The sequence below is a fragment of the Bacillus sp. 3255 genome (genome assembly GCF_031456485.1).
GTDB lineage: Bacteria > Bacillota > Bacilli > Paenibacillales > NBRC-103111 > Paenibacillus_E.
In genome coordinates, this window is the sequence record NZ_JAVDUS010000003.1 from 57672 (window position 1) to 115342 (window position 57671).

At 47.7% G+C, this 57671-nt stretch carries 47 protein-coding genes (2 of these 47 cut by a window edge); 35 read left to right on the plus strand and 12 right to left on the minus strand.

Annotation, left to right across the window (positions count from 1 at the left end; genetic code table 11):
* The 5 genes from J2X61_RS05110 to J2X61_RS05130 all read right to left on the minus strand — a co-directional run.
* Positions 1-1530: the start of an OmpL47-type beta-barrel domain-containing protein gene (locus J2X61_RS05110; RefSeq protein ID WP_310186341.1), read on the minus strand. It extends 3528 nt beyond the left edge of the window; only the first 1530 of its 5058 coding nucleotides appear in the window; it begins with the start codon at positions 1528-1530; its stop codon lies beyond the left edge, outside the window.
* A 117-nt stretch (positions 1531-1647) separates the two neighbouring features.
* Complete coding sequence (locus J2X61_RS05115; RefSeq protein WP_310186344.1) at positions 1648-3321, minus strand: extracellular solute-binding protein; 1674 nt, start codon at positions 3319-3321, stop codon at positions 1648-1650.
* Positions 3322-3386: 65 nt separating this feature from the next.
* Positions 3387-4262 carry a carbohydrate ABC transporter permease gene (locus tag J2X61_RS05120; protein WP_310186347.1) on the minus strand — a complete coding sequence of 292 codons (876 nt, stop codon included), beginning with the start codon at positions 4260-4262 and terminating at the stop codon, positions 3387-3389.
* Positions 4263-4280: 18 nt separating this feature from the next.
* A complete protein-coding gene (locus tag J2X61_RS05125) occupies positions 4281-5219 on the minus strand; it encodes an ABC transporter permease (RefSeq protein WP_274469332.1) in 939 nt (312 codons plus the stop codon).
* Between the two features lie 256 nt (positions 5220-5475).
* Positions 5476-7695, minus strand: coding sequence for a helix-turn-helix domain-containing protein (locus tag J2X61_RS05130; RefSeq protein ID WP_310186348.1), 2220 nt, complete (start codon positions 7693-7695; stop codon positions 5476-5478).
* 278 nt (positions 7696-7973) lie between these two features.
* Here J2X61_RS05130 and J2X61_RS05135 point away from each other — a divergent pair, with 278 nt between their 5' ends.
* The 20 genes from J2X61_RS05135 (at position 7974) to J2X61_RS05230 (ending at position 32610) form a co-directional block, all read left to right on the plus strand.
* Complete coding sequence (locus J2X61_RS05135; protein WP_310186350.1) at positions 7974-8996, plus strand: response regulator transcription factor; 1023 nt, start codon at positions 7974-7976, stop codon at positions 8994-8996.
* Positions 8996-10801 (plus strand): cache domain-containing sensor histidine kinase, encoded by a 1806-nt coding sequence (locus tag J2X61_RS05140; RefSeq protein ID WP_310186351.1) that lies wholly within the window; start codon positions 8996-8998, stop codon positions 10799-10801. The genes J2X61_RS05135 and J2X61_RS05140 overlap by 1 nt, the downstream gene beginning before the upstream one ends.
* A 101-nt stretch (positions 10802-10902) precedes the next feature.
* Positions 10903-11877: an ABC transporter permease gene (locus J2X61_RS05145; protein ID WP_274468991.1), complete on the plus strand. Its 975-nt coding sequence runs from the start codon at positions 10903-10905 to the stop codon at positions 11875-11877.
* A 15-nt stretch (positions 11878-11892) separates the two neighbouring features.
* On the plus strand, positions 11893-12786 hold the full coding sequence (locus J2X61_RS05150; protein WP_274468992.1) for a carbohydrate ABC transporter permease: 894 nt from the start codon (positions 11893-11895) through the stop codon (positions 12784-12786).
* Positions 12787-12800: 14 nt separating this feature from the next.
* Entirely contained in the window at positions 12801-14444 is a 1644-nt protein-coding gene (locus J2X61_RS05155) for an ABC transporter substrate-binding protein (RefSeq protein WP_310186355.1), read from the plus strand.
* A 43-nt stretch (positions 14445-14487) separates the two neighbouring features.
* On the plus strand, positions 14488-15897 hold the full coding sequence (locus J2X61_RS05160; RefSeq protein WP_310186358.1) for a sulfatase family protein: 1410 nt from the start codon (positions 14488-14490) through the stop codon (positions 15895-15897).
* A gap of 99 nt (positions 15898-15996) precedes the next feature.
* Positions 15997-16971, plus strand: coding sequence for an SGNH/GDSL hydrolase family protein (locus J2X61_RS05165; RefSeq protein WP_310186359.1), 975 nt, complete (start codon positions 15997-15999; stop codon positions 16969-16971).
* 29 nt (positions 16972-17000) lie between these two features.
* The gene (locus J2X61_RS05170; protein WP_310186362.1) at positions 17001-19325 is read left to right on the plus strand and encodes a helix-turn-helix domain-containing protein; all 2325 of its coding nucleotides are present in this window, start codon (positions 17001-17003) and stop codon (positions 19323-19325) included.
* A gap of 67 nt (positions 19326-19392) precedes the next feature.
* Positions 19393-19767, plus strand: a complete 375-nt coding sequence (locus tag J2X61_RS05175) for a cupin domain-containing protein (RefSeq protein ID WP_310186363.1) — start codon at positions 19393-19395, stop codon at positions 19765-19767.
* 278 nt (positions 19768-20045) lie between these two features.
* Positions 20046-21926, plus strand: a complete 1881-nt coding sequence (locus J2X61_RS05180) for a chondroitinase-B domain-containing protein (RefSeq protein WP_310186365.1) — start codon at positions 20046-20048, stop codon at positions 21924-21926.
* A 157-nt stretch (positions 21927-22083) separates the two neighbouring features.
* On the plus strand, positions 22084-23718 hold the full coding sequence (locus tag J2X61_RS05185; RefSeq protein ID WP_310186366.1) for a type 2 periplasmic-binding domain-containing protein: 1635 nt from the start codon (positions 22084-22086) through the stop codon (positions 23716-23718).
* A 39-nt stretch (positions 23719-23757) separates the two neighbouring features.
* Entirely contained in the window at positions 23758-24723 is a 966-nt protein-coding gene (locus J2X61_RS05190; protein ID WP_379239674.1) for an ABC transporter permease, read from the plus strand.
* 14 nt (positions 24724-24737) lie between these two features.
* Entirely contained in the window at positions 24738-25616 is an 879-nt protein-coding gene (locus tag J2X61_RS05195; RefSeq protein ID WP_274469000.1) for a carbohydrate ABC transporter permease, read from the plus strand.
* A gap of 19 nt (positions 25617-25635) precedes the next feature.
* Positions 25636-26760, plus strand: coding sequence for a glycoside hydrolase family 88 protein (locus tag J2X61_RS05200; RefSeq protein WP_310186369.1), 1125 nt, complete (start codon positions 25636-25638; stop codon positions 26758-26760).
* Positions 26761-26789: 29 nt separating this feature from the next.
* On the plus strand, positions 26790-28598 hold the full coding sequence (locus J2X61_RS05205; protein ID WP_310186371.1) for a chondroitinase-B domain-containing protein: 1809 nt from the start codon (positions 26790-26792) through the stop codon (positions 28596-28598).
* A gap of 127 nt (positions 28599-28725) precedes the next feature.
* On the plus strand, positions 28726-29562 hold the full coding sequence (locus tag J2X61_RS05210) for a helix-turn-helix transcriptional regulator (RefSeq protein WP_310186373.1): 837 nt from the start codon (positions 28726-28728) through the stop codon (positions 29560-29562).
* Positions 29563-29673: 111 nt separating this feature from the next.
* Positions 29674-30669: a quinone oxidoreductase family protein gene (locus J2X61_RS05215; RefSeq protein ID WP_310186376.1), complete on the plus strand. Its 996-nt coding sequence runs from the start codon at positions 29674-29676 to the stop codon at positions 30667-30669.
* Between the two features lie 127 nt (positions 30670-30796).
* Positions 30797-31138: a hypothetical protein gene (locus tag J2X61_RS05220; protein WP_310186378.1), complete on the plus strand. Its 342-nt coding sequence runs from the start codon at positions 30797-30799 to the stop codon at positions 31136-31138.
* Between the two features lie 31 nt (positions 31139-31169).
* Entirely contained in the window at positions 31170-31937 is a 768-nt protein-coding gene (locus J2X61_RS05225; protein WP_310186380.1) for a BadF/BadG/BcrA/BcrD ATPase family protein, read from the plus strand.
* A gap of 274 nt (positions 31938-32211) precedes the next feature.
* Positions 32212-32610 carry a GNAT family N-acetyltransferase gene (locus J2X61_RS05230; protein ID WP_310186383.1) on the plus strand — a complete coding sequence of 133 codons (399 nt, stop codon included), beginning with the start codon at positions 32212-32214 and terminating at the stop codon, positions 32608-32610.
* A gap of 61 nt (positions 32611-32671) precedes the next feature.
* Here the strand turns inward: J2X61_RS05230 and J2X61_RS05235 are convergent, their stop codons facing one another.
* Entirely contained in the window at positions 32672-32902 is a 231-nt protein-coding gene (locus tag J2X61_RS05235; protein WP_274469006.1) for a cold-shock protein, read from the minus strand.
* Between the two features lie 64 nt (positions 32903-32966).
* On the minus strand, positions 32967-33167 hold the full coding sequence (locus J2X61_RS05240) for a cold-shock protein (protein ID WP_145663082.1): 201 nt from the start codon (positions 33165-33167) through the stop codon (positions 32967-32969).
* Between the two features lie 862 nt (positions 33168-34029).
* On the opposite strand from J2X61_RS05240, the gene J2X61_RS05245 reads away from it, so the two are divergent.
* The 4 genes from J2X61_RS05245 to pyrE all read left to right on the plus strand — a co-directional run bounded on the left by J2X61_RS05245 (position 34030) and on the right by pyrE (position 37333).
* Positions 34030-34980: a hypothetical protein gene (locus J2X61_RS05245; protein ID WP_310186386.1), complete on the plus strand. Its 951-nt coding sequence runs from the start codon at positions 34030-34032 to the stop codon at positions 34978-34980.
* Positions 34981-35047: 67 nt separating this feature from the next.
* The gene (locus J2X61_RS05250) at positions 35048-35947 is read left to right on the plus strand and encodes an RCC1 domain-containing protein (RefSeq protein WP_310186388.1); all 900 of its coding nucleotides are present in this window, start codon (positions 35048-35050) and stop codon (positions 35945-35947) included.
* A gap of 54 nt (positions 35948-36001) precedes the next feature.
* On the plus strand, positions 36002-36445 hold the full coding sequence (locus tag J2X61_RS05255) for a cell wall hydrolase (RefSeq protein ID WP_274469009.1): 444 nt from the start codon (positions 36002-36004) through the stop codon (positions 36443-36445).
* A 210-nt stretch (positions 36446-36655) separates the two neighbouring features.
* Positions 36656-37333 (plus strand): orotate phosphoribosyltransferase, encoded by a 678-nt coding sequence (gene pyrE / locus J2X61_RS05260; RefSeq protein ID WP_274469010.1) that lies wholly within the window; start codon positions 36656-36658, stop codon positions 37331-37333.
* Between the two features lie 128 nt (positions 37334-37461).
* Here pyrE and gerPC read toward each other — a convergent pair whose 3' ends face one another.
* From gerPC to J2X61_RS05275, 3 genes are read right to left on the minus strand one after another with little or no spacing between them, the layout of a single operon-like run.
* Positions 37462-37881 carry a spore germination protein GerPC gene (gerPC, locus tag J2X61_RS05265; RefSeq protein WP_310186390.1) on the minus strand — a complete coding sequence of 140 codons (420 nt, stop codon included), beginning with the start codon at positions 37879-37881 and terminating at the stop codon, positions 37462-37464.
* A 17-nt stretch (positions 37882-37898) separates the two neighbouring features.
* The gene (locus J2X61_RS05270; protein WP_274469013.1) at positions 37899-38081 is read right to left on the minus strand and encodes a hypothetical protein; all 183 of its coding nucleotides are present in this window, start codon (positions 38079-38081) and stop codon (positions 37899-37901) included.
* A 15-nt stretch (positions 38082-38096) separates the two neighbouring features.
* Positions 38097-38324: a spore germination protein gene (locus tag J2X61_RS05275; protein WP_310186392.1), complete on the minus strand. Its 228-nt coding sequence runs from the start codon at positions 38322-38324 to the stop codon at positions 38097-38099.
* A gap of 336 nt (positions 38325-38660) precedes the next feature.
* Between J2X61_RS05275 and J2X61_RS05280 the strand changes: the two genes are divergently transcribed.
* The gene (locus tag J2X61_RS05280) at positions 38661-38903 is read left to right on the plus strand and encodes a hypothetical protein (RefSeq protein WP_274469015.1); all 243 of its coding nucleotides are present in this window, start codon (positions 38661-38663) and stop codon (positions 38901-38903) included.
* A gap of 320 nt (positions 38904-39223) precedes the next feature.
* Positions 39224-39886 carry an NPP1 family protein gene (locus J2X61_RS05285; protein ID WP_310186395.1) on the plus strand — a complete coding sequence of 221 codons (663 nt, stop codon included), beginning with the start codon at positions 39224-39226 and terminating at the stop codon, positions 39884-39886.
* Positions 39887-39970: 84 nt separating this feature from the next.
* Here J2X61_RS05285 and J2X61_RS05290 read toward each other — a convergent pair whose 3' ends face one another.
* On the minus strand, positions 39971-41881 hold the full coding sequence (locus J2X61_RS05290; protein ID WP_310186397.1) for an endonuclease MutS2: 1911 nt from the start codon (positions 41879-41881) through the stop codon (positions 39971-39973).
* 356 nt (positions 41882-42237) lie between these two features.
* Positions 42238-43221, minus strand: coding sequence for a hypothetical protein (locus J2X61_RS05295; RefSeq protein WP_310186399.1), 984 nt, complete (start codon positions 43219-43221; stop codon positions 42238-42240).
* Between the two features lie 250 nt (positions 43222-43471).
* Here J2X61_RS05295 and J2X61_RS05300 point away from each other — a divergent pair, with 250 nt between their 5' ends.
* From J2X61_RS05300 to J2X61_RS05340, 9 genes are all read left to right on the plus strand, one after another.
* Entirely contained in the window at positions 43472-44020 is a 549-nt protein-coding gene (locus tag J2X61_RS05300; RefSeq protein ID WP_310186402.1) for a VanZ family protein, read from the plus strand.
* Between the two features lie 179 nt (positions 44021-44199).
* On the plus strand, positions 44200-45333 hold the full coding sequence (locus tag J2X61_RS05305) for a GntR family transcriptional regulator (RefSeq protein ID WP_310186404.1): 1134 nt from the start codon (positions 44200-44202) through the stop codon (positions 45331-45333).
* Positions 45334-45444: 111 nt separating this feature from the next.
* Positions 45445-46773: a glycoside hydrolase family 125 protein gene (locus tag J2X61_RS05310; RefSeq protein ID WP_310186407.1), complete on the plus strand. Its 1329-nt coding sequence runs from the start codon at positions 45445-45447 to the stop codon at positions 46771-46773.
* Complete coding sequence (locus J2X61_RS05315; RefSeq protein WP_310186409.1) at positions 46742-47644, plus strand: carbohydrate ABC transporter permease; 903 nt, start codon at positions 46742-46744, stop codon at positions 47642-47644. The genes J2X61_RS05310 and J2X61_RS05315 overlap by 32 nt, the downstream gene beginning before the upstream one ends.
* Before the next feature lie 5 nt (positions 47645-47649).
* Positions 47650-48534: a carbohydrate ABC transporter permease gene (locus J2X61_RS05320; RefSeq protein WP_310186412.1), complete on the plus strand. Its 885-nt coding sequence runs from the start codon at positions 47650-47652 to the stop codon at positions 48532-48534.
* Between the two features lie 23 nt (positions 48535-48557).
* Positions 48558-49889, plus strand: coding sequence for an ABC transporter substrate-binding protein (locus J2X61_RS05325; protein WP_310186416.1), 1332 nt, complete (start codon positions 48558-48560; stop codon positions 49887-49889).
* Between the two features lie 62 nt (positions 49890-49951).
* A complete protein-coding gene (locus tag J2X61_RS05330; RefSeq protein ID WP_310186418.1) occupies positions 49952-53218 on the plus strand; it encodes a carbohydrate-binding protein in 3267 nt (1088 codons plus the stop codon).
* 126 nt (positions 53219-53344) lie between these two features.
* Positions 53345-54820 carry an S-layer homology domain-containing protein gene (locus J2X61_RS05335; RefSeq protein WP_310186421.1) on the plus strand — a complete coding sequence of 492 codons (1476 nt, stop codon included), beginning with the start codon at positions 53345-53347 and terminating at the stop codon, positions 54818-54820.
* Between the two features lie 40 nt (positions 54821-54860).
* On the plus strand, positions 54861-57671 hold the 5' portion of the coding sequence (locus J2X61_RS05340) for an NPCBM/NEW2 domain-containing protein (RefSeq protein WP_310186424.1). 1194 nt of this gene lie beyond the right edge of the window; the window shows 2811 of its 4005 coding nt (coding positions 1-2811); its start codon is at positions 54861-54863; the stop codon falls past the right edge of the window.

The following is a 57671-nucleotide window of genomic DNA, read 5'->3' on the forward strand; positions in this document are numbered from 1 at the left end:
CAAATTCAAATCGCGCAAGGCGGTTAGCCATTCCCGCGAGAATTGACTGGAGCGAATGACGTTCCCGCTGTAAGCGAGTCCCAGCCATTTGGTAACTTCCATCGTTTGCAAATCGCGGTCTTTCAACACATGAGAGACAAGCGCTGTTCCCAGATGGATATACCGCCCGTGAATGGGCTCTGCGGCCGGAGACCCCAAGGCCTCGAGTTTGGCATAATCCCACTCAAACCAATGATATTCATCACCTTCCGTTCCTGCATATAAGCCCCGATCCAATGACAGCATCAGTTCATTAGATCCAACCTTCAGCATTTCCTTAGGAATATAAAGCTCATAAGTTTCTTTGAATTTCCGCGTCGTATTCCCGCCGTTCAAACCGACAATCTGGATTAAACCGGCCATCGTTTGATTGGAAAATACCGCTACCTGCGGAACGGAAACATACGCATCCAAACTCCGGAAGCTGAACTGGACGCCATGCTCCGGGATCGCAGCTAAGTTGTAAGTAATCACCATAGAGCCGTTGCGGCTAAGCTTTAAGCCTTTCGATATCGAGCTCCAATCCGTGCGGGTAGCCCAGTCGGCAGGAAGGCTGAACGACTCGACAGGGGTTGATTGATAATCGCTGAATTCCGTTGACAGCTGATTATCAAGCCCTATTTGCCATAGCAACGAAGAAACCTGCGCAGGCTGTTCCGCTTTCGTTTGCGTATAAAAGGCTGTTGAATAGAGGGTTTTCCCGACAGGCTGCGCGGCCGTTTCTTTCAACCGAACCTGGATTTGGCCCGCCGTGTAATTGATATTGTCCAATTGAAGCGGGTTCGTTGCTACGGGTTGCCACGTGTAACCGCGGTCTGTGCTGTATTCATAGGAAGCCACATCCGGATAACCAGGAACAGGCGTCCACCCGAATGTATTCGCGGTGTCGTCCTGCACAGGATTTGCCGGCGCTTCGGGCAGCACATAAGGGGTCAAATAAGCCCCAGGTATCACCTGCTGGGTGATCCCAGGACCTTGCCAGGCGACAGCCAAATTGTCATTCGAGGTGTTTTCTTTATGCAGCGCCTCGATATAGTACCGTTTCCCGCCAGTTAGCGGAATGACCACCGATTTCTGAGTAGGCGATTTTCCCCACTCTCTGGGCTTAGCGAAGACCGTATTCCAGGCGATCTTCTCTTTGTGTGCGGGATCGCCATCCGGGCTCAGCCATAGCTCGGAGCTGTCATCCGCTGCAATCCAGAACGTGTAGCCTCCGCTGACAGGCGGAATTAGGAAGCCATATAGGCGAGAGCCGTAGAGATCTCCCGTATTGTTCGGCGTCTCGAAGCTGGTGAGCACCCTCGAGCCCGTCGGTGGCGCCTTTAATGGGATCTGTTCGACTTTCCCGCCAGGAATATTGTTCCAATAGTCTTGGGTAATGCCTGTTCCCGCAGCCGATGCACGTTCGGCGGGAAATAGCGGGAGCAGGGAGACGATGATGGCCGACAGAAGGATTGAAACAAGGAGTTTTGACTTGTGTAGGGATCTCATAATTACCTCCAGGTGAATGAGATGATCAATAGGATTCCCTAGTCCTATCCGGGGGCTACGTCATGTGTAAACGGCGCTCCGGCCGATCATCCTCGGGAGCGCCGCTCCTCCTTCGTTTTATTTCAATTCTTTCTGCGATTCTTCAGCGAATTTGTACAGATCATCAATACTGAATGCTTTGGTTTTGTTGTTCTCATACCAGTTGGCATAATAATCATCGACTTGCTTGCCGCCTGCTTTCTCCCAAATATCCTTGGCATCCTTCACAGCCTGCTGTGCCGTATAGCTGGTCCCGCCTACCAGAGCTTTCAACCAAATATCACCTTTGTCGATGTTGTTGGATTTGCTTGTGCTTTTGACAATCGCTTGCAGATTATCAGGCAGTACCGGCAAGAAGTCATAACCGAGCGAAGGGATCGGGCGATCTTTGTTAATATAGATTTCTTTGGATTTGAGGTTGATGTCGAGCAGTTCTTTTTGTGCAGGCACTTCAGGGCGAAGGTTGACCAGATACACTTCCGCGCATTTGCCCAGCAGCAAATCGGATCTCATCATGTTCAGATCGTCGGTATAAAGCTCTTTCTTATTTTTCTCGGTATCGATAGGCTGCAAACAGCCATTCGAGCCTTTTTGCGAATGTGTACCCTCAATGCCATTTTTCAGCAGGCTTGCATTTGCAGGATCCACCATCCAGTCAATATATTGCATAACCGCTTTCGGATCTTTCGCTTTGGCATTGACAACACCGACCATTTGCACGGGGGTGCTGATAATCGGGCTGAATTGGCCGAATTGGCTTTTCGGCAAAGCTATTGGAATGACCTTGGCCGTAGGGTTGTTCTTCTTCAACGTTTCATAGTTCGAGATGGTAAACCAGGCGCTGTCGATCGCAAAAATCCCTAGTTTTCCATTCATGAAATCTTGGATGCCTTTTTGTCCGTTTTTATCCGTGAGAAAATCCTTATCGACCAGACCGTCGTCGAACAACCGCTTCTGGAACTCGACGGATGCTTGGAGACGTTCCCAATCATGGACGAAATGACCGTTTTGTTCGGCCCAGTCGATCGAACGCCCGAAGATATGGCTGATTACGGAGAAGCCGACGCCGCTCAGGTTGATACCGAACGTATCCTTTTTACCGTTGCCGTCTGGATCCTGGTTCACGAATGCACTGGCGACGTTATACAATTCTTCCGTCGTGGTAGGGACCTGGAGGTTCAGCTTCTGGAGCCAATCCTCACGGATCAAGAGACGATGATGGGGGGCCACGACATTCAGACGCCCGATTTCGTACAATTTGCCGTCTTCCTTCGTTCCAATCTTGCGGAGCAGCGGGTACTTCTCCAGAATTTGTTTGTAGTTCGTGCTATATTTATCAACCATTTCATCAATCGGCATCAGCAGCTTCTGCGAATACCAGCTGTTCCTGTAGTTCGCATCATACTCGAGTATTAAATCCGGTGCGCTTCCAGAGGCGAGCAGGGCATTAAACTTCGGGAACGATTCCCAGCGGGGAACGGATGTATACTTCACATCGACCGGACCGTTCTTGTTGATCCAGTCCACCCAACGGTTTTTATCCCAGTTGCCTTCCTCCGGCGGAATATTGCCCCGGTCATAGACGGAGACTGTAATCGCGCCTCGGGCAGCAGGTTCGGTTCCAGAGGTCGCATTCGGATTTGACGGTGTCGCTGGATCGCCAGTTTTAGGTGTGGAGCAGCCTGCCAGTACGGCAGCACAGACTAGTGTAGACAGTAGAGCTTTCCGATGACGCTTACTTAACATAAACATGGAAATCCCCCCTTAGATCATTCGTTTCCCCATACATCTGAAATCAGGTCCTGTTTTCTTTCGTCTTATCCTTTAATCGCGCCGATCATAACCCCTTTGACAAAATACTTCTGCAAGAAAGGGTAGACGATCAGCATAGGCACAATGAGTACGATTACGCCGGCCGCTTTGATAGACTCTGGTGTCATTTGCTGCAAATCATCGGGTCTTACGGAATTAAGCTCTTGAAGAATCGATTGACTGGCGACCATTTGTTGAATCATCACCGCCAAATTCATGCGTGTGCTGTCATTGATGAACATAAGCACGTGTAAGAATGAATTCCAATATCCGACGCCATAGAATAAAGTCAACGTAGCCAAGACGGGCAGGGAGAGAGGGAGGATAATCCGGGTGAGAAGTCTCCATTCCCCGCAGCCATCCATCCTAGCCGCTTCTTCAAGCTCTTCAGGCACATTCATGAAGAAGGTCCGAAGGACGAGCATATTAAACGCGCTGATCAGTCCCGGCATCCAAATGGCGCCGTAAGTATCCAGTAAGCCGAGACTTTTCACGATGAGAAATAGAGGAATTAAAGGCGTTCCGAACAGCATCGTAAATACGATAGCAAGTGTAAAGAAGCGGCGCGCATAGAAATATGACTTGGCTAACGGATAAGCGGCCATGATTGTAAACCACATGCTTAGCCCAACGCCTACGATCGTAATTACGATACTATTCCAAAAGGCTTTGACCAGATTGGTGCCGCTGTATAAGGCTTTGTACGCTTCTATCGTCCAGCCCTGCGGCCACAGCGTGACATGCCCCGATACAATCGCCTGATAGCTGCTTAACGACAAAGAGATAATATGCATCAAGGGTAGCACACAGCTTAGAGCTGCAAGGCCAAGGAACATATAATTGATCGTATAAAAGATTTTCTCATCCCAAGTTGGTTTCATGAAGGGGAGGCTCCTTTCTTACCACAGTCCTTGATCGAATTTACGGGCAAGTTGATTCGCAAGGACGACGAAGAAGAAGCCGACCAGAGATTCAAATAACCCGACCGCCGTCGTTAAACTGAACTGTCCTCCCTGGACACCTACGATAAAGATATAGGTGCTGATGACATTCGAGACATCCGAAACGGCTGCATTTTGGAGTGTGTACACATGATCAAACCCGACTTCCATGACATTCCCCATACTCAGAACCAGCATGAGAATAATCGTGCTGCGAATGCCGGGCAGCGTGACATGCCAGATCTGCTTCCATTTGGATGCACCGTCGATGCTGGCAGCTTCGTACAGATGGGTATCGATCGAGGTAAGAGCAGCCAGATAGATGATCGCTCCCCAGCCCGCTTCCTTCCAAATCCCAGAACCAAGGAAGATAGCTATCCAGCTATGTTCTTGATACAAGAAGGCCGTGGTGTGACCCGTCCATAGCTCGAGCAATTTGTTCACAATACCGGATTGCTGGGCGAATATCGTAACGACAATGCCTCCGACGATGACCCATGAAAAGAAGTGAGGGATGTAGATCAGCGTCTGCACGATCTTTTTGAACCGCATGGCGCGAACTTCATTCAGTAAAATGGCGATGATGATGGGAAAAGGGAAACCAGCGACAATGCTTAATAAGCTCAATGTGATGGTATTACGGATGATGGTTACCGTCTGGGGTTGGGTGAATAGTGCCTTGAAATGCTGGAGGCCAACCCAGGGGCTTCCCCATATGCCTTCCATCAAGTTATAGTTCTTGAAGGCAATCACATTTCCTAATATGGGGAAGTATCGAAAAAGAATAAAGTAAGCAATGACGGGTACAAACATAACCAGCAGCGGCATGTTTTGCTTGAACCGACGACGGGGCAGCGACTTGGCCGTATTGCGGTCAAATCTTCGGGTAGTCATCATGGGGGCTGATTGAACGTTGTCTAACGGTGTATGCGGCATCGTGTCACCTCCTTAAGCGTTGAAATTGAACCATCTTTTGCTCCCTTGCCGTCGATGGAATCAATGTACCCCAGAGGTGCAGTTGCGCTCAATATACATGAATTAGCGAATATACGCTTATGCAATCCTTGCTGTACAAAGGCTTGTGCGGATCGGCCGCAGAGGTGGATAAACAAGAATTAACGATAAACATTCCTTGCAAAAATGATCATTCCGATTATTTCCGGTAGTCGCCAGGTGTAACGCCCGTATATTTCTTGAAGGCGCGAATAAACGATATCGCATGCGTATAGCCAACCTTAACCCCGATGTCCTGGACGGAATACCGACTGCTGTGGAGCAGCTTCTGCGCCTGTTCCATCCGGATCTTAACGAGATAATCAACGAACTTCTCGCCAAATTCTTCTTTGAATGCCCGGCTGACATGCGAGGGATGAAGCTGAAATTGCTCGCTTAGCGAGGAAAGCGATAACTCGGGATCTGCATAATGAGTCTCCACGTAAGTGCGAATTTGGTTCATGACGGCATGTGTGCTTCGGTCTTCGCGAATCCGTGCCATCCGCCGCGACACCTCTTCTAATTGGTGGAACCACTCTGCATACAATTCTTCGATTGTATCGAACCGTTCAATGGCGTCATTCAGCTGGGGCAGTGCCGCTTGCATGACTTCCTGCAGCTCGGCTGAGAGCTCCGTCATCTCCCGGTGTAAGTAATAAACGAAATAATTCATCAGATTCCGAATCTCGTCGTAAGAGAACAAACCGACCTTTAATTCGGTGAAAATTTGCTCCAAGGCCGGCTTCCAACCCTTGTCACCCAAGCGAAACGACTGAGCCAGTGATTTGATCAGAGGCAGGTGCTTATACATTTCCTTCTCCTCGGACGCTTCCGACTCCCAATGATAGAGAACCCGATTCGTCCCTAAGGTCGATTTAAAGCGTAGAACATGGGTGGCAGCCTCATAGGAATGAACCAGCTCCTGTACTTGTCCGACCACATGCCCGACACCCAGCGTAATGCGGAAATGCAAATGCTGCTCGACCCACGAACGTATATTTTCGCACAGATTGGCTGCGAGCTTCTCACTGTTTTTCACATTCTCATCGGCAAATATCACAACACTAAGCCTGTGCGTTGCCGTCCATTCCGCCCATACCGTCAGGCTAAGCGATTCAGCCGTTTCATACACGACCCGGCTTAATACAAATTTCAGCAATTCTTGATCCCTCTGAGAGAACATGCGGCATACTTCCATATACTTATCCATCTCGATGACGGCCGCAGCCAGCTGACTGAAGTCCGTAGGCAATTGCAGCCGTTTCATCTCGGCTTTCCATTCTTCATAATCTATCGCGCGGCTGCCTTCCAGCCATTCTTTGAAGAAGTGCCGCTGTCTGAATACGATATCTTCTTCATGCTGCTTCTCATAGCGGAGCGATAACTCCATGAGATTGCTGATGGCTCGGTCGATATACTGGAATTCGTCTTTTCTCTTGCCCTCGAAACCCAACGGCTTCAATTCGGAATAGGCATGGATACGGGACATAATCAGCTTAATCGGCTGATAATTCCGATAGGTCACATAGGTCATCCAAATCCCGCCAAGAACGACCATGACCAGTCCCAATCCGATCCATACATAAGAGAAGACAGAGGTGAAGGTATATAAATACTCATCGTTGAGACCGCTGCGGTATTCCCAGTTCGTATAAGTGGAGCGGATACGAGTCAGCTCAGACCCTTTATCGGCTCCATCTGCATTGCCGGAAGCTATCAGCCGGTTGCCTTCGGAATCGTATACGTGGATGAAGCTGATCTTAGAATTGGACATGCCGCCGACCATTCCTACAATAGAATCCATGCTGATATTGACAACAATGATCCCTTTTTGCCCGGATAACAGAGGAAACTTCCGTACTAAAGAAATAACGACTTTACGCCCATCCATCTCAGCAAATTCCTTGAAAACCCGCTGATTGGTCAGCTGGTATTTGGAAGGGCTTTGTATCATCGCTTCTATAAATGCTTTATCGCCGAAACGGTCTGCCGTTATCATCGTGTTCGGACTGATGACCATTCGATCGGAATCCCGGTAAAAATATACCGAATCAATAAAGTTGTTGTAATTCATCATTCCCCGAATTAATTCCGTGATTTCATAAGCGGAGTAATAGGGATTTCCCTCTAGTTTGTTGTCGAAAAACTGGTCGATCCGCGGATTTGTCTGCAGCTCCTTGATCACATATTCATCGATCGTCTTCAAGGTGTAGTCAACCGACTGCATGATATGTAAAGCATATGTTTTATTTGCATTGACAGCTTCTTTTTTGGACAATTGGCTGATCGAAAGAATGATAAGCACAATGAGTACGGAAGTGATCATGAAAAATACAGGCAAGTAAGAGAATAGAAGCCGATAGAACCAAGGTTTGGTCATAAAATCGCCCCTCTAAAATAATCCATCTGCAATGAAATAACAGTCTGTCGCGTTCGTCGTGCGACCGTCCACTGTCGTACGTTATATGCAAAATATTTAGGGATCATGCGTAAGAGACCCGTATTTACACACCCGTTTGGATGATGAACGATAGGGAAGTTTCGATTTTGATGATGATGTTCAAGTTTTAATGGGTATTCAGGCTAAAGGGAATCGTCTCATAATACAGGTATGGAGAATCGTCGGTATTGGATGATTTTATTGCGGGAGGCATGCGAATGGCCAGAATCTTTATTGTTGACGATGAACCTATCATCGGGATTGGTCTCAAAACGCTAATCGGGGAGTATCAACGGTTTAGTGAAATCGAAACATTTACGGACGGCGCGTCAGCGTTGTCGAACATCAGGGCGAATCCCCCTGACGTTGTGTTGACGGATATTCGGATGCCTCGTATGGACGGTTTGGAGCTATGCCGGAATATCCAGCAGCTAAAGCTATTCACCAAAGTCGCTGTGCTTTCGGGATACGGGGATTTTGCATATGCGCAAAAATGTATGTCGTACGGCGTGCAGGAATATTTGCTGAAGCCCATTACAGAAATCGAGCTTTTTCCGGTGCTGGATAAAATACTCGCCATGCGTGAACCGGCGCTGATGTCCTTCTCCCATTTTGAACAGTGGATCGATCAATTGGAGGAAGCGGTTTGGATGATGGACAAGGCTCGAGCCGATGAACTGCTGGAGGAGGGGAAGAGGGCGTTGTTCGCCGTTGAAACGGACATCCAGCAGCACCAGCGGGTATCCGACGCCGTCACGCTGCTTCTCAAGAAGCTGAATGCCAGAGGGACCTACAAGCTTGAAGCAAAGCCGCTTTTAGAAGTGAACACGTTCATCACGAATACGTACGAATGGTTTCAGGCCGAAATCGGAAGATGGATCCAGCAGCTGAGCAAGTACCGCAATCATGAAAGAATCGATGTATTGGAAGCGGCTATCCAGTACATTGAGGAGCATCTTTGCGAGGAGGAGCTTTCACTGGATATGGTGGCAGGGAAGTTAGGCGTAACGCCGACCTATTTCAGCCATTATTTTAAGAAAAATACGAATGAGACCTTCGTGCAATACCGGATGCGCAAACGAATCGATCGGGCCAAACAGCTGCTAGCCGTGCCGCACTACAAAATTATCGACATTGTAGCCGAGGTCGGTTATGAAAGCTACCCCCACTTTTCCAGAGTATTTAAGAAGGTGACGGGATATTCCCCTACGGAATATCGCGGGCTGCTTGGAATCAAATAATGAAGAACAGCCTGGTTCGCAAGGTTTATATGTACTTCGTCATCATTATCACGCTAACGTTGGTGACAGTGGGGGTCACCGGCTATTGGCGGTCATCCAATGAATTGGAGAATCAGTATGAAGGGCTGTTGACTCAAATCGTTGATAATGTGCTGCACGAAACCGATTTATTTCTGAAGAGCTACGAGAGGGCGACGCTTTCCATTATGATCTCTCCTGTAGTGAAAGAAGCGTTGGATCTTCCACGCCAAGCAACGGCTAGCTTTTATGCCTCCGAAATAGCCATGAAAAGTGTCTTTCAACCCGTTCTCATCAACAATCCGGAAATATCCATGACGTACATTATAGGGTATAACGGGTTCCAGGCAACGGATTTCAATGTTCACATTGTTCCTTTTAATTACAAAGGCTTTGAAGAATATGTGGAGCAGATGAAAGAAGACGATGCCATCAACGGGAAGCTGACGATCCAGGATTCCGGATTTCTGGACGGACATCTCACCTTGATTCGCAAATTGGCAGACCGCACCTCAGCTAAATCATTCAAAGGCATTATGGGCTTCGAACTAAAGATAGGGGAGTTAAACACACTCTGGAAGGGGATAAAGCTGGGACAATCCGGCTATTTCTTCATCGTCAACGATCGCGGGAAAATCTTATACCATCCGGATCCGAGCCGAATCGGTAAACAGCTCGATGGCATGCATTTCAATACGGTAGAAGCCAATAAAGACCAAATTTTTGAATTGCCCGGAGAACCGGGTCGCGTATTCTTTAGCCGGAAATCCGATTATTCCGGATGGACGCTGGTCGCAAGCATGTCGGTTGCCGAGCAGAGCAAGCCGATTTCGGACCTGCGGCAGACAACGCTAATCATCGGAATCGTTACCTTGATATTGGCCTTATTTCTAGCATATCGGTTCGGTCAATCGATCGTTCGGCCAGTCCGACTCCTGGAAAACGGCATGCGTCATACGGCCAAAGGTCAGTGGACCCGCGTACCTCTAACCGGAAGCCGTGATGAGATGGATCAACTTATTACAAGCTACAATACGATGGTGACGCGGCTGGAAGAGCTTGTCGAGCGGATCTATGAGACCGAGCTGCGCAGTCAGGACAATTTAATGAAACGGCAGCTCGCGGAATTCCAATCGCTGCAATTGCAGATTAATCCGCACTTCTTGTACAACACGTTGGAGATTATTATTTGTTACGCCGTTATTCAGAAATCAAGCGAAATCAAAGACATTGTCCGTTCTTTGTCCTATATGTTGCGCTATTCCATTCGCACCGATTTGGAGGAAATTACGGTTGCGAACGAGCTTAAACATATCCTGTATTTTATGTCGATCATGAAATACCGCAACCAGCGCGAATTTGAAATTGACGTTCGCATCAGTACGGCATATTTGCTGGACAGCATGGTTCGCTTGACGCTGCAGCCTTTGGTCGAGAATGTTTTCAAGCATGCGTTTCCCTATGGCATTGAGGATTCTCATACGATTATTATCGACGCTTGGAAGGATGAAGCGAATTTCTATGTCACCGTTGAAGACAATGGCTGCGGGATTGAAGCGGAAGCTCTTCTGCAATTAAATGAACGACTCATGAGCAGTCAGGAAGAGAGGCTGATGGATCCACAACCAACCTTCGGGGGGAGCATCGGCCTGCTTAATGTGCATAACCGGATTCAGATGGTATTCGGACCGCAATACGGGCTTTCCGTGCAAAGCGAGCTGGGAGCGGGCACGAAAGTAACGATTCGCATGCCGTCCTCCAGCGCAAAAAAAGTCATACCGGTGTAAAACAGCACAATGCTAGGCGATTCGTTTTTTTGTATCCTCAATCTAAGGAAAGACATCAAACCTAACATATGAGTCATGGTTATCGAAAGAGGGAGGGATTTATGGAAGTCACGGCTAGCAAGAGCAACCGTCTGTCAGCATGGGCCGGTAAAAAGGAAAATTACTTCTCCCGGCTGAGGAAGAACGCATCCAGCCATTGGCAGCTCTATCTGCTGATACTGCTGCCGATTATTTATTTGCTCATCTTCAAGTACGTGCCGATGTATGGAGCTTTAATTGCGTTCAAGAATTATGTTCCGACGAAAGGGGTATGGGGCAGCGACTGGGTAGGTTTGAAGCATTTCGATCGGTTTTTCCATTCGTATGAGTTTGTTCGAATTATGAAAAATACGATTCTGCTCAGCCTGTATAGTTTGTTCGCGGGGTTTCCGTTCCCAATCATACTTGCGCTTTCCTTGAATTACGTCAACTCTCGTTTTTTTAAGAAATCCGTACAGCTGATCACTTACGCACCGCATTTTATTTCGGTAGTCGTGATGGTTGGCATTATCTTGCAAATGATGGACCCACGGGTTGGCCTGGTGCAAACGATTATGAAATATTTCGGATTGCCCGCCATCAATTTCATGGGCATCCCTGAATGGTTTTCACACGTTTTTGTCTGGTCCGGCATTTGGCAGAACGTTGGTTTCTCCTGCATCATCTACCTGGCGGCGCTTGCAGCAGTCGATCCTTCGCTGCACGAGGCAGCTGTGATGGACGGAGCCAATAAAATACGGCGGATGTGGCATGTCGACTTGCCGGGCATCATGCCGGTTGCCGTGATCTTGCTGATCATGAACACCGGCCATGTGCTGGACATTGGCTTCGAGAAGGTATTGCTGATGCAGAATCCGCTGAATATGAGCGCTTCTGAGGTGATCGATACCTTCGTGTACAAAGTCGGCTTGGCCTCAACAGCTATCAATTATTCCTATTCGTCAGCCATTGGATTGTTTAAATCCATCATTAATCTGATCCTGCTGGTTCTCGTCAATCGGATAGCCCGTAAGTTGGGGCAAACCAGTCTGTGGTAATAAGGGGGTACGTCTATGACGGGAAGCATGAAAGAAAGTGCGGATGACAGGCTTTTTACCGTTTTGAATTACATCATCCTATTCATTTTTACAATTACAATCTTATATCCTCTGGTTTATATTGTTAGCGCTTCCTTCAGTTCATCCACGGCGGTTGTTTCCGGCAGAGTCTGGTTGTATCCGGTAGAGCCGACGCTGGCGGGTTATGAGGCGGTATTTAAACATCGTTTAATTATGTCGAGCTTTTTGAATTCGGTCTTTTATACCGTAGTGGGAACGATAATCAATGTGCTTTTTACACTCATAGCGGCATATCCGCTATCAAGAAAAGATTTTATGCCACGGAATAGCGTTATGGCTTTGTTCGTGTTCACCATGATGTTTTCAGGCGGATTGATCCCATCTTACCTGGTTGTGAAAGAGCTGGGGATGATCGACACCAGATGGTCTTTAATTATTCCAGGAGCGCTTTCTGTTATGAATATGATCATTGCCCGAACGTATTTTCAAACAACCATTCCGGATGAATTGCTTGAAGCCGCACAAATGGATGGATGCAGTGATTTTACGTTCGTGCGGAAAATCGTGCTTCCTTTGTCAGGTCCAATCATTGCTGTAATCTCGTTATTCTACGCAGTCGGACATTGGAATCAATATTTTAACGCGCTGCTTTATTTAAAACATCAGGAGCTGTATCCGCTTCAATTGGTTTTAAGGGATATATTGGTGCAGAACGAGGTCGACGCGTCGATGATAACGGACGTTGCCGACCAAGCGGCAAGGGATGGACTTAGAGAGCTTTTGAAATTCTCTCTTATCGTCGTGTCTACGCTGCCCGTGCTTATCATCTATCCATTCATACAAAGACATTTTGTCAAAGGCATGATGATTGGCTCATTAAAAGGCTAAAGGGAGGTTTTGACATGAAAAAAGCTCTAACCGCTTTAATCGCGATTACGACGTCCGTAGCTCTTCTAAGCGCATGTGCGGACAGCGGCCAACAGGAAGCAGCCCAAAAGACGGAAGCAAGCAAGGACGATCAAGTCACAGCAGCGGGTGAATTTCCGATAACGAAAGAAAAGACAACGCTCAGGGTTATGGTCAAAGGCTCCAGCATTGTCGAAAATTTCGCAACGAACGAGTTCACCAAGTGGCTGGAGGAGAAAACGAACATTCATATCGATTGGGAAGTCGCTCCGGAAAAAACATTTGCAGAGAAGCTTAACGTTTCACTCGCAAGCGGAGATTATCCGGACGTGCTGCTTAATATGAGCGTATCGCCGATTCAGCAGTCGATTTACGGTAAGGATGGCGTATTTATTCCGCTCAACCCGTATATTGACAAATATGGCGTGGAAATGAAGAAGATGTTCGAGCAAGTTTCCTATGTCAAAGATTTGATCACTATGCCTGACGGCCAAATTTATTCGGTCCCTCAGGTGAACGATTGCTACCACTGCTCACTGGGTCAAAAAATGTGGATCTATCAACCCTGGCTCGATAAGCTCGGATTAAAAATGCCGGAGACCACTGACGAGTTTTATCAAGTGCTGAAAGCCTTCAAAGAAAAAGATCCGAACGGAAACGGGAAGGCCGATGAGATTCCGCTAGTCGGCGCAACGAATGGCCCCTCGTCTACCTTGGACCTTTTTCTAACCAGCGCTTATGTCGAGAAGGACTTCAATCTGCGCTTCGTGAAGGATGGTAAGGTTCAAGTTGCCTACAATCAGCCGGAGTGGAAGGATGCTTTGACCTATATGCATAAACTGTTTGCCGAAGGTTTAATCTCTCCGCAAACGTTCACACAAGACAGAAACCAGCTGAAACAAATGGGGATGAACCCGGAAATCCCGATTGTCGGTGCTGTTGCTTCACAAAACCAAACGGTATTCGTCGAAGTCGATAACGCGAGATTCAAAGATTACGTAGCCGTTCCTCCGCTCAAAGGACCGTCAGGTATACGTTCCACGGCATATAATCCTTACGCAGTATCTGCAGGTCAATATGTCATTACCAATAAGGCGAAAAATCCCGCTGCCGCATTCCGTCTGGCTGACTTGCTGCTATCGGAGGAAGCGACGCTTCGCAGCACGCAAGGCCGACCTGATCAGGAGTGGGTGCGTCCTGCAGAAGGGGAGCTTGGCATTAACGGGAAGCCGGCCAAATGGAAACCGATCGCCACATTTGGCAAGCTGCAAAATGTTCACTGGGCGCAGGCGGGGCCGTCGCTGCGAACAAATGACTTGCGGTTAAGCGTGGTTGCGGATCCCAAAAATTCGCTGGAGCTTGTTTTGTATAAAGAAACGAAAAAATACGAGCCTTACGCAATCAATGCGAGTAAAATTGTGCCGCCATTGTTCTTCACCAATGAACAAGCTGAGGAGCTATCTACGCTGGAGAAGACGCTTACGGACTATCGAGCAGAATTTTTTGCGAAAACGGTTACAGGCTCACTGGACATTGACAAGGAATGGAACAACTACTTGAGCACTTTGGACAAAATGAACCTGAAACGCTATCTGGAAATTTATCAAGAAGCCTATACCCAGTTTAAATCGAAAAAGTAGCTGCATCGGGAAGCATTCCCGTCTCGTGAGAGTGAGGTACAAGATGGAAGAAAAGAATTCTAAGAAGCATTCTGACGGAAGACCTAATGTCGTCTTTCTAATAGCGGACGATCATCGTGGCGACGCCATTCGAGCATTCGGCGATGAAACCGTGCAGACGCCGGCGTTGGATGCCTTGGCTGCCAGCGGAACATCGTGTCGTAACGTTCATATCTTCGGTGGCTTGACCGGGGCGGTTTGTGCACCGAGCAGAGCGTGCGTCCATACGGGTATTCCCATCTTTCGAGCGACGATCGGCAAGGATATGACGGTCCGGGAGCATTCAAGCGTCATTCGTCCGGATGTACGGCTCATGCCGCAAACGATGCAGAGTGCCGGGTATTGCACGCATGCAATCGGCAAATGGCATAATGACAAGGCAAGCTTCGCCCGAAGTTTTGAAGGAGGGGATAAGCTGACTTTTCACGGCATGAGCGAGCATACGAAGGTTCCAGTGTATGATTATGACCAGACGGGGGCTTATCCGAAAGAGCAGGAATATATCGAACGGACATTCTCGACGGAATTGTTTACGAACGCCGCCGTCCAATTTATTGAGGATTACCGTGAGGAGCGGCCGTTCTTCCTGTATGTGGCGTATACAGCGCCGCATGATCCTCGAACCGCGCCGGAGCCGTATGCAAGCATGTACGACAAAGCCAGTATTCCGCTGCCTCCGAACTTTATGAAGGAGCATCCGTTCGATACCGGCGATATGATGGGCCGGGATGAGAAGCTTGCACGATGGCCGAGGGGCGAGGACGAAATCCGTGAGCATATGGCCGATTACTATGCGATGATAAGCCATTTGGACGCACAAATCGGCAGAGTCGTCGAGGCGTTGAAGGCAAAGGGCATTTATGACGATACGCTCATCGTGTATACGGCGGATCATGGCTTGGCGGTCGGGCAGCACGGACTGATGGGTAAACAGAACCTTTACGAGCACAGCGTACGCATACCGCTTATATTCCGGGGGCCGGGCGTTCCGGCGGGCCAGCAAGTGCCTGCACTGGCCAGCAATATCGATATTTTCCCTACCGTTGCTGGGTTATGCGGCGTTGAACTTCCGGAGGAAACGGAAGGCATCAATCTCTGTCCTGTCCTTGCAGGAGAAAGCGATGGCATGCGCGGTATCGTGTGTTCGGTCTATCGAGACGTCCAGCGGATGGTAACGGATGGCAGGTGGAAGCTGATCCGGTATTATCACTCGCCGGTAACGAACACAGGAACAGAGCGGATCCAGCTCTTCGACCTGCGGAGCGATCCTTGGGAAACGCACGATTTGTCGGCGGATCCGGCCAGTGCTGGGGACATCGAACGGCTTGCCTCAGGCTTAACCTCGTGGATGCAAGCTAGCGGTGATATTTTGCAGGATAGGCCGGTCATTCCTGTTACCTCGCAGATGAGTTAGCCCATCAAGGGTGGAGGGGGAAGACCTAAGCTCATAAAGAGTCGCGTATATCGCGGCTCTTTTATTTAATGGATGATGAGATGAAAGGAGAAATGAAGCATGCAAACGATTGAATTAAATAAAGAGTGGTTTCGAGGGGCCGTTTCAATAGAATCGAATGAGACCGGGCTCCGGCCATGGCGATTGCCGCAGGATCAGCTCCGCTTATTTGCATCCAAATTAGTGGAGAAGGCAGGGGAAACAGCGGGTGTTAGAATTGCTTTCTTAAGCAATTCCACTTCGGTGGAGCTGCAAGTGGCGATTACGGATAAAGATGTACAATTTGATATTGTGATTGAAGATGAATTAGTCGGTACCAAGACGCTTATTGCAGGAGAAGAAATTTGTTTATTTACGAGCTTGCCTAGCGGCATGAAGAGGATTGACATTTATTTTCCGCCCCATGCTGTCGTCATTGTAAAAGCACTAAAGGTTGATATAGGGTCTTGGGTCACACCCTTGCCAAACCATCAACCGCGGTGGGTTGCGTACGGCAGCTCCATTACCCAATGCAGCACGGCTGAAAGTCCGGCACTTACTTGGCCGGCAATCGTAGCGCGCAACAAAGGTTGGGACTTCATGTGTATGGGATTCGGCGGACAATGTCATTTGGAACCGATGGTTGCTCGCGTCATCCGTGATCTTCCTGCGGACGTCATTTCGATGTGCCTCGGCATTAATGTGATGGGGAGTAATAGTTTAAATATCCGAACATTTCGTTCCGCCATTATTGGCATGGTATCGATCATTCGGGAAAAGCATCGCAGCACGCCTCTATTCCTATTTTCTCCTATTTATTGTCCTTACAGGGAAACCATCGAGAATGGAGTAGGGATGACCTTGGTTACAATGAGGAAAGAAATTCAGGAAGCGGTGAATGTGCTAACTTCATACGGGGATTCCAATCTTACTTATGTAGACGGCTTGGATATTCTCGGAGAAGCCTTTATCGATAAATTACCAGATCAGCTTCACCCGAACGCGGAAGGAAATAAAATTATAGCCAATCATGTACAGGGTATTTTGAATATTTAACTATGATCCCTATTGCCAGGAGGTCATTCATGCTGCAGAAGTTGTGGAGATACAATAGAAGTGTAATTGCTACATGGTTATTCTCTTATTTGTCCGTCTTGTTGGTTCCTATTGTCAGCAGTATGATTCTGTATTCTGCAACCCGTAGTTTGGTGGAGAAAGAAATCAATAGGGCGAACGAGCTGCTTCTCACGCAAATAGAAATGTCTATTGACAGTAAATTAAAGGGCTTGGATCAATTAAGCTTGGAGGTTGCTCTAAACAAGAATGTAGCCTCTTTCACCAATGTCGAACAGCCATTATCTGACGATCATTATTATCAACTGTTTAACATCGCCGAGAATTTAAGAACCTATCAAAAAGCTAATGATTACATTGAGCAAATATACGTGATGTACGCAAGTAGCGATACCGTTGTCTCCACGTTTAACCACACCGATTCCCGAGGTCTGCATGCTCTTATGAGACAGCGGCAGGAGACTTCCTTTGAGGATTGGAGAAAGCTTTTTGACGGTAAATATATATATCAATATTCGCCTATGCAGTATTGGAAAGAGGGAACGCCGTTGCCTGCGGTGATGCTGGCCCGCTCGCTTGTCTTGAATAATCCGACACAGCCGTATCCCATACTGATCTTCCTGATTAACGAGAATAAGCTGCTGGAAAGCATTCCGCAATACACGGATTCATCGGTACTGATTCTGGACAAAGATAATCGCTTCATTGCAGCGTCCAAAGATAAACAAAAGCTTCTGGATTACTTGCCTTCAGAGCGTCTGCACGGGAAGAAGGGGCTGGTTTATGCAGAAATGAATCAGGATAAAGCGGCTGTCTCTTACATTGCATCCGAGCTAACGGGGTGGAAATATGTGTCCGTTCTCCCAGCAGATATCTTCAATGAAAAGATGGAATATTTGAAAACCATTACAAGGCTGAGCATGGCTATGGGATTGTTGATTGGCCTCATCGTCACGATCATTTTCTTGAGAAAAAATTACATGCCGATTCAAGTGCTGCTGCAGAACATGACGCAAAAGTTCGGATTTCGTTTTGATGGGAAGTCTAACGAATATTCATTTTTGCAAAATGCCCTTCACCGTACATTTGTTGAGAAAGATGAAATCAGCAAACTGCTAAAGCTGCATAATCATACGATCAGAGCGCATTTTTTGACGCGATTATTGAAGGGGCAGTTGGAGAGGAAGCTTCCGCTTCGGGAATCGTTCGTTGCCCACAACGTCCACTTTCATTCGGACCGGTTCGCGGTGCTGCTCTTCAGCATTGACGCTTACGGTAAACTGCAATCCGAAGAAGCCGAGGATTCATTCGGGCCGAGCACGCAGTTGCTCCACTTTATTCTAAGCAATGTGATCGGGGAACTCGCCGGCGAAGACGCGACGGTTTACACCACCGAAGTGAACGAGCTGACAGCCTGCATCATGAATTTGAATTCATGTTTATCCAAGGAAGAGGAAGACGAGGCATTAATTCGAATGGCCGTCCAGACGCAAGCGTTCATCAAGGAACACATTCATGCGGAGATGACGATTGCTGTGAGCGGCGTTCACAGGGACGTATACGGGATTTCACAATCGTATCAAGAGGCCTTGGAAGCTCTTGAGCATCGCATCGTGCTTGGCAGCGGACAGTTGATTCGGTATAAGGAGATCAGCATGGAGACTGCTCGACCCGGCAGAAACTATTATTATCCTTTGAGCATTGAACAACAGCTCGTTTATTATGTGAAAACGGGGAACCTGCTCAAATCGCAGGCATTGTTAGGAGAAATTTATGAGGCGAATTTCAAGGTCCACCCGGTGTCGGTTCCACTAGCCAAATGCTTGTTGTTTAATCTGGCAAGCACGATGCTGAAAACGCTCGATGAGGTGAGCACGATCAGCAAACGAAATTTCGAAGCGCACGCCGAAGATGTGGAACGGTTGTTGAACTGTGATACGGTTCAGGACATGATGACGCATATGAACCGGGTACTCGAGGAGGTCTGCGAATGGATTCAAACCGACAAGAAAAATCATCACACCTATCTGATTAATGATATACGCAACTATATTCAGTCGCATTACCGGGATGTCAATTTGAGTATTTCGATGATCGGGGAATCCTTCTCGCTAACGCCATCCTACATATCCAAAATATTCAAAGAGCATACAGGTGAAACGCTGCTCGATCTAATCAATCAAACGCGACTGACAGCGGCAAAAAAGCTTCTATCCGAGCAAAACTTGACGGTTAACGAAATTGCCAGGCGCGTCGGGTATGCGGATGTGAGCACGTTCTTGCGAATTTTCAAGAAATTCGAAGGCATGACGCCAGGGAAGTATCAGAAGATCTAGCTCCGATTTTGTTATCAACAAATGAGGCCGATCAAGCTTTAATTAACAAATAAGGGAGGAATGGCGGATGAAAATGTTGCGATTATGCGATCTGCAGGATATCCAAAGCGGTCATATCTTGCAGGACGTACTGCCGGGGGCGTATTTGTCCTCAGGCGGCCTTGCCTTTGCTAAGCAGGGGGAACGCAGCCACACGAATGACGGACCGGATGGCAGGGACTACCACATCCATGGGGATTGTGAAGCGTTTCTTATTTTGCAGGGATCGGGAACTATGGAGGTGGATGGGGTATTTCATCGGGTAAGGGTCGGTGATGTTGTGATTATCGAGCCTGGTGAAGATCATCATCTGCTTTCAAGTGAGGATGACCCGATCGTCACGGTTTGGTGCCACGCGGGACCCAGCCGTCATAAGGATCAGCAGGATAAGGGACCGGTATGAACGTAATTCCGAGCCGGCATGCGAGCGATTTTTCTAATTTCACAATTCGTTTGATGTATTGCTAAAGCTTGAGTTTATTTTCTGCACATCATCCTCGAATTTGCATATCCACAAATGATACCAAATGAGGTTCAATCATTATGCAACACGAAATAATCGCAAACGACTTGCTGTGGAAGGGGGTGCAGGAACGCTTACTTAAAGAGCTATTTTGCAAGCGCTTTCGATTCATGTATTTCATTCTATTCAACGAAAAGGACGGTGTTAGTTACATGAAGATGTCCCTAAGGAAAGCTGCAGCAATCCTGTTATGCGCACTCATGCTCATAAGCTTGATTCCTGGATTCGTTGCTGCTGCAGACACGAAATTCACCATCGCGGGGTCCCAAGTGACCGCAAGTTCCGACGATGGGAATGTTCCTGCGAATGTGGTAGATGGCGATATGGGAACCCGCTGGTCAGCCAGCGGTGACGGCCAGTGGATCAAGTTTGATCTTGGCTCCAGCGTAACCGTAGCCTTTGTTAAAATTGCTTTTCTAAATGGCTCCACACGTACCTCCACTTTCGATATTCAGACTTCTGCAGACAATTCAACGTTCACGACCATTCAAGCGAATGTAACAAGCAGCTTGGCAGATGGCTTCCAAACCTTCGATTTCCCAGATGCTGCATCCGTCAGATATGTGCGGATCCTCGGGCATGGCAATTCGGCGAGTGCTTGGAACAGCTATTTGGAGGTTGAGGTGTATGGGAATGGAGGCGGCACCCCTGTAGAAGATTCAGTGACGGTTTCGACCCCGGCCCAACTGCAGAATGCGATCAACCAGGCCGTACCAGGCAGGACGATTTATTTGCAAGATGGCACCTACTCACAATCTGGCCCCATCACGATCAATGGGATTCACGGTCAGGACGGCAGTGAAATTACAATTAAAGCCGTTAACCGCGGGCAGGCGATTCTATCCGGAGGGGCTTCTTTCAGTCTGTACCAGTCGTCCTATGTGACGATCTCGGGGCTGACATTTACAACAACGACCAGCTCTAGCAACAATGCAGTGAAAATTGATGAATCCAACCATATTCGCTTGACTCGCAATGCATTCAATCTGAATGAAACCGGAGCCACGAACAATTGGGTGAAAATCAGAGGAATCAACAGCGATAATAACCGGATTGACCGGAATGAATTCAGATCCAAAGCGGATCCTGGCCCCATCATTGCCGTAGATGGCGATGGAAGCAGCTATATGTCGCGCTACACGATTATCGACCGCAACTATTTCTATGACAGCGCGCCAAGGATTACCAACGGGAAGGAGAGCATTCGTCTTGGCTTATCCGGCGTGTCTTTATTAAACGGGTATTCAACCGTCGAGAACAATCTGTTTGAGAACAGCGATGGAGACCCGGAAATCATTTCGGTGAAAAGCAGCGGCAATACGATTCGCTACAATACGATTCGAAACTCGCAAGGGCAGGTATCGGCAAGGCATGGTAATAACAATCAGTTTTATGGGAATTTCTTTCTGGGCAATGGGAGCAAATCCGGTGTAGGCGGGTTCCGAATTTATGGTACGGATCATCGCATCTATAATAATTATTTCGAAGGTCTTACTCTCGATGCCATTAACCTCGATGGCGGAGATTGGGATGGCGGACCGGATTCCACCAACTATAGCAGCGGGGATTTAAGCAAGCACTGGAGGGTGTACCGAGCGCAAGTTGCGAACAATACCATCGTTGACAGCACGTTTGGCATCATCATCGGCAGAAGCTATACCTCAGCGCCGGTGGACAGCCGGGTGGCCAATAATATCGTTCGTAATAGTACAGGAACGCTTTATGAAGAAGTGAAAACATCGAACACCGTGTTCGAAGGGAATATCGGCTACGGCAGCACATTGAATAACCGTTCGAGAACTTCTTCCGAAATTCGGAACATCACCCCTTCGTTCACAACAATTAACGGCTTGCAGAAGCTAAGCTCAGGAAGCGCTGCCGTTGATGCTGCTGTAGGCAGCTATTCTTACGTCACACAGGATATGGACGGTCAAACGCGTTCGGTGAATGATGTTGGCGCAGATGAATATTACAGCTCTTCTACGGCAATCGTCCGCAACCCGCTTGGAGCTTCGGATGTAGGGCCTAATAGCCCATAATGTAACCATCTAGACAGGTATGCAAAATCTGGACTTTCGGTTTTGCATACCTGTTTAGAAATTGAAGATAGTTTTTCTCTTATCCATTAGGCAATATGGAATAGGTAGACGTTTTCAAATGGATTCAACGGTTTGACTACGGAAATGGGGGCTGACCATGGAAAGTAAACATTTGACAAGAAAATACAGTACTGCGGGACTCAGTGTCCTCCTGTTAACAGGCATCGTACTCTCTGCTTGCTCGGAGACTAGCTCCACAAGTAAGGAAACCGCAACCCCATCCACAACAGGTGCAGCTAAGGCGATCTACCCTCTGAATACGAAGGAAACGCTAACCTCTTGGGAAGGTTTAAACAATAATGCCACCACGTTTTATCAAAACTTGGCTGATACGCCATTCGGTAAACGGCTGGCCAAAGATACCGGCGTTGAGGTCAAATATATCCATCCCAATGATCAGCAAACGAAGGAGCAATTCAATCTGATGATTGTTGCCGACAAGCTGCCGGATGTCATTGAATATGATTGGACGGGAAGAAGCTCGGGGTCTTACCCGGGCGGTCCGGAGAAGGCGATTAACGATAAAGTCATTCTGGAGCTTAATGATCTCATTGATAAGTATGCGCCGAACTTGAAGAAGAGGCTGGCCGAAGACAAAGAGCTTGACAAAATGGTCAAGACGGATAGCGGCAAATATTACGTATTTCCGATGATCCGCAACCCTTCCGGACTTGTATTCCGGGGACCTATCATTCGCAAAGACTGGTTGGATGAGCTGCACTTGCCGATTCCAGAGACCATTGAGGAATGGGAGACGACGTTAAAGGCATTCCGTGACAAAAAGGGAGCGAAGGCACCATTCAGTGTAACCTATGTCAACGGGAACTTCGAAATTCGCGATGCCTTTGTCGGCGCTTATCATACTTCGAACACCTTCTACCTCGATGATGCAGGTAAAGTCAAGTATGGCCCCGTCGACCCCCAATATAAAGAGTTCTTAACCCTGTTCCGGAAATGGTATGCCGAGGGGTTGTTCGATAAAGATTTTGCACTGACGGACGGGAAAGCGTTGGATACGAAAATTCTTGGCGGTCAAACCGGAGCAACCGTTGGCCTGCTGAGCGGAGGTCTGGGCAAATGGCTGGATGCAATGAAAACGAAGGATCCGAAGTTCAATCTTGTGGGCTCGCCTTACCCAACCCTCAAAAAAGGGGCGAAGCCTTTCACCGGACAGATGGATTTCAAATATAATCCAGGTCCAAGCAAAGCGGTATCGGCCACGACGAAAAATCCGGAACTGGCTGTTCGTTGGCTTGACTATGCCTTCAGCACGCAAGGCGGTCTATTGTTCAACTTTGGCATCGAAGGTGAAAGCTATGTCATGAAAGACGGAAAACCTACGTATACCGATCAGATTGTCAAAAATGAGAAGTACAGCTTGCAGCAAATGGTCGCTCAGTATACGAAGCCAAACGGCCCTTATGAAGCGGATGAAAGACGAAACTGGAATACTTACCCTCAGCAAGACGAAGCTGTCAAATTGTGGATGAATACCGATGCGGCCAAACATACGATACCTGCGTTTCTTACACCAACCGCCGAAGAAAGCAAAGAACTCGGTAAAATCGTTAACGATGTCAGCAATTATAAAGAAGAAATGTTTTCGAAGTTCATCATGGGCAAGGAACCTCTTGAAAATTACGTTAAATACGTCGAGCAAATCAAAAAGCTAGGCATTGATCGTGCAGTAGAGATTTATCAGAAATCGCTTGACCGGTATAACAAGAGATAGAAGACCGCTAAGGATTGGCTAAGGAAGGAGTGGAAGGATATGTCAACCAAACCGCTGTTAGATTCGGGAACGGCCATAGCTGTGAAAACAGCTGCGTTCCCGGGTCTAGGCATTCTGAAAGATATTCGGAAAAATAAACTGCTCTATCTCATGCTGGTTCCTATTATTTTGTTTTTTGGATTGTTTCATTACGTCCCCATGTATGGCGCATTGATCGCCTTTAAGGATTTCTCCCCGAGGCTTGGCATTCTAGGTAGCCCATGGGCCGGTTTCGAGCATTTTAAAACATTTTTCGAAGGCATTTATTTCTGGCGTACGTTGAAGAATACGATACTTATCAGCTTGTATGATCTTATCTTTGGATTCCCTGCTCCAATCATCCTGGCGCTGCTGCTCAACGAAGTTAAAAAGACCGTTTTCAAACGATCAATCCAAACCATTACCTATATGCCGCATTTCGTATCGCTCGTCGTTGTATGCGGGATGATCAAGGAATTCACCGGAAGCAGCGGTCTGGTCAATGATTTGATAGCCTTTCTAGGCGGGGAGCGGCTCTCACTGCTGCTGGAAGCCCAGTTTTTCCGTACGATTTATGTCTCCTCCGGTGTTTGGCAGCATATTGGTTGGGGGACCATCATCTACTTGGCAGCACTAGCGGGCATTGATACGGAGCAGTATGAGGCTGCGAAAATCGACGGCGCAGGACGCTGGAAGCAAATGTTCCATATCACGCTGCCCGGCATCATGCCCACGATCGTGATTCTATTGATTCTCGAGATGGGACGCATGTTGAACGTAGGGACGGAGAAAATTATTTTGCTATATAATCCAACCATTTATGACACGGCTGATGTTATTAGCTCTTACGTGTATCGAATGGGCCTTCAGGAATTCAATTACAGCTTCAGCTCAGCCGTCGGTTTATTCAATTCGGCCATCAACTTTACCCTTGTCATCGGGTCCAACTGGTTAAGCCGTAAGCTGAATGATACCAGTTTATGGTAATGGGGGGATGACGAATGTATCGGAAATCTTTGGGTGAATGGACGTTCGATCTCGGAAACTACGTGTTATTGTCCCTGCTCGCTGTCGCTACGATGTACCCTATCGTGTATGTCTTGTTCGCCTCATTAAGCGATCCTACGCTGTATATGCAGCATAGCGGAATTCTTTGGAAGCCGCTGAATTTCAATCTGAAGGCATACAAACTTGTGTTCGATAATGGTACGATCATGCGCGGCTATGTCAATACGATGATCATTGTCGTTGTGGGCTTATCTCTGAATATACTTCTGACTTCTCTGGGCGCTTATGCGCTGTCCCGTAAATGTCTGGGTTACCGCAAGCCGCTTATGCTGTATGTCGTTTTTACGATGTTTTTCAGCGGTGGCATGATCCCGTTTTATTTTACGGTCAAAGGGCTCGGGTTGGCGAATACATTATGGGCATTGATTATTCCACAAGCCATTTCCGCATTCAATCTAATTCTGATGAAAACAGCCTTTGAAGCCATACCGGATAGCCTTGAAGAATCCGCGAAGATGGACGGGGCGAATGAATTTGTTATTTTGTTCCGGATTATGCTTCCGCTCTGTATGCCTGTTGTTGCCGTTATGCTGCTGTACTACGGAGTGAGCCACTGGAACGCTTGGTTTAACGCGCTTATTTTTTTGCAAGACCGATCACTGTACCCGCTTCAGCTTGTGCTTAGAGAGCTTCTGCTGCAGAACGAAGCGAGCTCTATGGCGAGCGGTTCGAGTTCGGGCGATGTATCGATATTAGGAGAGACGTTGAAGCATGCCACCATCATAATCGCTACAGTACCGATTCTTATCGTCTATCCCTTCCTGCAGAAATATTTCGTCAAAGGCGCCTTAATTGGTGCGATTAAAGGATAATGAAGGAGAGTACATTGACATGGAAAAGCATACTGTGATTGAACCCGCCGCTCTCGAGCTATGGTGGAAAGGCGTACAGAACAAGGCAGATCGGATGCTGAGCCAAGCTAGAGAGCTCGCGCCGCATGTGGCCAAATCAGGAGCTTATGACGGATTGAAGCTGGATCAATGGATCTCCGGATTCTGGCCGGGAATGCTGTGGATTCTTTACGATTTAACAGGCGAAGAACGCTATAAGGATGCAGCTTGGGATTGGGATGTGCGCATGGAACGTCATCTGCTGGAAGACAATCATTTCCATCATGATGTCGGGTTTCAGCATTTGCCGACTTCAGTCCTCAAATATAAATTGACCGGAGATTTGGATGGAAGACGCCGGGGGCTGGCGGCAGCCAACTTCCTGGCGGGCCGTTTTAATCTGGCCGGGCAATTCCTGCGGGCTTGGAACCGAGATTTGCACGGATGGGCGATCATCGATTGCATGATGAATTTGTCCATCTTGTTCTGGGCTTCGGAGGAGCTTGGAGATCCGCGGTTTGCGCAAATTGCTTGTGCGCATGCCGACATGGCCCTCAAACATATGATCCGTGGGGATGGATCGACTTGTCATGTAGCTGTGTTTGATCCGGTAACGGGTGAATTGCTGGAGTACAAGGGTTGGCAAGGCTATGCGCCGGACTCCTGCTGGTCCAGAGGGAATGCTTGGGCGCTGTATGGCATGACGAACACGTACCGCTTTACCAAGCAGGATAAGTATCTGCATGCAGCGCAGCAAGTCGCTCATCATTTCATTAGCTCGCTGCCGGCAGAGATGGTACCCCCTTGGGATTTCCGGGTTCCGGATGCGGACGAGGCGCCACGGGATACTTCCGCTGCGAGCATTGCAGCGTCAGGATTGCTCGAGCTTGCTGATGTCGTACGAGCGGAAGACGCGAGCAAGTACCGTTCGGCTGCGGAACGTATCTTACTCTCCTTATCGGAGAGATATGCTGCTTTCAATGAACCGCTGCATGAAGGCATTCTCCACGGAGGAACGGGGCATAAGCCGGCCGAGGCCAATGTGAATGTATCTTTGATCTACGGCGACTACTACTATGTGGAGGCTCTTGCTAAATTACAGGGCTGGAAGCATCGTGTATTCTAAGCGACACGTCTAAGGGAGGTCCATGTTACATGATAGATAATACTCGAGAAGTTACCGAGCCGAACGTGCCAGGAGAGTTCTCGCAAGCAGGCGTGTTTGATGAGAAGGATGTGCACCCGCCGAAACTGAAACACATAGAGGTCGGCACGGCCGCAGAATTGCAGCAAGCACTGGATGAAGCGACCGCAGGAACGGTCATTGCGCTGAATGATGGCTTATATGAACAAAGCGGCCCCTTCGTTGTTAAGGATAAGCAGGGTTCAGCCCTTCTGCCGATACGGATTGAAGCCGTTCACTTGGGAAAAGCCATCATCACAGGCGACAGCTATTTACACATTGAGCATTCAAGCTATATCGAAGTAGTCGGACTTACCTTCCATAATGGGATTGGCTCATCCTCCAGCGAACAGTCTCTTATCGACCGGGGACTGTCCCACCGTATCCTGAAAGGCGTCCATCCAGGTATCCAATTGCAAAGCTCCAGTAAGGTTTCCATTCTGCGCAACACGTTCGCCTTGGATGAGACCGGCCAGCCTTATCGCTTCCTCGTCAATAAGGTTCCCGTATGGGGGCTGTACGGCATTGAGAACAGCTGCCGTTATGGCAGCAGTTACGATCCGAATGGGGCCGTATACAATGGTCCGACTCCGTATGACGATACCGATCTGATCACCGACAATGGAACGCACCGCCATTTCATCAGGGTGGAGGGCGTGAGCAGCTATAACCGGATTGCCTACAATGAAATTGGCCCCAAGAGAGCGTTCGGCGCTGTTCTCATCTATGATGGGGAAGGGCATTCCGGGCAAACGATCTCGCAGCATGACGTCATTGAATATAATTATTTTCACGATATCGGACCGCGTGTTACGAACGGATTGGAGGCCATCCGGCTTGGCTTATCCAGCCTCTCATTAGCGCCTGGGTATGCGACGATCCAGTTTAATTTGTTCGACGGCTTTGATGGCGAAGATGAAATTGTGTCGGTGAAGAGCAGCGATAATATAATCCGCTATAATACGATTCGTAATTCGTACGGGGGGTTCGTAGCCCGACACGGTCATCGCAACAGCTTCTATGGTAACTTCTTCTTCGGTGACGGGAAAAAGCCGGGGATGAGCGGTTTCCGCATTTATGGGAACGACCACAAGATTTATAACAATTATATGGAAGGCCTGACAGATCGGGTGATAAGGCTTGACGGCGGATCCCATGATGCTGGACCTGATGGCGATATGAATCCAACGGTCAAGTGGATGCGTGAAGGGATGGAAACGTCTGCGGTTCTTGCGGATCTTCCGGCTATGCAGCGAACGGAGCTGCTGCGCGGGCATTGGCGGCCATATAACATACAAATATTCAATAATACGCTAGTGAACATCAGTGATACCAATAGCATCGTTCTTGGCGGCAAAACGTATCAACCCGTGGGCACGAAGATCTATAATAACCTGATACTCAGTCATTCAGGAACGATGGTGTTTGAAACAACCGCTGTACAGCAAGCTGCGGCAAACGAGCGGCCGATCTATATGGGAAATATGGTAGACGGTCATGCCGATATTTCCAATAATGCCGCTGTCGCGCGTACAATTCGGAAGGAAGATATCCGATTCGTCCGCTGCAAGGACGGCTTGATCCGATTGTCTGCACAAAGTCCAGCCATTGATGCTGCCGTTAGCCCGCTTCTGCCTTCGGATGACATGGATGGGCAATTTCGCTACATTCCGGATATTGGAGCCGATGAGTATGGTCCCGGTAAAGTTCCGGTCATCAAACCGCTCACAGTCGATGATGTAGGACCTCGGGCTCGCCATATCGATATAATTTCAGAATAAACACTTGGAAATCGTGAGTTCAAACCTGGAGCAGATGCCGTGGTATCTGCTCTTTTTTCCATTAAGTGGGGAACCCCGAAGATGTGTTATTATTTATCATATATCCTTATTTGATGGAGGTTTGGCAATGTCTGAAAACAACCGGCTTAAGGTCTTGGGGGACTATCTGAAGTCCCGGAGAGATCGACTTCAGCCCGAACAAGCAGGAATTCAGAGTTCGTTCGGACGGAGGAGAACGCCAGGTCTTCGGAGGGAAGAGGTCGCGATACTAGCGGGCGTTAGCGCAACTTATTATACATGGCTGGAGCAAGGGCGAGAGGTGACGGCTTCCAGGGAAGTGATTGAAAGCATTGGAAGGGCACTGCAGTTGTCACCGGATGAACGGCTGCATTTGCTTCGCTTGTGGAGTCCCGAGAACTCAGCTGTACCTCGGAGGCAGGAGAGTGTAAAGCCAGAATGGCAATCGATTATCGACCAATTGGCTTACCCGGCTTTTGTAGCTAATGATCGAACGGAAGTACTCGCTTGGAACAGGGCAGCATGCGAAATTATCGCCGATTTTCCAAGGCTGTCTGACCAAGAAAGAGTCCTTATGAGGATATTTTTCATGGACCCGTATTTCCGTAAGCATATGATGAATTGGGAAGAGTTTGCACGATATTCCGTGGCGGTCTTTCGTTCTTATTTGGAACGTCATAACGATGATCCTTGGTTTAAAGAAACGGCCGAACACTTGGCAGCGAAGTGCTCTGAATTCGACTCCCTATGGCGACTGCACGACATTCAGCTGAAAAAAGAAAGCCACTTCATCCTGAACCATCCCCAGGCCAGTGAGCTGGCTTTCGTAATCAACTCCTTTGTCAGTATGAATGCCGATTCAGACCTTCATTTCTGCATTTACACCCCAATAGCGGGTACACCTACGGAGCAGAGATTAAAGAAATTTCTTGAGGCTGCCTTCTAATATCGCCTCGCCGCAGCCTAGTAATGTGATTACCAGTATAAACATACTGTGGTTACCTCTTTTAGGGTTGACTATACTTAAGTCGTAGTCAGCTTGAAGGAGGTTAATATGATGAAAGCAATTGTGATCGATCGGCCTTGCGAGGCTGCAAACCTTGAAGTGAGGGAGCTTCCGGATCTCCAACCGACACCGGGCCTGCTTACCATAGACGTTGCCTATGTGGGAGTAGGATATGTGGATGTGCTGCTTCGGCGAGGGGAGTTCGGATCTCTCATCCCGATGCCGGTTGTACCGGGCCTAGAGGTATCAGGGTATATTAGGGCTATAGGCGAAGGCGTGAAAGGCTTCTACGTCGGACAGCCGGTGGCTGCGATGACGCTAATGGATTTGGGGGGATATGCATCTGTAGCCCAGGTAAGGCCGGAGTTGACCATCCCTCTGGATCAGCTGGGAGGGGAGCTTGACATGTCTTCTGCAGCTGCGGCCATCGTTAATCTGACCACAGCGTATATGACGATCAGTAAGGTAGCCAGATTGCAACAAGGGGAAAACGTGCTCGTTCACGCGGCAGCAGGAGGGCTTGGCAGTTTCTTAGGACAAATGGCGAAACATTTTGGGGCTGGTAAGGTGCTTGGCACAGTCGGAAGTATTGAAAAAACAAAGCTAGCCGCTTCCCTTGGTTACGATGAGTTGTTTCTCCGTTCCGATTTCATCGAGCCAATCGGGAAGTTGATCGGTCCGCACGAGATCGATATCGTACTTGATCCGGTAGGAGGCGACATGCGTACCCTCAGCCAGGACCTGCTTCGTCCTATGGGACAAATGGTGATGTTAGGAAACGCCAGCGGTGAGGAAGATGCCCCGCAATCTTCCAACGATATTTGGCTATCGAACAGATCTATACAAGGATTCAATATCGGGGGTTATAGCCAATATGCACCTGCTGAGGTCGGTAGGGCGGCGAAAGAGGCGCTGCGTCTGCTGGCAAACGGGGATATCAGAACGGAAGTGTTCGGTATCTTTCCATTAGAGAAGGCATCCGAGGCGCACGAGCTTCTCGAGGAAAAGAATACTGTGGGCAAACTTGTGCTGAAAGTAGGAGGCTAACAGGGATATTTGTTAATTTTTTAGCCAGTGTTCAATATTTGCTATGGTGGGATACCTTTTAAATAATAGTGAAATCATGCACCATCACACATGATGGTGCTATGTTATTTGAATGGAGGAAACAGCTTTGATGAAAAGTTTATTTATGATTTTGTTCTTTATCGCCGTTTTAACAGGTTGCTCCCCAAACACAGAGGCTGAATCATCCAGTATCTATCCGAGTGCAATTGCTTGGAATAACGTGCTTTATGGACTGTCCTCAGAAGAGATCGCCATCCATGACATTGGTAAAGAGATCGGTAAGATTGAACGAAGGATTGCTCCAATGCCGAAGAAGAGCGGAGATTCAAATGACAAACCAGTTGGAAGCTTATTTTTTGAAGTAAAGGGAACAGATGTTCAAGAGGTAGTAGCCGTTAAAGTAAATGATAAGTATTTCAAAGCGTCAAAACTGGGACCACTCAAATAGGTTGTAGTTTCACGGACAGATTAGTTCCAATATGTGGTATATTTTTAGTGGGGACAAGAGAATAACTCATGAGGAGAGATCGATCATAACAAGGAGAACGAATGAGATTGTTGTTGGAATTGACGGTGGCGGCACTCATACGCGTGTAATGGCTGTAGATCTCGCTGGACATGTATTATCGTACATAGAGAATGGCGCTTCTTCTATACATAAGGATTTGCAAGCGAAGGAGAATGTTCAACGGGCAATTAAAGACGCACTACACGAGGCGGGTAGAAGTGTCAGTCACGTGCAGGCGTTGACCGCAGGGATTGCTGGTTTAGATTCCAAAGCTGATCTTGAATGGGTAATTCCTTTAACTGCAATAGAGGGATTAGATTGCCTGAAGCAACACGTCAACGATGCCGTAGTAGCACACAGTGGAGCGCTTCTTACAGAGCCGGGAATTATTGTGATAGCAGGAACAGGGTCCATTATTTATGCGGCAAATGAGGTAGGGGAACAGATCAGGAATTATGATCTGCATCATTATGCAGCCAGTGCTGCTAGATTTCTCGCTTATGACGCCACATTCGAGATTCTTTCGGGCAACATCGACGATAGCGATCATGAATTGGTCAGTGACATCCTGCAATTTTGGGATCTGTCCACGGTCAAAGAGTTATCACAACTTGCGAGACAAGGCTTTATTGCGGATCAAAGAGAACGAAATAGAAAGTTTGCTCAAATTGCGCCTCTCATCACCGAGGCGGCCATGCATAATAGTAAATTGGCTGCACGAATATGCTTTCTCCAATGAAGAAGTCAACGTTTCTTTAGTAGGTAGTGTTGTTAACAGTGCCTATTTCCAAACTAGGCTCGAATCCAAAATGAGTAATGGTAATAATAAGAAGTATAGACTTATTAAACCTGCATTCTCTCCAGTAGCGGGCGCAGTGTTGTTAGCGTTGAAGCAATTTAACATACCTATAGAACAAAAGCTTTTACATAATCTCAGTCAGCATCCTCGCTCTCTAGGTTAATGAATGAGGTTTCTGATTAGCTGAAGAAAATCAATGGGGGAGAGAAGTAAATTGAGTCAAGAGATACTAATAAATTTGCCAATTGAAGCAGAAGAAGTCCCCAAGTTAAGGGAATTGGTTGGTTGGGACGGCAGATATTCCGATTATCCAACATTATTCGAACGTTGTCATTTTTGGGCGGGACTTCGAGATGGGAATCATATGCTGATAGCATTCGGTTATATGGCCGGGATGAGGTTACAACACGGATACATGGAAGATATAATGGTTCACCCGGCATATCAGAAAAAAGGAATTGGCGAGGCCGTAGTAAAGAAATTACTGCAAGAGGCAGAACGTGTCGGGCTAGAGATTGTAACATTGACCTATGATTCGAAACATACTTCCTTATATACAAGGAGTGGATTCACTCCTTGTTCTGGGGGATTGTGGAGAGTGTCGTTTAGTTAAACCCTTTGTGGATTACGATAAAGGTATTAAATTTTAATGGGCCCCTTTGAATTGGAACCGTCTACGAAATCTGCCTTCCTCGGCTAAGGGATTTCATATCAATGTTGGGATTGTCCAGGAGAGGCAGCATTTTAACACTGCTAATCATAGGAGAGAGGCACTGGTGACAAGTGGGGACGAACTCAAAAGCGAAATTGTCTCGAATCCAGCCATTACAATCTTCCTTCATGCATGCCCAAATTTTTGTGTTTCCTTGTGGGAGATCCTCTAACGATTTTCTTCGAAAATACATAGTTAACTCCTCCTTAGATTAAAAAAACTGCCCTTAACACATGTTAAGGACAGTTTGCTGTGTATTACAGTTTTACAACATTCTCGGCTTGCGGCCCGCGGTTGCCTTGGGCTACGTTAAACTGAACGCGTTGACCTTCGTCCAGGGATTTGAAACCATCTCCTTGAATCGCGGAGAAATGAACGAATACATCATTTCCACCCTCAACCTCGATAAAGCCAAAGCCTTTCTCTGCATTAAACCATTTTACTGTACCTGTTTCCATATAAATTACCTCCAAATAATTATTTAACATGTATTTTTAAATAAAAAAATCACACATTGAAAAAGGTACCATTACACACAAATGATCACCTTTTCAATATGTGAATTTATGTTTAGCTGCTTATAACAATATGTTACCACACAAAAGTCTGCAAAGCAAATTTTAACGTGTTTCAGCCTCCCACGGCGTTAACCAAGATATTGAATGCCTGCGATTGCCATTCGATCCACACACATGGCTAAGGGTCGGAACCAAGTGTCATGCGTTTCAGAGGCACGCCATATTGCGTTGCACTGTTAAATTTTTTAAACGAGTATTGCCACGGTAGTTTCTGTTATATCTTTTATTGACTCTTTCCTCTTTTCGCAGCAACTCGAACATGCACCTGCATGATAAACATTACCTGAAATGCGTTTGTAATCTGTTTTGAAAAAGTACATCACACAGTCTTTAGTTACAATTCTGCAACATTCACAACAGTAAACACGAGATTGTACGATCGACACATCATCCCCACCATCGTAATTTGGACCCGATGCGAGAAATCTCAACGGTCTTTATTGCTGCTGGCGATTATTCGTCTATGTCAGGTCATGCTTTATATGGATCGCGCAGCATTTCTTGGTTCGACGAGTCTCATTATGCAGTTCTCAACAAAAATAGACAATGTAGAAACTTAAGGATTCCGGTTTGCTTTTTTTTGGTAAAAAAAATTGCTTGTTATAACGAACCGATAAATATTGCTAAACGAAATGAAATATCAGAGAGAACGAAAGTGGAGTAACGGAATAACCGAAACATGCTATTATTAGATATAACCCAAATAAAGGGAATATTTCATAAAACATAAAGGAGGTTAGTGATGAATAGACATGCGGATTTGTCTTCAAGGGTATCGAAAAATAATTCGGAAGAAGGCTCAAGGAATGTTCCTGATTTTCGTTCATTGAACCAAGCAGGGGCTGCACAGCTTAGCAAGCTGCATGCAACGATAGGAAATCGGGCAGTCGGCCAACTTGTGCAGCGAACCTTCGCCGCCACTGGAACTTCTATACAGAGAATGACAGATGAAGATAAGCAAGGAAAGCCCAATAAACAAAAATTGGAAAAGTCGCGGAAAAAATACGAACAGCTTGCAAAACAATTCCCCAAAGACTCGGCCATTGAATCATTCGATTATTTATTCGAGAACGCAACTGATTATGATGATCTTAACCGGCGCATTGATGCCGAGATTGATAAAGCGGATAGGCGCAGCAAGGCTGTTGAAGCGCAGAGAAATAAATTGAAAGAAGAGGAGAAAGCGGCATTAGTCCAGAAGCCTCTTCCAGAGCCGGTTAATAGTCCGACAACTTCAGCAGAGCCCACGAAGAAGAAGAAGAAAACGAAGATCGATATCACGGCAGATGTGATATCCAGCCCTACAATGAAACAAGAATCCGTAACCAATTCCAAGAAAGCAACCAATGTGATGCTGCAAAACTGGATTAATACTGGTAAACCAGCAAAAGCTTCTATCGAGCAAACGGGGGAAATGAAAATAACGGATGAAACGGTCTATATCTATGCGACAATCATAATTCCCGATAAAGACGACCCTGTAGTTATTAATAAATACCCTATTGAAGTTCACTATCATCCAGTCAACTCATCTAAGAACTATCTGCATGTGAAACACAGCGCTGGTTCAAGCCCCAAAAACAAAATCACGGAAACATCATGGCTCATTCCAGGTGGTGCGAGTACACTGAAATCAGCCGTTGAATTGTGGAATGAAACCTTTCCCGATAACATATCGACACATAAGTGGTAATAGAGGTGTAGACTTCTAAGACGAAGATCAATGGTTTAGTAAAAACGCAGCTTTAGCGAGGAGATGAATGATTTTCAGGATGTTAAAGGTGAAACGCTGGCCAAAAAGTACCATCGCAGCGGGTCGCCGTCATACCGTTGGGCTTAAAATTGACGGCACGGTGATGGCTGTGGGTGATAATAAATGTGGCCAATGTCATGTAGGAGATTGGCGCGATATTGTGGCTGTCGCGGCAGGTAATGTTCATATGGCGCCGAACACGGGTAATGCTCATACAATCGGTCTTAAATTTGATGGCACTGCGGCGGCAGTGGGTTGGAACCGGTATGACCAATGCAATGTAAACGACTGGCGCGATATTGCAGCGATTGCGGCGGGTTGGCGCCGTACTATTGGGCTTAAATCTGACGGTACGGTGATAGCAGTGGGCCGAAATAAGGATGGTGAATGTAAGGTAAATGCCTGGCATGATATTGCTGAGGTCGCGGTGGGTGACTGGCATACCGTCGGTCTTAAATTAGACGGAACGGTGATGGCCGTGGGCAATAATCGGTATCGGCAATGCCATGTAGGCGACTGGTACGAGATTACTGAGGTCGCGGCAGGCTATCTTCATACAGCCGGTCTGAAAGCGGACGGTACGGTGACAGCTGTGGGTTTGAATAAACATGGCCAATGTGATGTTAGTACTTGGAGCGGGATTGTGGCGATATCAGCGGGTAGTAATCATACCATCGGCCTTAGACCTGACGGCACTGTGTCGGCAGTAGGTTGGAATGAGTATGGCCAATGTCATGTAAGTGAATGGCGCGATATTGTAGCGGTCGCGGCGGGTTGTGCCCATACCGTAGGGCTTAAATCGGATGGCACGGTGGTTGCCGTGGGTAATAATGAATATGGCCAATGCGATGTGACCGACTGGTACGGCATCAAACTGCCTGGGAATTATTCTATTTGGCCAGAGTAACACATCCGCTTTATCTACAATATGATAAGTCTAGAACACTATAGAGGTGAGCCAATGGCAGTCGTAAAAGCAAGGAAACAGGATATTGATATGTTGGCAAGGTTGCTTCGAGCCGAAGCTGAGACCGAAGGTGAAATGGGCATGCTCCTTGTTGGAAATGTTGGTATTAACCGAATTAGAGCGAACTGTTCTGATTTCAAAGGCATTCGAACAATTCCCCAAATGATCAACCAACCGCATGCATTCGAAGCGTTACAACATGGGATGTACTATCAAAACGCAAGAGAACGGGAACGCCGTCTGGCGCAGCGAGCTGTGAATGGGGAGCGGAATTGGCCGGGCAAATTCTCCTTATGGTACTTCCGTCCAGGCACGTTCCAAAATCCCGGCCCATGTCCGCCAACGTGGTATAATCAGCCGTTCGTAGGGCGATGGAAGAAGCATTGTTTCTATGAGCCGACCGCAACAGAATGTGAAAATGTATATAATACGTTTTAACTGAATTTAATTGCCACGAAAAAGCCAGCAAACCCTGAGTTTGCTGGCTTTTTGCCTTGCCTGCTTCCCGTATTGTTGTGGATTGCCATTCCTGGTTCATTTTCATCAACAAAAGAAAAAGAGGGTTATTGATTCCCCATAGAAAGAGGTTGGTTCCAAAATGTGTTAACATAGGAGAGAAGTATTTATAGTTTAGGGGGATGTGTTGGAATGAGTAATAAAGGAGATTTCATTGAATTTATGGTTAAATCAGAAGTTCTCATATTCGGTGACTTTGTAGCTAAGAGCGGAAGAAAGACACCATACATGATAAACACTGGGAATTTTAAAACTGCGCGGCAAATCGCTATATTAGGTGAATATTATGCTGATGTTATACATTCAAAATTGGATAAATCAGTAAATGTTCTCTTCGGTCCGGCCTACAAGGGTATTCCATTGGCGGTAGCGGCATCTGCTGCTTTATATAATAAGTACAATAGAGACATCTCGATAACTTTTAATAGAAAAGAGAAGAAAGATCATGGCGAAGGAGGCCAAATTATTGGGTATATACCACAAAATAACGATCGTATTGCAATCATTGAAGATGTGATAACCGCAGGTACGGCAGTAAGAGAAAGTATAAGTTTGCTAAACAACACCGCGGATGTAAAGATTACAGATTTAATCGTTTCAGTTGACCGGCTAGAGAGAGGTCTGAGTAATAAAACAACGATTCAGGAATTGAATGATGATTATGGAATTCAAACTAATGCTATTGTAACCATAGAGGACATCTTAAATTATCTACACAATCGTGAAATTGATGGAAAGATTATCATTGATGGGCGGATGAAAAATAGAATAGAAGATCATCTAAACCTATATGGGGTTAGTGGTAGTTAAAAGTAGCACGACATGACGGCAGCTTGCAAAAAGTAAACTGCACCTCCATTGTTAGCATGACTAACAAATGGGGTGCAATTCACTGGCGACGTGCCGTTGTTATGACGCCTACGGTAGGGTTTAATAGCTCATTCGTTATCCGTGCTTTGTTGAGAGAAAATGTTTTCGGAAATATGTGTCTGATCCGTTTTTAACTTATCAATAATGTCCCTCATTTGTTCGGTAGTTGCGGGGGCCGTTAGACCGATGTTCAGCGTACCTTTAAGCTCGTTTACGTGGAGCTCTTGGATTTTGTAGGTAATATTCTGGGGAGCTGAGTGCTTCTGGTCAGCCAAATGACTGGTCACTTTCTCATTAATCTGCTTATCCAGCTGATCCTTCAACTGGGACTGTAGTTGGTTGTTCAAGTCGTCAAGAATGGGACCCAACAATTGTTCTTTCAAACGTTGATTTTCAGCCTCCAGCTCACATTGCTTCTTCTCAAGATTAGCTATCCTTTGTTCAAAGGCGTAAATCCAAGGGCGAAGATTAATATTTAGATCATACATGGTGTCGCCTCCTTTGATCATTGAACAACTGGGTGTGGAGGCGGCAATACATCATCCTCAGGTACTACGTTAGCCGTCTTTTCGTTCACGCCTTCCGCAATCTCGGTTGCTTTGTTGTCAACTAATACGTTAAAACCGATATTCAGCGAACCTAGGTTGGCAATCGAATTAATTTTAATTTGGTTTATAAGAAAATTCATCTCTTGTTCTCTCTCCTAAACAAGGTTGCTGTTACCCTGATCGCTCACATCTGGATCGAGCACATTATTTCGGTCTGCATTAACAGAAGATGTAGCGTCCCCTATGACAGTGTTACCGCCGACAGCTTTGGAGTTTGCCGCGTTTCCGCGCAACAGGTTGTCTCCGAAGTTGACAACCCCCCCAGTAGCGACTTCATTGATTCTTATGTTTATAATGTTAAACACGTTCGGCATAAAGCTCATCCTTTACTCATTTTGACTGTGAGATACCAGTCTGCCAATTTGATCTTAAAGCCTAGAGGTATCGGACTTTCTGAAATGCCGGTTTAATTACATTGAATATGAGTTTTCAATGCTATAAGGAATTTCAGCATCTGTTTTGGGTTAAGATCCGTTCCCAATCCTTCTCAGTTGTTCTTAGTGACAGTGTATTCATTTGCCTAGGCATCTGTGTCTGAAAGCAGAAAGGGTATGAAGTGCGATAGTCGACGATGGATGCTATTTCTTGATTTTAGTCACACCACTGGTCTGTGTGAATAGGCTAAATGATACATGTGTAAGATGACAGGAGTGTATCATATGCCAAGTTCGATTGTATTTAACATGATAAATGTTAATTCTCAGCACAGGAATGCCACGATAGGGATTGGAGAGAATGCACAAAGCAGTTGGGATTCACACAGTAAAAATAATTTTGCTTTTGGAGAAAACATCGGAAATTCAATAAGCGTCAATGTAGTGAATTTATTATATGATAATGATTTCATTGATTCACCGATTAGTGACCAAGACTTTAAACCTGCTGTCAATAATCAAGTCTAGATGATCGCTGAATTGCCTAAAAGTCATATGTAATAAGGCTTTCCCACTTTATGTCCCCAAGTTCTTGTCATAATTAGATGACACGAACTTGGGGACTTTTCTGATTTGGAGAAGAACGTTAGCAATAATAAAAAAATAGAGTTGTTCCCACACAAGGGATATGGAGAGCTAATGTAGAAGGAGGATGTGCAAAGAATTGAAAATGGAGGAATAAACGTTGGGTAGTCGTATCACCTCCAGGGCAGTTCACCGCGGCTGTCATCAAGGCAGGATAAAGACAATCTTATTTGGAAACTTATGATGAAAGGATGAACTTTCCTATGGATTTGAAGACTATTCAAGCTTATGCGCCTTATCTTTACTTTGACGAGCATGAGCCCTTTTTCCCCGTTCGGGTCGGGGTGACGGTTTTTGAGCAGGAGGGGACATCTCCTTCGTTTCGAAGAACGTTTCCTTTTCGCGATCCACGACTGAAGAAGATTATTGAATATGCAATATATTGGGATTATGATATTCAGCACTTATACGAACTGGAGCATGTATGGGTATTCATTGATCATGAGGGTGAAGTAATCGATTGTGAGGCCAGCTTTCATGGCAAGTATTTAAAAGGGCTGCTGAAAGACCGCAGCAATGTGCTGGATGGGACGCATGTACGTTTGTTTTCACAGCCTGGCAAGCATGCCTTTTCCCCAGTTGCTGAATTTCTGGAGCTGGTTCCGCATTTCTGGACTGCAGTGAATGAGGATGCAGGGGCTGATGGCTTGACGGTCCCATATTTCCTAGAGGGCATTGTTGCAACGAATGAAGAAACCAACAGAATTGTCGAAACCTATTTGAAATCATGTGCGTTTACACCGACATTGGCGTATAAAGAATACCGGTTGGATAAGGAACTGTTCGTGACCTGGGACCAGCTGCTGAAGGAGATTCCGGAACGGATTCAGGGGATAATTGCTGAACTTACGAAAAGAGAGATTTAGTTTCTAAACAAACAAAAGCCCGATGGAAGACATCCACGGGCTTTTTGGCGTGCATACAGAAGCTATTTTTTTTGAGGTCTCGCTTTATTGATTTTCTTTATACTCTATCGTTAGCCCTTCAACATGATGTTTGCTCATCTGTTTTCGCTTCTTTCGTGTGTCTTTGGATTCGAAGACGATGTCCATATCGTAGTCTCCTTCCGGGTATAGCTTGCTGCGCTCGATATAGAGAGACAATCTCTTGCGGTTGATACGCACTTTCTCCTTCTGGATCTGGACCGTAATGTTTCCGCGGTGATCCGGCTCGCTGCACACAATGCCTGTGCGGCGCAGCGAGTGTACCCATACGCAGTCTCCAATAGCGAAATTCGGCAGCGGCGCTCGTTCGCCTTTTTCTTTCGTTTTGCTTTTTACAGACGTTTCTCCTGTAATCGCTGCGGCTATGGCAGGCGCTTCCGGCGGGCGCTGTGCAGCCTCGTAGGTGATCTGCTTCGATCTATCGATGAGCGCAAGCGGCATTCCGAGCTTTTGCGCGATATAGAAGGCGTAAGAGTAGCCCGCTTGACCAATCGTCAACTTGTAGAGGGGCTCAAGTGTTTCGCTATCAAATTCCATACGCGCATTCTCGAAGCCGGGCGCAGCGTCGGCAAATTTCTTAATCTCGTTAAAATGCGTCGTCGCCATGACCGTTGCCCCGCGGCGGTATAGTTCCTCAAGCACCGCGATCGATAGGCCGATTCCTTCGCCAGGGTCGGTTCCTGAGGCAAGTTCGTCGAGAAGGACCAACGATGAGGGTCCGGCAATCTTGAGGATATCGATCACATTCTTGACATGCGAAGAGAATGTGCTGAGCGAATTTTCGAGACTTTGCCCGTCCCCGATATCGACCATAACGGATCTGTACACAGCAAATTCGCTTCCTTCTCCGACCGGAACAAGCAAACCCGACTGCACCATGAGTGTCAGCAGACCGACGGTTTTCAGCGAAACGGTTTTACCTCCCGTATTCGGCCCTGTAATGACAAGCGCGCGGTATTCGTCACCTATGCGGATATCAAGCGGCACGGAATGCCTGCCCAGCAAAGGATGACGGCCGTTGTGTATGGAGACACGGCCGCGATCGTTTAGCTTGACCGTTCGTCCGTCGATTGTTCTCGCGTACTTAGCCTTTGCGAACATAAAGTCGTAATGGCCGATCGTTTCCAAATTGAGTGAAATTTCATGCTTGTTGTTTTCAACCAGGTCCGTAAGATCGCTGAGTACCCTAGTTTCCTCCGCGGCCTCCTCGGCCTGCAGGTGCAAAAGTTCGACATGCAGGTCGGAGATATCAGCCGGCTCAATAAACACCGTCTGGCCGCTTGCCGACTCGTCGAGTGCGACGCCGCCAACTTGTTTGCGGTATTCCTTCTTCACAGACAACACGTACCGGCCTCCTCTCGTCGAGACAATGCTGTCCTGCAAATAACTCCGGTATTTGGATAATGCCGTGTCGAGTTTCTTGCGAATACGGTCATCGAGAATGTTGATTTTTTTGCGGACACGCGACAAGGCAGTGCTCGCCTCGTTATCGACTTGACCGTTGCGAATACAGCGCCGGATCTCGGTCAGCAGTTCGCGCAGGTCGTAAAGGGATAGGGCATATGAGGCGATACGCGGGGTGACGGATTCCTTCTTTTTCATAAATGCCTTAAGCTGCTGTGTGCTTTCGATGAATCTGGCGAAGTACATGAAGTCCTGTGGCGTAAAAATAAATCCTTTCCCGAAGGTGCCTATAAGCGGCTCAATTCCCTCAAGGGACGGGATCGGCACACTGGCACCGTGCTCGATGACACGAACCGCTTCTTCGGTTTCTTGAAGTAGTGTTGCGACTATGACCATCTCGATTTTTGGCTCCATGTTCTCAATATGGGCGCGGCCCATATAACTCATGGCAAAGTCAGCCAAACGTTGCTTAATGCGGTCGTATTCCAAACGTTGATAAGTGGACTTGTTCAAGGGTATGCCTCCTTTTGGGTACAAAAAAACGGACTGGAAACAACAATCGTTTCCAGTCCGCTTCGGGAGAAACTAATGTTCTTAACAGCATCAGGTGCAACCTGCCAGAAGGGCACGACAAAATAAACCCGTTAATTGAACGGTTTCGTCGCGTGCGCCAAGCCAAAACAGATTGCACTATGAAATTGCTAGTTAAGAACGACCTCAGACATTAAAATCTCTCCTTTGTATTACTCTTTTGTTAGTATACCCTTATCATATGCGAGTCCAGTCTGGAAATCGTGGGAGAAAATGGCTTAAATCAAACTTTCCCATAAAGTCCGAATGCATCTTCCTCGAAGGTCTTCGATCAGCATTTATAGCGGCATATCCGGCTGCACCCACATATCTCCGGCCCAAGTATGAATATGGTACCACTGAGCGTTTTGCGGATCGGTCCAACGTTCAAATGCATCTACGGTTTGAGCGGATAGCACCCCGAAGGTTGGGAAAGGCATCGTTGGAAACAGATAAAGCCTCACGTCCTTCAGTAGATTTAGCCGTTCATTGATTGGCTCGGCCCCTAACGGCTGTGCAAAATCCGGCTGAATCCAGAACGTTTTATTATCCTGGGACCGCACATGGTAAACCCCATTCTGTGTTTTCTCGAAGGCAAATACTTTCTGTGGAGGAATCATCTTGACATCCGAGGGACGCTGCAAACGATTCGACGTATCATAGTCCTCCATGTACAGGGTTTCGGTCGGCAGATCCATCTCCTGATTCAAAATCTCCATATCTATCAGCATATGAGGCTGAGAGACCACCCACATTTCCCCAAGCCACGAGGTTTCAATACGATAGGAGTTAGTCAAGTATGATACAGGTGATTCGAATACGGCATTCGCATGAACGGTCTGCGGAGCGAGGACGGCATCCGTCATCGTCAAAGAAGATGGTTGCGTATAAAGAGCGGAGTCCCAGAGTAATGCAATATTCGTATCGATCGGCTTGACGACACCAATTTTGTCATAGTCCAGGTGCATCCAGAGATCACCTGCCCACGTAGTCTTAATTTTGATCCATACCTTATCCCCGCGCTGCTTGGTGTACCACGCTTGCTCTGCATCGACCGTAGTCACATCTTGCGGCGTGAGTGCAGCAAAAGGTTTACGAGAATCGTCAGGTGTGGAATAGAGCGGCGTCTGTTCGAATAAAGTGATGACCGGTGGGACTTTTGGCGGGACAATTTCATTGTGCGGCGGCAGCGCAGCATTTGCCTGCAAATTGCAAATGAAATTGACCAGCATCAAGCCAAGAGAGAGGGCGATGACAGGCCTGACTAATGTTTTTAAATTCATATACGGTTTCCACCTCAATTACCTAATGTTGTAAATATAGACTCGATTAACGGCTAAATGGTTGCGGCAGGAATTGATTGATTTTATTTTTCGTGACAGGCGATTTAAGAAAAATTTAATAATTACCCTCTGTTTTATTTGAAAATTTTTTCTTATCCTAGAGTTAATGAATGGTGAGGAGAGTAGAGCGCATTTTCATTGAGAATGAGATATTCCGTAAGAGAAAAAGTAGACGAAACCGGAGATTATTATGAATAAACGAGAACGAATTCAAACAATTTTTTTATATGGAGTTTTCATTTGTTACATCGTTTTTTTAATTAAATTATTGTTCTTATCCAGAATTTCATTTTTGGAGCTATTTAATAGTCATAGGACTTTTAATAGGTCAATCAATCTTATTCCATTCTATAGTATCAAGGAATATCTATTTAGCGGCTCCGCGGATATAAAAAAATTCGCTTTTAGTAATGTGGTAGGCAATATCATTATTCTTCTTCCTCTTGGTACTTATTTGACATTATTCAAAAAGGACAAAAGAGTCATCGCCAATTTGTTATTAATCTTCTTGGTGAGTTTATCTGTTGAAATCATTCAGGGACTTTTAGGTATCGGAACAGCGGACATTGATGACATTATTTTAAATGGTTTGGGTGGATTAATTGGTATATGGGGGTATAGGTTATTAGCTTATATTTTACGAGATGAGAAAAAAGTACGTACCGTAATCACCCTACTATCTGCTATAGGTTTGCCTCGTATTTTATATATCATCTTTATGGTGAGATTACGTTTATAGATATCAATATTGGACCGACAGGATTATTCCAACAACTCAATTAAATTAATAAATCATCCAACCACGTCCAATCAGGAGGTGGTTTTCTGTGATTATACTACTTTTATCGGTTGTATATATGAGGTTCGTGATGCTATACTTGATATATCAACATAACCAAGACGAAGGATTGATAAATCATGTCATTATACGAGAAGATATACCGACATTTGCTAGATGAAATTAAAAAGGGGAAGCTCCAACCAGGCGACCGTGTACCTTCGGAGAGTGAATTGTCCACTCAATTCAGCGTCAGCCGCATTACGTCGAAGAAAGCGCTTGAGATGCTTGCGAATGAGAAATGGATCGAGAGAGTACGGGGAAAGGGGTCGTACGTCTCCATGAATTTTCCAATGGATCGGAAGGAAGAGGGTTCCTCCAACCGAAGGGAAGTAGAAACCTCCTCAGAGCCGAAGATTATCAGCCTGATCCTGCCTGACTTTGATCAGTCCTTCGGACTTAAGATGGTACGCGGGATTGAGGAGCGATGCTCCAGTTATGGCATCCCGCTTATGCTGAAGCTGACATATGACAAACGGAACGTAGAGGAGGAGGCGATCCGTGCATCCATTCGGCACGGTGCTTCGGGGATGATTGTTTTTCCCGTTCACGGCGCGCATTATAACGCCGAGCTGCTGCGACTTATGTTAGACGGCTTTCCAATTGTGCTGGTGGACCGCTATTTGCGGGGGATTGCCGCAACGGCCGTGTATACGGATAATCGTAAAGCCTCTCAGGAGCTTACCGAATATCTTCTCGATCAAGGCCATAGGGAAATTGCCTTTATTTCACCGCCGTCCGAAAACACTTCGACCATTGAGGATCGGATTCAAGGGTATCTATCCGCCTTTACTCAACGCGGGATTCCGGCAAATCCGGATATGATCGTGACGAACCTGTACAGCACATTACCTATAGGAGGACCCAAAGAATATATCTCGAACGATTATGGAACACTGCAAGCTTTTATCGATAAGCATCCCCGCACGACGGCTTTTCTGGCTTGCGAATATTTGATGGCCGTTCGCATAGCGGAGTGGCTGAATATGATGGGGAAACGGGTTCCAGGCGATTATGAGATCGTGTGCTTCGATTACCCGGAAGACTCGTTTGACCGTCCGATGTTCACTCATATTCGGCAGGACGAATGGCGTATAGGACAACGTGCGGTGGACCTGCTCACAGCCCAATGGTCAGGAGAGGCCGCACCGGAACACCACTTGGTGGAGCACAAGCTGATTCGGAGACCAATCGAGATAAAAACATCAAGTTGATATAGAAATATACCAACTTGATGTATAAATAATATGTTGACATGTTTTAAAATCATATGTTATATTGATGACATGAAAGGAAGCGATTACAATCTGATAAGGAGATGGATTATGTATAGTGCAGCTTATCGGAAAATCGAAGATACGGCGCTTCGACTTCAGCGTATCGATCCGGGTCTATCTGAAATATTTCAGAAATGTTATCCCAACACCTTGGAAACGACGGTAGAATGGTGTGATGACGGGACGTCATTCGTCATCACAGGAGACATCCCCGCAATGTGGCTCAGAGATTCCTCTGCCCAGGTTCGTCCTTATATTCAACTGGCAACCGACGATCAGGATGTGCGGCGGTTGATACGAGGGGTCATCGAACGACAGGCTCGGTACCTCATTCTCGACCCTTATGCAAACGCTTTCAACAAGGAGCCAAACGGGCAAGGGCACAAGGGAGACCTAACGGTCAAGGGCCCCTGGGTGTGGGAACGGAAGTATGAACTGGATTCACTATGCTATCCCGTTCAACTTTGCTGGGAATATTGGGAAGCGACGCAGGACCGTATGATATTCACTGAAACTGTGCATACGATGTTTCATCGGATTATTGAAGTCATGCACAAAGAACAGCGGCACGACAGGGACTCCAGCTACTCCTTCGAAAGAACGGACTGCCCGTCCTCAGATACGCTGCCTTTTGGCGGGAGAGGGACTAGAACCAATGATACCGGGATGATTTGGTCCGGCTTCCGTCCGAGTGACGATGCCTGCAAGTTTGGCTACCTAATTCCTTCGAATATGTTTGCCGTTGTCATCCTTCGCTATATCGGACGGTTGGCCAAGGAGATCTATCATGACCACGGTTTAAGTGAAAGCGCTTACAAGTTGTCGGAGGAAGTCGAATTCGGCATCGAGACATACGGGAAAATCAAGCATCCCGTGTACGGATGGATATACGCTTACGAAACAGACGGATTCGGCAACTATAATCTGATGGATGATGCCAATGTTCCAAGCTTGCTGTCGATTCCATATCTTGGGTACCGTGACCTGAACGACCCGGTCTACCGGAATACGAGAAATTTCGTGCTAAGCCCGGAGAACCCGCATTATTCATCAGGTCGGTTCGCACAAGGTGTTGGAAGTCCGCATACACCTTCCGGTCATGTTTGGCCGATCGCTCTCATCATCCAAGGGTTGACTTCGAACGATCCGTCCGAGCAGGACGCTCTTGTGCGAATGCTAACTTCCACTACCGCGGGTACAGGTTATATGCACGAAAGTTTCCATCCGGATAAGCCGGATACGTTCACCAGAGAGTGGTTCGCTTGGGCCAACAGTCTGTTCGGCGAGTTTATCTGCAAATGGCTCGATCGAAAGCTTGAATATGGAAAGGTGGTCGGAACGTTTGATGCTAGCATCCAGGAAGAGGATTTACCTTGAATGGATCAAAGGGTACTTATTCATTTTCCCATCAATCATCGGCTTCAGTGTATTCGTCGCCTATCCTCTCATCTCCTCACTATACTACTCGTTAACAGACTGGGATGGCATTAATAAGCCCCAATATATCGGCTTCGACAATTTCGTTTACATGTTTACCGTTGATCCGGCTTTCTTGAAATCGCTCCGAGTAACCTTCTATTATGTTCTGCTCAATGTGCCTGCCTCTCTCATCTTCGGCCTCACGCTGGCTATGCTGCTCAATCGCAAGCTGCCTGGCATCAAGTTTTTCCGGACCGCCTTTTACTTACCAACGGTTATCCCCGCTGTGGCGACCTTGACACTCTGGCGCTATATGTATCAACCCCAGTTCGGATTAGCCAATCAGGTACTTAGACTGTTCGGTCTGCCGGATGCTCCCTGGCTTACGAGTGAGAGCACGGCTCTTCTATCCATCATCTTATCGGGCTTATGGCAGGTCGGATCGGGGATGATTATCTTCCTTAGCGGTCTGCAATCCGTACCCCAAGACTTATATGAAGCCGCGGAGGTGGACGGGGCGAGAGGATGGACGGTGTTTTCCCGCGTGACACTGCCTATGATTACACCTATTTTGTTCTTACAGCTCATATTGGGGATCATCGGTTCCTTTCAAGCATTCACCCAAATCGTCGTCTTAACCCAGGGCGGTCCCAATTTCTCGACAATGTTGCTCAATTATAAGATTTACGGAGATGTGTTCAACGGCAAAATGTTCGGATACGGTATCGCAGAGGTATGGATTCTGTTCCTTATCATTATGTTCTTTACCTTACTGACTTACTTGTATTCCAATCGATTCGTGTACTATGAAAATGATAATAGGGGGTGAAACGAATGGCAGTCTCCCAGTCCACGGCAATTGATCATGCCCGATCCGCCGGCAGCACGTCCAAATATGCCGTCAAAGATACAATTCGTTTCATAATACTTCTTGCCGGTTCCATCGCCATGCTGTATCCGCTTCTCTGGATGATTACGATCGCACTGAAAGGGAATGAAGAAATATTCAAGATTCCACCCGATTGGTATCCCAAGGAGTTTCATCTGGAAAACTTCGTGAAAGGGACGCAGACCATTAACTTTTGGCGGACGTTCGGCAATTCCTTGTTCATCGCCGTCGCCTGTACGATTGGGCAAGTCGTCAGCTCGGTGCTCGTCGGATACGGGCTCGGCAGGCTTCGTTTTCCCGGGCGGAAGATGTGGTTTTCGTTCTTCATCGGCAGCCTCATGCTGCCAAGCTTCGTCGGGCTCGTTCCGATCTTTCATCTGTTCACCTCGCTAGGCTGGTATAATACGTATCTTCCGCTCATCGTACCGGCATTCCTCGGCAATGCCACCTTTACGTTCCTGTTCATTCAATTCACGAGTACAATTCCGAAATCATTCGACGAGGCTTCCAAAATGGACGGGGCCGGAGATTTTCAAATCCTTTGGCATGTGCTCGTGCCTATGTCGATGCCGGTCATCGTCACTATGGTGATCTTCGCTTTTAACGGAGCGTGGAACCAATATTTGGAGCCTCTCATTTATATCGCAGATCAAAGCAAATGGACGTTAGCGGTCGCCCTTGCCTCCTTTGCTTCGAGCTGGACGACGCAATGGAACTACTTCATGGCAGCGGATTTAATCTATATGCTTCCGATGATCATGATCTTTTTCTTCGGCCAAAAGTATTTCATGCAGGGTCTTGGGTCGGTCAATTCCGCCGGCTTGAAATAAATTATTTAAGGAGGTCCATAGTTATGAAATTGCATCAATTAGTGGGTCTGGCAGGAGCCGTAACTCTGGCATTGGGGACGGCCGCAGGATGTTCGAACAGCACGAGCTCAGACGGAGGTGCTACCACCCCGGCAGCTTCATCAGGCAGCGACAGCAATGCGGCGACCGCGGTGGTCACGCTGATGACTTGGGAGTCTCAAGCGATGAACGACAAGATCATGGCCTCAATGAAGAAGTTCGAGGAACAGAATCCGGGCATCACGGTTAAACTGCTTCCGGCGCCGCTTCAGGATTACGGCATCAAAATCAATGAGATGATGGCAGCCAAGCAGGCCCCGGATATTTTCATGACCGGGAATGACATGACGCTGCAAAACGGGGCGAAAGGACTGCTTTACGATTGGTCGGCCAAAGCTAGTGCGGATCAGGAGTTTATGAACGGATTTTATCCTGGTGTTGTAGACAGTTGGAAATCGAATAACAAGCTTTACGGTTTGCCGGGTCTTCTTAATACATATGGCATTTTCTACAACAAAAAGCTGTTCAAAGATGCCGGTCTTCCGGAGCCGAAGCGGGGATGGACTTATGATGAATTTTTTGATGACATGGCCAAATTGACTTCGAATAAAGGCGGCGTACAGCAATACGGATATTACGGCAGACCGGATGCGTTCAACGTATCGCTGTATTCGGTATCGGCGGGAGGCGCTCCTTTTACCGATTCAATCGTCAATCCGACCAAGGTGGAAGTGAGCTCTCCGTTTATCGAAGGTGTGAAGAGGTACCAGAAAGCGATAGCGGATAAATCCATGATACCACCGACCTTCGACCAATCCAGTGTCATGGCGTCCTTCAAGGACGGCAAGGTGGCGATGACGATGCAAGGGCAGTGGGTGGCCGACGACTTGATCCGCAACGCGCCTAACCTGGAATGGGGCTTTGCTCCTCAACCGGTTGTGAAGACGCAGTCGGAAATTTATGATGCCGTCGGTTGGTGCAGCCCGGCTACCATCAAGAATCCGGACGCGGTCTGGAAAGTACTGAAGTATCTGGATTCCTCGATGTATCAAGAAGTGCTGCCGTCTACGCCGGTCGCACCGGCCGCTTACAAATCGGCAACAAGCGCATATTTCGATACGCTTAAGAAAGCGGGTCATCCTGATTTGGCGGAAGGGATTGATTATATTCTGAAATCGCCCAATACGCAGCCGGTACGGTTCTTGACGACCTGGTCCGGGAAAGCGGGGCCATTCATCGACGCCGTCTGGAACAATGTCTTGAGCGGCAAAGCGGGCGAAGCCGAGCTGAAGGATATGGCCGACAAGGTGAACAAAGTGATTTCGTCATCCAAGTAAGCTGACAGCATTCGGAATTTGAATTGAAAAAAATTCAGTCTTTTCGGAGGTCATGTGTGAGTATGAACAAAAAAAAGGGTTTCAAACTATTCATCCTGTCTACGGCTTTTGCCTTAACTTTCACATCATTTTCTGCGCTCAGAATCCCGGAAGCAAATGCTTTTACTTCCTCCGAGGCGGATACGGCCATACAAGCGTTTAACGCGAAGTTCTGGGACAGCAGCGCAAAGCTATTTTGGAAAAATTCCAATCGCGGCAGCAACTATATGGACTTTTGGATAGAAGCGGAGCTTTGGGAAATGGTCATGGACGCCTATCTCCATACTTCCGATGCCGGCTTGAAAGCGCAGCTTCGAACTCAGATTGACGACATTTTTGACGGTACGGTAGCAAAATACGGGGAGGATTGGACCACCAATCATTTCAATGACGATATTATGTGGTGGGCGATGGGTTCAGCAAGAGCCTATGACATTACGAAAAATCAAAAATATTTGGATAAAGCCAAGTATTATTTCGACTTTGTTTATCATACGCAGTGGGATGAAAGCTTTGCGAACGGCGGCATCTGGTGGATGAATACGGATCACTCTACGAAGAATGCCTGCATTAACTTCCCCGCAGCCGAAGCGGCCGTTTATCTGTATAACATCACGAAGGACGATCATTACTTGGATGCAGCCACCCGCATTTACCGTTGGGGCAAGACGATGCTGACGGACGGCAACGGGAAAGTGTTTGACCGTATCGAGATGGAGAAGGGCGCCGTCCCCGATGCGACTCATTACAACCAGGGCACTTTCATCGGCGCTGCGGTAGGATTGTATCAAATTACCGGAAATACCGTGTATCTTGACGATGCCGTGAAAGCGGCGAGCTACACCAAAGAACATCTAGTCGATGAAAACCGTTTGCTCCGATACGAAGGACCGAACCACGACCTAAAAGGCGGCAAAACGATCCTGCTTCGCAATCTTGCCTATCTGCAAAAGTCCGTCAACGAGCGAAGTGAAAGCACCTACAAGCAATTCGCTGCGGACTTTAATGACTGGGCGGCTTTCAACGCCCAAACAGCATGGAACAATCGCAACGCCGACAACATCGTCGATGGCAACTGGGCAGGTCAGCTGCTTTCCGGAACTTATGAGGCTTGGGCATCATCCGGCGCAGTAGAAGCATTGACTGTTTTGCAATCGCAGGATGTCGTGATCGGCGGGTATGTCTCCAAAAATCCTTATGATAAGGTAGAAGCGGAAAGCTATAACGTCGGTACCGGATTCGTTATGGAAGGAAGCACGGATGGTACGCTTCAGCTCGGCGGCATTCAGGCAGGACACTATGCGGCTTATAAACATGTAGATTTCGGATCCGCAGGAGCTATCGGCTTTATTGCCCGGGCGGCAAGCGGTACAGGCGGGGGGAACATCGAAGTAAGACTCGACTCCTTGAACGGTCCCAAAGTCGGAACCTTGAACGTGGAGGGAACGGGCGGATGGAACAATTTCACGGATGCCGTGACCGTTCTTAAAGACGATCAAGGGAATCCGAGTAAAGTAACCGGCGTCCATGATGTGTATCTTGTCTTTTCGAAGAAGAACGATTCCTATTTGTTTAATTTGAACTGGTTTAAATTCACCACAACGGATCCGACCAAATCGGATGCGTACGCCAGGCTGAAGGCAGGTAACTTCGACAGCAGCTCGGGTCTAAGCAAGAATGCTGATTGGGGCTTCCTCGATGGCATTAAAAATAACGCTCACGCCTTATATAAAGGCATTGACTTTGGAGCTGGTGCTGCGGGAGTTACCGTACATGTAACCAGCGGGAATCAAGGCGGCACGATCGAGGTAAAGCTGGACAGTCTGGACGGGCCGACCGTAGGCGTGATCGGAATTCCTGCTTTAGGAAATTGGAATGATTGGGTCGACATCATATCCAACATCGATGATACCAAGGCAGTTGGCGTCCACGATGTGTATCTCGTATTCCACGGAACAAATGGAAGCGATGCGCCCTGCAATTTGGATTGGTTCACTTTCTCTACCGTGAAAGGGAAAGCAAGGAATGCCTACAGCAAGCTGGAGGCTGAGAACTATACGAGCGGCGTTGGCTTTGGCACGGAGAACGGGGGCGGGCAAACGTACTTGGCGGGCATATACGGTCCCAATAAGCCGTATGCCATGTACAATTACATTGACTTTGGAACTAAGAGTCCGTCCAAATTTTATGTGAATGCGGCAAGCGACACCGGCGGAGGAACGATAGAAGTCAGAATCGACAGTATGAATGGTCCGGTTATCGCAACAAGCCCCGTTACGGGCACTGGCGGGTGGCAAAATTTCAAGGTTACCTCAACCGACGTAACCACCCCTGTAACCGGTCAACACATTGTGTTCATGCTGTTCAAAGGAAATGATTGGTTATACAACTTCGATAAATTTACTTTCGGTGATCCGTCCGTATTTACGGCGCCGACTCCGCCGACTGAACCTGTGTCAGACAGTGTACCTCCGGGAGAGGTAGAGAATGTGCAAGTGATTCGCAGCAACGACACCATGACCCTGTATTGGGACGGTCCTTATGACATCGATGGTCACAAATCGCAAATCGCTGTATTTAGTAACGGCCAACCGGCCGGAACTACCATTGATGTGGGTAGAGGCATCCAAACCGCTGTTGTAACGGGTCTTGATAAGAGCAAGAGCTATGCGATTCAGATCAAGAACGCGGATAAGTCGGGGAATGTATCGAAGGGAATCACCGTAGACGATAAAGATATGCCTACCTATTCTTTATCCGCAAACGGAATCGTTTTAAAGGATGGTGATGTCATTGAAGACGATTTGACTCTGAACTTCAAAGCATGGAATCGCTTGTCTGCGTTCAGGTCTGCACAAATCGCAATTGACGGTAAGGCATATACGATCGATCCGACAAAGCAGCAAAGCATTGATATCGATATGGCCGGTAATCTAGGCATGAAGACGGCTGTTATCACCCTTGAGGACGCATCTGGAAACAGGCTTGAGAACACCAGGAACGTCAGCGTGACAACCAGCGTCTATGCGATGCAGCATTTAGTTACCCGGTTCACGAATTCCGGCGAACTGAGCGGAGCGATCGTCCCGCAGCTGTCCAATTCACTTAAGCAGGTTCAGCATCAGCTGGACAAAGGCAAACAGGATCAAGCGGTAAAGCATATGCAGGATTTCATCAAACATTTAAATAATGAAGCTTTAAGCGGTAGTGTACAAACTCGTGCAAAGATGATTCTGAATAAGGATGCTCAATTCCTCATCGATGCGTGGCTGCAAAGGAATGGGGGCTAAACGCCCAAATAAGAAGGTCGACTGCAGGTCGGCCTTCTTCTATAAACTAATGGAAGAGGGCAGTCCTGATTAGATCGGGGCTGTATGGATGGCGCCAATGGTGAATTCATAGTAAAGAGGTGGGTTATGAAAAAGGTCATCGGTCTGCTTATTTTTGCAGGCATCTTCTGGACGTCCTATGCTGGAAGCGTTTTCTCGGCTTCATCGGTTGTTTTGGAGGAAATCAAGGACGGCAAAGCCACGGATACCGTCACGATGCTAGGACACACCGATCTGGAGACGATCACGATCAAAGTCTTAAGACCGAATCAAAGCATTCTTTATATGAACGTTGTAAAGGGAGGGGACTTCAGCGATTCGTTCACCTTGCCGGATGATTCCGCACCTGGCACCTATACCGTAATTGCCGGAAGTGGCGACGATCAGAATTTGAAGAAATTCCAAGTTATCGCGCCTAGCCATGAAGAAGATGGCGAGGACTCGGGAGGAGGAACGTTTCTTGCGCCGGCTCATCCGACGCTCACGCTCAAGCCTGTCATACAGAACGGCATTGCCTCGGTTCAGCCGGAAGCGGGCCACAACACAGTGTTAATTGCCGTTGAGGATTTTGCGAATATGCCGCTAAAAGTGTTATTCCACGACGTGTATCTATCACTTGGGCCGTCCGAAGTTCAGGCTCTTCTCACACGAGCAGCCGACAAGGAGGGGGCTGTTCTTCAAGTCAAGGCGGAAGCGGCCGCAAGCACGGAAACGGGGCGGTTGATCCGTCAGAACGGCGCTCAATTGCAAATGGCCGGCAAGATCTTTGACGTAACGTTGACGCTGATAACGAAGGACGGCACTGAGATTCGGGCCGTTCAGCTGGCCGGGGACACGGTGCTGTCGCTGCCTTACGATCCGAAGGCCGATGAACGCTTGCTGGGTATCTACTACCGCAACGAGAACACGAGCCAATGGGAATACGTTGGCGGAACGGTGGATACGAGCTCGGAGCGGATCCAAGCCAAGCTTGAACATCTGAGTTCATATGCGGCTATCTCGTATAAAAAATCGTTCGATGACGTCCCATCCAGCCATTGGGCAAACCGAACGCTGGAATTGCTGGCTTCTCGTCATATCGTGTCGGGCATAACCGAAAACTTGTTTCGGCCTGACGACCCTACGACACGGGCGGAATTCACGGCGATGCTGGTGCGCTTATTGGAGCTGCCGACCGGCGGAGGAAGCACGCCTTTCTCGGACGTAAGCGCTGATGCTTGGTATGCCGATCCTATCCAGAGAGCCTATGCGGCCGGGTTGATCTCCGGGCTGACGGATACCGAGTTCGCCCCCGATGCCGCCATAACCCGTGAACAGATGGCTATGCTGCTCGTGAAGGCATATGAAGCCAAGCGCGGGAGCCTTCATGCGGGACAGGCTCCGCAGCCGGTCTTCAAGGATGCCGATCAGATTTCCGGATGGGCCCGGGAAGCTGTGTACCAAGCATCGGCCTTGAAGCTGATGCAGGGCATCGGCGAGGGCATGTTTGACGCTCAATCCGCAGCTACGCGTTCACAGAACGCTCAAGCGATTTACAATTTGATGCAAAACCTTAAACCCTAAACGCAGTTGGGCAAAATTATAAATCAGGAGGAGAGCACGCTTGCATAATAGACGCTATTTGCCGCCAATTGCGGCCAAGTTGTTTTTAATGGTTTGTTTGCTGTTCGGCACTTTGCCGTTCGGGTTGCCGGGAACCGTATCGGCTAATTCCGTGCAGCTTCCAATCACCCCCAACACATTCGACGAAAGCACCGGTATGAAGGAAGCGAGTGCATCGGTGACCGGGGCAACCTATAGCGAAAGCTCAACTGCCCTCACTGTGACCGATGGAGTCTACGTGTCCGAATTGAATTGGGTCAGCATGGAATCGTATTGGAGCGGCGCCAAAAAAGATAAGTCGTTGGACGGTAACAAGCTGACCTCGGCGGGGAAAACGTATAGTAAGGGCATCGGGGTGCACGCAAATTCCAAAATCGTGTACAATCTTGATCCCACCTACAAGCGCTTTACGGCGGTTGCCGGGATTGACGACGAGGTCAAATCGAACCCGGATTATGTCAAGGCCAAGGCCAAATTTCACGTGAAAGCGGATGATAAGATCATCGCCAGTTCGCCGGAATTGAAATTTAACGAAACGTATTCATTCCAAGTCACGATTCCGGCAGGGGCTAAGACGCTGACCTTGGTCACCGATGACTTAGGCGACCCGACTTGCGACCATACGGATTGGCTGGACGCCCGATTCCTGCTGACCGACGATCATGGCGGCTGGTCGCCTTCCGATCCTGTCGTTATGGCCAGCCCCGGAGGTCAAGTCACCAGTATCATTGAGCAGATGGATGGAAGGCTGACTTATTCGATGAAGTTTAACGGCGCAACTGTGGTTGATAAGTCGGCGCTCGGCGTCATCGTGGACGGACGCGATATCGGCGAACGGGTGATCTGGGATAGGACACAGGCGGTCACCGTTTCTCCAGACGCTATCACTTATCCGATAACCGGCAGCCACTCCACGGCCATAGATCATCACACGCTTACGACGATTCCGATTACGGATATTAATAGCGGCATTACCTACCAGCTTCAAGTCAAACTGTTTGATGATGGAATTGCTTTCCGATATGTGATTCCGCCGGGTACCTCGGACCGTGTGTTCTCAGGTGAAAGCACCAGCTTCCGGTTGCCCGCGGACAGCATCGTCTGGTATCAGCAAAATACAACTAATTACGAAGGTCGCTTCACGAAGCAGAACGCCCAGTCTGTTCCTGCGAATACGAAAATCGGCCCGCCGATGACCATTAAGCTGCCGGGCAGCGCCGGGTATGCCGCGATTACCGAGGGAGCGCTCATTCAATATGCCGGCATGACCTTGATGGCCGAAGGCGGAGCCAGCTTCAAAGCCAATTTCATCAACGGCGGCAATTGGACCTTGTCCGGCGAGGTTTCGACGCCATGGCGAATCGTTACCGTTGCCCGCGATTTGAACGGTCTCGTGAACAACGACATCATCACCAACGTGAGCCCGCCGCAAGCGCCGATCTTTGACAACAACATCGATTGGATCAAGCCCGGCTCCTCCACCTGGTCCTGGGTAGTGGACGGTGATGTTAGCAAACGCAACATGCTGCACTATACCGACTATGCGGCCGAATTAGGCATTCCGTACAATCTGATTGATGAAGGCTGGACGGACTGGGCATCAACGCCTGAGGAGTATTGGGCCGCGGTGAAAGAAGTCGTGGACTACGGCAAATCCAAGCATGTCGAAAGCTGGCTATGGAAATCCGCTTCCGATCGCTTGGGCATCAAGGGGTTGTTCAACCGCGAGGACCGGATATCCTTTTTCGAAAAGGCTAAAGAGGCGGGTGTCGTCGGAGTCAAGATCGATTTCATCGACGGCGAAGAGCTGTTCAAAATAAACTTCTATAAAGACACGCTGGAAGACGCCGCAAAATATCACTTGATGGTTAATTTCCATGGGGCCAATAAACCGACAGGTATGTCGCGGACTTATCCCAATGAATTATCCCGCGAGGGCGTGTATGGTCTGGAGCAAGGTGCACCGCCTGCCGATCATAACGCTACCTTGCCGTTCACCCGCTACCTGGCTGGTAACGGCGACTATACGCCAATGTCGCTCAGTAACCGGATGGGCAAAAGCTCCTGGAGTCATCAGGTTGCGACGGCGTTAAGCCTCACCTCGCCGATCCTTTCCTTCGGGGAGCATCCGGAGAACATGCTGCTGAATCCGGCTGTAGAGCTATTGAAGAGCATGCCGTCGGCTTGGGATGAAACCATCGTACTGCCCGGCAGCGAAATTGGGGAGGTTTCGGCGATGGCCCGCCGCTCCGGTACGACCTGGTATGTGGCCGCCATGAATGGCCTGGAGGAGCGCGCTATGGACCTGAACCTGTCATTCCTCGGCAGCGGGAAGTACAATGCCAGCATCTATGCGGACGATATGACGAAACCTAACGCTTACAACCTTGATAAGCAAGTGGTGACTTCAGGCGACGTGTTAAGTATGAAGATGAGAGGCAGCGGAGGCTATGTGGCCAAATTCAGCCAGCTTGACATGGAGCCGTTCGGCGGCGGATTTCTGGATCAGCGTACGGTTCATTTGACAATGCCGGACAGTGCAAGCACGCGCGAAATTCATTATACACTGGACGGTTCCGAGCCAAAGGCTAGCTCTCCGAGATACGAGAAGGAAATCGTGATTACCGATTCCGCTGTCCTCCGCGCGGTCATTACGAGGGGGGAAGGAGCCGGCAGCACCGTAACGGCTCGATTCAACAAAACTTTGCCGCTCATTAATATTTTGTACGACGGGGACCGGAACTGGGTCAATCCAGGCGGGAAAGTAAGGATACAGACCAATGCGGAGGGGAGCGACTTCGAAATTCGCTAT

What these genes read in the sequence shown, in the direction of transcription:
- J2X61_RS05115 (WP_310186344.1), bottom strand. Translation starts at nt 3,321, where the DNA reads ATGTTTATGTTAAGTAAGCGTCATCGGAAAGCTCTACTGTCTACACTA.
- J2X61_RS05120 (WP_310186347.1), bottom strand. Translation starts at nt 4,262, where the DNA reads ATGAAACCAACTTGGGATGAGAAAATCTTTTATACGATCAATTATATG.
- J2X61_RS05125 (WP_274469332.1), bottom strand. Translation starts at nt 5,219, where the DNA reads ATGATGACTACCCGAAGATTTGACCGCAATACGGCCAAGTCGCTGCCC.
- J2X61_RS05130 (WP_310186348.1), bottom strand. Translation starts at nt 7,695, where the DNA reads ATGACCAAACCTTGGTTCTATCGGCTTCTATTCTCTTACTTGCCTGTA.
- J2X61_RS05135 (WP_310186350.1), top strand. Translation starts at nt 7,974, where the DNA reads ATGGCCAGAATCTTTATTGTTGACGATGAACCTATCATCGGGATTGGT.
- J2X61_RS05140 (WP_310186351.1), top strand. Translation starts at nt 8,996, where the DNA reads ATGAAGAACAGCCTGGTTCGCAAGGTTTATATGTACTTCGTCATCATT.
- J2X61_RS05145 (WP_274468991.1), top strand. Translation starts at nt 10,903, where the DNA reads ATGGAAGTCACGGCTAGCAAGAGCAACCGTCTGTCAGCATGGGCCGGT.
- J2X61_RS05150 (WP_274468992.1), top strand. Translation starts at nt 11,893, where the DNA reads ATGACGGGAAGCATGAAAGAAAGTGCGGATGACAGGCTTTTTACCGTT.
- J2X61_RS05155 (WP_310186355.1), top strand. Translation starts at nt 12,801, where the DNA reads ATGAAAAAAGCTCTAACCGCTTTAATCGCGATTACGACGTCCGTAGCT.
- J2X61_RS05160 (WP_310186358.1), top strand. Translation starts at nt 14,488, where the DNA reads ATGGAAGAAAAGAATTCTAAGAAGCATTCTGACGGAAGACCTAATGTC.
- J2X61_RS05165 (WP_310186359.1), top strand. Translation starts at nt 15,997, where the DNA reads ATGCAAACGATTGAATTAAATAAAGAGTGGTTTCGAGGGGCCGTTTCA.
- J2X61_RS05170 (WP_310186362.1), top strand. Translation starts at nt 17,001, where the DNA reads ATGCTGCAGAAGTTGTGGAGATACAATAGAAGTGTAATTGCTACATGG.
- J2X61_RS05175 (WP_310186363.1), top strand. Translation starts at nt 19,393, where the DNA reads ATGAAAATGTTGCGATTATGCGATCTGCAGGATATCCAAAGCGGTCAT.
- J2X61_RS05180 (WP_310186365.1), top strand. Translation starts at nt 20,046, where the DNA reads ATGTCCCTAAGGAAAGCTGCAGCAATCCTGTTATGCGCACTCATGCTC.
- J2X61_RS05185 (WP_310186366.1), top strand. Translation starts at nt 22,084, where the DNA reads ATGGAAAGTAAACATTTGACAAGAAAATACAGTACTGCGGGACTCAGT.
- J2X61_RS05190 (WP_379239674.1), top strand. Translation starts at nt 23,758, where the DNA reads ATGTCAACCAAACCGCTGTTAGATTCGGGAACGGCCATAGCTGTGAAA.
- J2X61_RS05195 (WP_274469000.1), top strand. Translation starts at nt 24,738, where the DNA reads ATGTATCGGAAATCTTTGGGTGAATGGACGTTCGATCTCGGAAACTAC.
- J2X61_RS05200 (WP_310186369.1), top strand. Translation starts at nt 25,636, where the DNA reads ATGGAAAAGCATACTGTGATTGAACCCGCCGCTCTCGAGCTATGGTGG.
- J2X61_RS05205 (WP_310186371.1), top strand. Translation starts at nt 26,790, where the DNA reads ATGATAGATAATACTCGAGAAGTTACCGAGCCGAACGTGCCAGGAGAG.
- J2X61_RS05210 (WP_310186373.1), top strand. Translation starts at nt 28,726, where the DNA reads ATGTCTGAAAACAACCGGCTTAAGGTCTTGGGGGACTATCTGAAGTCC.
- J2X61_RS05215 (WP_310186376.1), top strand. Translation starts at nt 29,674, where the DNA reads ATGAAAGCAATTGTGATCGATCGGCCTTGCGAGGCTGCAAACCTTGAA.
- J2X61_RS05225 (WP_310186380.1), top strand. Translation starts at nt 31,170, where the DNA reads ATGTGGTATATTTTTAGTGGGGACAAGAGAATAACTCATGAGGAGAGA.
- J2X61_RS05235 (WP_274469006.1), bottom strand. Translation starts at nt 32,902, where the DNA reads ATGTATTTTCGAAGAAAATCGTTAGAGGATCTCCCACAAGGAAACACA.
- J2X61_RS05240 (WP_145663082.1), bottom strand. Translation starts at nt 33,167, where the DNA reads ATGGAAACAGGTACAGTAAAATGGTTTAATGCAGAGAAAGGCTTTGGC.
- J2X61_RS05245 (WP_310186386.1), top strand. Translation starts at nt 34,030, where the DNA reads ATGAATAGACATGCGGATTTGTCTTCAAGGGTATCGAAAAATAATTCG.
- J2X61_RS05250 (WP_310186388.1), top strand. Translation starts at nt 35,048, where the DNA reads ATGATTTTCAGGATGTTAAAGGTGAAACGCTGGCCAAAAAGTACCATC.
- J2X61_RS05255 (WP_274469009.1), top strand. Translation starts at nt 36,002, where the DNA reads ATGGCAGTCGTAAAAGCAAGGAAACAGGATATTGATATGTTGGCAAGG.
- pyrE (WP_274469010.1), top strand. Translation starts at nt 36,656, where the DNA reads ATGAGTAATAAAGGAGATTTCATTGAATTTATGGTTAAATCAGAAGTT.
- gerPC (WP_310186390.1), bottom strand. Translation starts at nt 37,881, where the DNA reads ATGTATGATCTAAATATTAATCTTCGCCCTTGGATTTACGCCTTTGAA.
- J2X61_RS05270 (WP_274469013.1), bottom strand. Translation starts at nt 38,081, where the DNA reads ATGAATTTTCTTATAAACCAAATTAAAATTAATTCGATTGCCAACCTA.
- J2X61_RS05275 (WP_310186392.1), bottom strand. Translation starts at nt 38,324, where the DNA reads ATGAGCTTTATGCCGAACGTGTTTAACATTATAAACATAAGAATCAAT.
- J2X61_RS05280 (WP_274469015.1), top strand. Translation starts at nt 38,661, where the DNA reads ATGCCAAGTTCGATTGTATTTAACATGATAAATGTTAATTCTCAGCAC.
- J2X61_RS05285 (WP_310186395.1), top strand. Translation starts at nt 39,224, where the DNA reads ATGGATTTGAAGACTATTCAAGCTTATGCGCCTTATCTTTACTTTGAC.
- J2X61_RS05295 (WP_310186399.1), bottom strand. Translation starts at nt 43,221, where the DNA reads ATGAATTTAAAAACATTAGTCAGGCCTGTCATCGCCCTCTCTCTTGGC.
- J2X61_RS05300 (WP_310186402.1), top strand. Translation starts at nt 43,472, where the DNA reads ATGAATAAACGAGAACGAATTCAAACAATTTTTTTATATGGAGTTTTC.
- J2X61_RS05305 (WP_310186404.1), top strand. Translation starts at nt 44,200, where the DNA reads ATGTCATTATACGAGAAGATATACCGACATTTGCTAGATGAAATTAAA.
- J2X61_RS05310 (WP_310186407.1), top strand. Translation starts at nt 45,445, where the DNA reads ATGTATAGTGCAGCTTATCGGAAAATCGAAGATACGGCGCTTCGACTT.
- J2X61_RS05315 (WP_310186409.1), top strand. Translation starts at nt 46,742, where the DNA reads ATGCTAGCATCCAGGAAGAGGATTTACCTTGAATGGATCAAAGGGTAC.
- J2X61_RS05320 (WP_310186412.1), top strand. Translation starts at nt 47,650, where the DNA reads ATGGCAGTCTCCCAGTCCACGGCAATTGATCATGCCCGATCCGCCGGC.
- J2X61_RS05325 (WP_310186416.1), top strand. Translation starts at nt 48,558, where the DNA reads ATGAAATTGCATCAATTAGTGGGTCTGGCAGGAGCCGTAACTCTGGCA.
- J2X61_RS05330 (WP_310186418.1), top strand. Translation starts at nt 49,952, where the DNA reads ATGAACAAAAAAAAGGGTTTCAAACTATTCATCCTGTCTACGGCTTTT.
- J2X61_RS05335 (WP_310186421.1), top strand. Translation starts at nt 53,345, where the DNA reads ATGAAAAAGGTCATCGGTCTGCTTATTTTTGCAGGCATCTTCTGGACG.